The sequence below is a fragment of the Microcoleus sp. S36b_A4 genome (assembly GCF_036700645.1).
In the GTDB taxonomy this organism is placed as follows: domain Bacteria; phylum Cyanobacteriota; class Cyanobacteriia; order Cyanobacteriales; family Microcoleaceae; genus Microcoleus.
Genome location: NZ_JAUBPI010000016.1, coordinates 1 through 57,671 on the forward strand (window position 1 = coordinate 1; position 57,671 = coordinate 57,671).

At 45.1% G+C, this 57,671-nt stretch carries 52 protein-coding genes and 1 pseudogene (1 of these 53 running past the window's edge); 36 read left to right on the forward strand and 17 right to left on the reverse strand.

Annotated features, from left to right (window positions below; all coding sequences use genetic code 11):
• The first annotated feature begins 82 nt into the window (after window positions 1–82).
• The 9 genes and pseudogenes from QUA03_RS07225 to QUA03_RS07265 all read left to right on the forward strand — a co-directional run bounded on the left by QUA03_RS07225 (window position 83) and on the right by QUA03_RS07265 (window position 7,035).
• Window positions 83–379, forward strand: coding sequence for a helix-turn-helix domain-containing protein (locus QUA03_RS07225; protein WP_333210860.1), 297 nt, complete (start codon window positions 83–85; stop codon window positions 377–379).
• Between the two features lie 581 nt (window positions 380–960).
• Window positions 961–1,899 (forward strand): UDP-glucuronic acid decarboxylase family protein, encoded by a 939-nt coding sequence (locus tag QUA03_RS07230; RefSeq protein ID WP_333038674.1) that lies wholly within the window; start codon window positions 961–963, stop codon window positions 1,897–1,899.
• 153 nt (window positions 1,900–2,052) lie between these two features.
• Window positions 2,053–3,441 (forward strand): UDP-glucose/GDP-mannose dehydrogenase family protein, encoded by a 1,389-nt coding sequence (locus QUA03_RS07235; RefSeq protein ID WP_333210861.1) that lies wholly within the window; start codon window positions 2,053–2,055, stop codon window positions 3,439–3,441.
• A 180-nt stretch (window positions 3,442–3,621) separates the two neighbouring features.
• Window positions 3,622–4,023 (forward strand): annotated as a pseudogene (locus QUA03_RS07240) (IS4 family transposase); the annotation flags it as partial.
• Between the two features lie 623 nt (window positions 4,024–4,646).
• On the forward strand, window positions 4,647–4,982 hold the full coding sequence (locus tag QUA03_RS07245) for an ISAzo13-like element transposase-related protein (RefSeq protein ID WP_333210863.1): 336 nt from the start codon (window positions 4,647–4,649) through the stop codon (window positions 4,980–4,982).
• Window positions 4,983–5,077: 95 nt separating this feature from the next.
• Window positions 5,078–5,221: an ISAzo13-like element transposase-related protein gene (locus QUA03_RS07250; RefSeq protein WP_333210982.1), complete on the forward strand. Its 144-nt coding sequence runs from the start codon at window positions 5,078–5,080 to the stop codon at window positions 5,219–5,221.
• Window positions 5,222–5,334: 113 nt separating this feature from the next.
• Window positions 5,335–5,562: a transposase gene (locus QUA03_RS07255; protein WP_333210865.1), complete on the forward strand. Its 228-nt coding sequence runs from the start codon at window positions 5,335–5,337 to the stop codon at window positions 5,560–5,562.
• A 95-nt stretch (window positions 5,563–5,657) separates the two neighbouring features.
• A complete protein-coding gene (locus QUA03_RS07260; RefSeq protein ID WP_333210866.1) occupies window positions 5,658–5,867 on the forward strand; it encodes a zinc ribbon domain-containing protein in 210 nt (69 codons plus the stop codon).
• A gap of 358 nt (window positions 5,868–6,225) precedes the next feature.
• The gene (locus tag QUA03_RS07265; RefSeq protein ID WP_333210867.1) at window positions 6,226–7,035 is read left to right on the forward strand and encodes a GAF domain-containing protein; all 810 of its coding nucleotides are present in this window, start codon (window positions 6,226–6,228) and stop codon (window positions 7,033–7,035) included.
• A 407-nt stretch (window positions 7,036–7,442) separates the two neighbouring features.
• Here QUA03_RS07265 and QUA03_RS07270 read toward each other — a convergent pair whose 3' ends face one another.
• Entirely contained in the window at window positions 7,443–8,981 is a 1,539-nt protein-coding gene (locus tag QUA03_RS07270; RefSeq protein ID WP_333210869.1) for a PAS domain S-box protein, read from the reverse strand.
• A 322-nt stretch (window positions 8,982–9,303) separates the two neighbouring features.
• On the opposite strand from QUA03_RS07270, the gene QUA03_RS07275 reads away from it, so the two are divergent.
• From QUA03_RS07275 to QUA03_RS07310, 8 genes are all read left to right on the forward strand, one after another.
• Window positions 9,304–9,954 carry a DUF3386 domain-containing protein gene (locus QUA03_RS07275; RefSeq protein ID WP_333210871.1) on the forward strand — a complete coding sequence of 217 codons (651 nt, stop codon included), beginning with the start codon at window positions 9,304–9,306 and terminating at the stop codon, window positions 9,952–9,954.
• 281 nt (window positions 9,955–10,235) lie between these two features.
• Entirely contained in the window at window positions 10,236–10,472 is a 237-nt protein-coding gene (locus QUA03_RS07280) for a NifU family protein (RefSeq protein WP_006632519.1), read from the forward strand.
• A gap of 247 nt (window positions 10,473–10,719) precedes the next feature.
• The gene (locus QUA03_RS07285; RefSeq protein WP_333210873.1) at window positions 10,720–12,966 is read left to right on the forward strand and encodes a glycoside hydrolase; all 2,247 of its coding nucleotides are present in this window, start codon (window positions 10,720–10,722) and stop codon (window positions 12,964–12,966) included.
• A gap of 361 nt (window positions 12,967–13,327) precedes the next feature.
• Window positions 13,328–15,910 carry a PAS domain S-box protein gene (locus QUA03_RS07290; protein ID WP_333210875.1) on the forward strand — a complete coding sequence of 861 codons (2,583 nt, stop codon included), beginning with the start codon at window positions 13,328–13,330 and terminating at the stop codon, window positions 15,908–15,910.
• A gap of 11 nt (window positions 15,911–15,921) precedes the next feature.
• A complete protein-coding gene (locus QUA03_RS07295; RefSeq protein WP_333210877.1) occupies window positions 15,922–16,098 on the forward strand; it encodes a hypothetical protein in 177 nt (58 codons plus the stop codon).
• Window positions 16,099–16,269: 171 nt separating this feature from the next.
• A complete protein-coding gene (locus tag QUA03_RS07300; RefSeq protein WP_333104178.1) occupies window positions 16,270–16,662 on the forward strand; it encodes a response regulator in 393 nt (130 codons plus the stop codon).
• Between the two features lie 471 nt (window positions 16,663–17,133).
• Window positions 17,134–17,352 (forward strand): hypothetical protein, encoded by a 219-nt coding sequence (locus tag QUA03_RS07305; RefSeq protein WP_190655558.1) that lies wholly within the window; start codon window positions 17,134–17,136, stop codon window positions 17,350–17,352.
• Between the two features lie 106 nt (window positions 17,353–17,458).
• Window positions 17,459–17,671 carry a hypothetical protein gene (locus QUA03_RS07310; RefSeq protein WP_333210878.1) on the forward strand — a complete coding sequence of 71 codons (213 nt, stop codon included), beginning with the start codon at window positions 17,459–17,461 and terminating at the stop codon, window positions 17,669–17,671.
• 192 nt (window positions 17,672–17,863) lie between these two features.
• Here the strand turns inward: QUA03_RS07310 and QUA03_RS07315 are convergent, their stop codons facing one another.
• The 3 genes from QUA03_RS07315 to QUA03_RS07325 form a co-directional block, all read right to left on the reverse strand.
• The gene (locus QUA03_RS07315; RefSeq protein ID WP_333082210.1) at window positions 17,864–18,007 is read right to left on the reverse strand and encodes a chlorophyll a/b-binding protein; all 144 of its coding nucleotides are present in this window, start codon (window positions 18,005–18,007) and stop codon (window positions 17,864–17,866) included.
• A gap of 380 nt (window positions 18,008–18,387) precedes the next feature.
• Window positions 18,388–18,642, reverse strand: coding sequence for a hypothetical protein (locus QUA03_RS07320; protein ID WP_333210880.1), 255 nt, complete (start codon window positions 18,640–18,642; stop codon window positions 18,388–18,390).
• A 74-nt stretch (window positions 18,643–18,716) separates the two neighbouring features.
• Entirely contained in the window at window positions 18,717–19,076 is a 360-nt protein-coding gene (locus QUA03_RS07325) for a hypothetical protein (RefSeq protein ID WP_333172864.1), read from the reverse strand.
• Window positions 19,077–19,664: 588 nt separating this feature from the next.
• Here QUA03_RS07325 and QUA03_RS07330 point away from each other — a divergent pair.
• The 3 genes from QUA03_RS07330 (at window position 19,665) to QUA03_RS07340 (ending at window position 21,679) form a co-directional block, all read left to right on the forward strand.
• A complete protein-coding gene (locus QUA03_RS07330) occupies window positions 19,665–20,174 on the forward strand; it encodes an NYN domain-containing protein (protein ID WP_333210882.1) in 510 nt (169 codons plus the stop codon).
• 146 nt (window positions 20,175–20,320) lie between these two features.
• Entirely contained in the window at window positions 20,321–21,034 is a 714-nt protein-coding gene (rnc, locus tag QUA03_RS07335; RefSeq protein WP_333210884.1) for a ribonuclease III, read from the forward strand.
• Between the two features lie 219 nt (window positions 21,035–21,253).
• The gene (locus QUA03_RS07340; RefSeq protein WP_333210886.1) at window positions 21,254–21,679 is read left to right on the forward strand and encodes a DUF1824 family protein; all 426 of its coding nucleotides are present in this window, start codon (window positions 21,254–21,256) and stop codon (window positions 21,677–21,679) included.
• A gap of 243 nt (window positions 21,680–21,922) precedes the next feature.
• On the opposite strand, the gene glgA is transcribed toward QUA03_RS07340, so the two are convergent.
• From glgA to hemC, 3 genes are all read right to left on the reverse strand, one after another.
• Window positions 21,923–23,350 (reverse strand): glycogen synthase GlgA, encoded by a 1,428-nt coding sequence (glgA, locus tag QUA03_RS07345; RefSeq protein WP_333210888.1) that lies wholly within the window; start codon window positions 23,348–23,350, stop codon window positions 21,923–21,925.
• A gap of 420 nt (window positions 23,351–23,770) precedes the next feature.
• Window positions 23,771–24,595, reverse strand: coding sequence for a S1C family serine protease (locus QUA03_RS07350; protein WP_333210890.1), 825 nt, complete (start codon window positions 24,593–24,595; stop codon window positions 23,771–23,773).
• A gap of 359 nt (window positions 24,596–24,954) precedes the next feature.
• On the reverse strand, window positions 24,955–25,926 hold the full coding sequence (hemC, locus tag QUA03_RS07355; protein WP_333210892.1) for a hydroxymethylbilane synthase: 972 nt from the start codon (window positions 25,924–25,926) through the stop codon (window positions 24,955–24,957).
• 459 nt (window positions 25,927–26,385) lie between these two features.
• Between hemC and QUA03_RS07360 the strand changes: the two genes are divergently transcribed.
• From QUA03_RS07360 to QUA03_RS07370, 3 genes are read left to right on the forward strand one after another with little or no spacing between them, the layout of a single operon-like run.
• Window positions 26,386–26,544: a hypothetical protein gene (locus tag QUA03_RS07360; RefSeq protein ID WP_333210894.1), complete on the forward strand. Its 159-nt coding sequence runs from the start codon at window positions 26,386–26,388 to the stop codon at window positions 26,542–26,544.
• 59 nt (window positions 26,545–26,603) lie between these two features.
• Window positions 26,604–27,059 (forward strand): type II toxin-antitoxin system antitoxin SocA domain-containing protein, encoded by a 456-nt coding sequence (locus QUA03_RS07365; protein ID WP_333210895.1) that lies wholly within the window; start codon window positions 26,604–26,606, stop codon window positions 27,057–27,059.
• Window positions 27,060–27,500, forward strand: coding sequence for an MAG6450 family protein (locus QUA03_RS07370; protein WP_333210897.1), 441 nt, complete (start codon window positions 27,060–27,062; stop codon window positions 27,498–27,500).
• A 102-nt stretch (window positions 27,501–27,602) separates the two neighbouring features.
• On the opposite strand, the gene QUA03_RS07375 is transcribed toward QUA03_RS07370, so the two are convergent.
• Window positions 27,603–28,655 carry a hypothetical protein gene (locus tag QUA03_RS07375; RefSeq protein ID WP_333210899.1) on the reverse strand — a complete coding sequence of 351 codons (1,053 nt, stop codon included), beginning with the start codon at window positions 28,653–28,655 and terminating at the stop codon, window positions 27,603–27,605.
• 145 nt (window positions 28,656–28,800) lie between these two features.
• Window positions 28,801–29,361 (reverse strand): hypothetical protein, encoded by a 561-nt coding sequence (locus tag QUA03_RS07380; RefSeq protein ID WP_333210901.1) that lies wholly within the window; start codon window positions 29,359–29,361, stop codon window positions 28,801–28,803.
• A gap of 190 nt (window positions 29,362–29,551) precedes the next feature.
• On the opposite strand from QUA03_RS07380, the gene QUA03_RS07385 reads away from it, so the two are divergent.
• The 3 genes from QUA03_RS07385 (at window position 29,552) to QUA03_RS07395 (ending at window position 32,370) form a co-directional block, all read left to right on the forward strand.
• Window positions 29,552–30,637: a T4 RnlA family RNA ligase gene (locus QUA03_RS07385; protein ID WP_333210903.1), complete on the forward strand. Its 1,086-nt coding sequence runs from the start codon at window positions 29,552–29,554 to the stop codon at window positions 30,635–30,637.
• Window positions 30,638–30,812: 175 nt separating this feature from the next.
• On the forward strand, window positions 30,813–31,709 hold the full coding sequence (locus QUA03_RS07390; RefSeq protein ID WP_333210905.1) for a phosphatase domain-containing protein: 897 nt from the start codon (window positions 30,813–30,815) through the stop codon (window positions 31,707–31,709).
• Between the two features lie 100 nt (window positions 31,710–31,809).
• Entirely contained in the window at window positions 31,810–32,370 is a 561-nt protein-coding gene (locus QUA03_RS07395) for a Uma2 family endonuclease (RefSeq protein WP_333210907.1), read from the forward strand.
• A 144-nt stretch (window positions 32,371–32,514) separates the two neighbouring features.
• On the opposite strand, the gene QUA03_RS07400 is transcribed toward QUA03_RS07395, so the two are convergent.
• Window positions 32,515–34,050 (reverse strand): mercuric reductase, encoded by a 1,536-nt coding sequence (locus QUA03_RS07400; protein ID WP_333210909.1) that lies wholly within the window; start codon window positions 34,048–34,050, stop codon window positions 32,515–32,517.
• A gap of 16 nt (window positions 34,051–34,066) precedes the next feature.
• Window positions 34,067–34,798, reverse strand: a complete 732-nt coding sequence (locus tag QUA03_RS07405) for a TVP38/TMEM64 family protein (RefSeq protein WP_333210911.1) — start codon at window positions 34,796–34,798, stop codon at window positions 34,067–34,069.
• 78 nt (window positions 34,799–34,876) lie between these two features.
• On the opposite strand from QUA03_RS07405, the gene QUA03_RS07410 reads away from it, so the two are divergent.
• Both QUA03_RS07410 and QUA03_RS07415 read left to right on the forward strand, forming a co-directional pair.
• Window positions 34,877–35,905: an isochorismatase gene (locus QUA03_RS07410; protein WP_333210912.1), complete on the forward strand. Its 1,029-nt coding sequence runs from the start codon at window positions 34,877–34,879 to the stop codon at window positions 35,903–35,905.
• 169 nt (window positions 35,906–36,074) lie between these two features.
• Window positions 36,075–36,563, forward strand: a complete 489-nt coding sequence (locus QUA03_RS07415) for a hypothetical protein (protein WP_333210914.1) — start codon at window positions 36,075–36,077, stop codon at window positions 36,561–36,563.
• 236 nt (window positions 36,564–36,799) lie between these two features.
• Here QUA03_RS07415 and QUA03_RS07420 read toward each other — a convergent pair whose 3' ends face one another.
• The gene (locus tag QUA03_RS07420; RefSeq protein WP_333210916.1) at window positions 36,800–37,822 is read right to left on the reverse strand and encodes a cysteine peptidase family C39 domain-containing protein; all 1,023 of its coding nucleotides are present in this window, start codon (window positions 37,820–37,822) and stop codon (window positions 36,800–36,802) included.
• A 315-nt stretch (window positions 37,823–38,137) separates the two neighbouring features.
• Between QUA03_RS07420 and QUA03_RS07425 the strand changes: the two genes are divergently transcribed.
• From QUA03_RS07425 to QUA03_RS07455, 7 genes are all read left to right on the forward strand, one after another.
• Window positions 38,138–39,589: a methyl-accepting chemotaxis protein gene (locus tag QUA03_RS07425; protein ID WP_333210918.1), complete on the forward strand. Its 1,452-nt coding sequence runs from the start codon at window positions 38,138–38,140 to the stop codon at window positions 39,587–39,589.
• A 565-nt stretch (window positions 39,590–40,154) separates the two neighbouring features.
• Window positions 40,155–41,612: a CHASE3 domain-containing protein gene (locus tag QUA03_RS07430; RefSeq protein WP_333210920.1), complete on the forward strand. Its 1,458-nt coding sequence runs from the start codon at window positions 40,155–40,157 to the stop codon at window positions 41,610–41,612.
• 673 nt (window positions 41,613–42,285) lie between these two features.
• Window positions 42,286–45,051 carry an HAD-IC family P-type ATPase gene (locus tag QUA03_RS07435; protein ID WP_333210923.1) on the forward strand — a complete coding sequence of 922 codons (2,766 nt, stop codon included), beginning with the start codon at window positions 42,286–42,288 and terminating at the stop codon, window positions 45,049–45,051.
• 763 nt (window positions 45,052–45,814) lie between these two features.
• On the forward strand, window positions 45,815–47,200 hold the full coding sequence (locus QUA03_RS07440) for a CmpA/NrtA family ABC transporter substrate-binding protein (protein WP_333210925.1): 1,386 nt from the start codon (window positions 45,815–45,817) through the stop codon (window positions 47,198–47,200).
• A 79-nt stretch (window positions 47,201–47,279) separates the two neighbouring features.
• On the forward strand, window positions 47,280–48,122 hold the full coding sequence (gene ntrB / locus QUA03_RS07445) for a nitrate ABC transporter permease (RefSeq protein WP_333158843.1): 843 nt from the start codon (window positions 47,280–47,282) through the stop codon (window positions 48,120–48,122).
• 267 nt (window positions 48,123–48,389) lie between these two features.
• On the forward strand, window positions 48,390–50,390 hold the full coding sequence (locus tag QUA03_RS07450; RefSeq protein ID WP_333207146.1) for a nitrate ABC transporter ATP-binding protein: 2,001 nt from the start codon (window positions 48,390–48,392) through the stop codon (window positions 50,388–50,390).
• A 186-nt stretch (window positions 50,391–50,576) separates the two neighbouring features.
• On the forward strand, window positions 50,577–51,422 hold the full coding sequence (locus QUA03_RS07455) for a nitrate ABC transporter ATP-binding protein (RefSeq protein ID WP_333082180.1): 846 nt from the start codon (window positions 50,577–50,579) through the stop codon (window positions 51,420–51,422).
• Between the two features lie 601 nt (window positions 51,423–52,023).
• Here the strand turns inward: QUA03_RS07455 and QUA03_RS07460 are convergent.
• From QUA03_RS07460 to QUA03_RS07470, 3 genes are read right to left on the reverse strand one after another with little or no spacing between them, the layout of a single operon-like run.
• Entirely contained in the window at window positions 52,024–53,919 is a 1,896-nt protein-coding gene (locus tag QUA03_RS07460; RefSeq protein WP_333210927.1) for a leucine-rich repeat domain-containing protein, read from the reverse strand.
• A gap of 38 nt (window positions 53,920–53,957) precedes the next feature.
• Window positions 53,958–55,094, reverse strand: a complete 1,137-nt coding sequence (locus QUA03_RS07465) for a DUF6745 domain-containing protein (RefSeq protein WP_333210929.1) — start codon at window positions 55,092–55,094, stop codon at window positions 53,958–53,960.
• A complete protein-coding gene (locus QUA03_RS07470) occupies window positions 55,081–55,374 on the reverse strand; it encodes a hypothetical protein (RefSeq protein WP_006632553.1) in 294 nt (97 codons plus the stop codon). Before QUA03_RS07470 ends, QUA03_RS07465 begins: the two co-directional genes overlap by 14 nt.
• 230 nt (window positions 55,375–55,604) lie before the next feature.
• Here QUA03_RS07470 and QUA03_RS28995 point away from each other — a divergent pair, with 230 nt between their 5' ends.
• Entirely contained in the window at window positions 55,605–55,763 is a 159-nt protein-coding gene (locus QUA03_RS28995) for a DUF6888 family protein (RefSeq protein WP_445304776.1), read from the forward strand.
• Between the two features lie 328 nt (window positions 55,764–56,091).
• On the opposite strand, the gene QUA03_RS07475 is transcribed toward QUA03_RS28995, so the two are convergent.
• Complete coding sequence (locus QUA03_RS07475) at window positions 56,092–56,316, reverse strand: hypothetical protein (RefSeq protein ID WP_333210930.1); 225 nt, start codon at window positions 56,314–56,316, stop codon at window positions 56,092–56,094.
• Between the two features lie 18 nt (window positions 56,317–56,334).
• Window positions 56,335–57,671, reverse strand: the 3' portion of a protein-coding gene (locus QUA03_RS07480) for a leucine-rich repeat domain-containing protein (RefSeq protein WP_333210932.1). Its footprint extends 442 nt past the window's final position; the window shows 1,337 of its 1,779 coding nt (coding positions 443–1,779); the start codon falls outside the window, past its right edge; it ends in the stop codon at window positions 56,335–56,337.

Genomic DNA, 57,671 nt, shown 5'->3' on the forward strand with positions numbered 1-57,671 from the left:
GGAGCGGAATGAAGCGAAAGTTTCACGTTCCGTTCTGAAGGAGAGGTAGGGGTGGCAACGCCCCTATCGACTCTAACCAACTGTGATCAATGACCCGGAATTCTTCAGCAGAGGTCGCTACTATTTTACAGGAGTTTGGGGTCAAGCAACGCAAGGCGCATCGGGACAACAGGAGATTTTAAAAGCCTTAGCACCTCACTTAGAAGGAATGAATCTCGACAGGCTGAGTCAAGAAACAGGGATGGATGAGACAAGTTTACAGGAAGCACTAAAAACTCTCGAACGCCACGATGTGGTTCAAGAAAGTGATGGTTGCTACAGTATTACTGTCGAACTATTCCGCCGCTGGGTTGAGATGTCATGGGGAGGGAAGGGATAGTTAGTTATCCCTTTGAGTATTCGGCCGTTGAAACCAATCCTACACAAACTCTCGTCCCAGCCGAGGGGGGCTAAGAGACAAGCTGTAAAATTAATATTACTATAATGCCAAATATTTACATTATTGGCGGCCCTAACGGTTCAAGTAAAACTACAGTTTTCCTGAAATTATTACCTCATGTTTTAGATAGACATAATTTCTCTCATATTGCTTTTCAGATAAATCGACCCTCGTTTTTTCAAATAAGCCCGTGAAGCGCAGCTATCCCCTAGGGCATCACCCAACCTCAGACCGAAGTCATCAAATAACCAATAACTACTAACAAATAACAGAACTAATGTCAAGAGTGTTTTTTCGGAAATATTAAAGCTTAAATAAAAATTGCTACGGACATTTGCGAATTATAGCACTTTGTTCAAAGTATTTGAACAAAGTGCTAAGTTAATTAAAGATTTGATGAAAGAGACGCATAAGTCTTTACATTGTCGATCGCAATTTTGTTATTCTATTAGAAAGTTTCATTCTAGCGACTGAATTTTTGTACCCCAGTCCTACCCCTAAACAGAACGGCAGTTTCCACAATGAGAATTTTAGTCACAGGCGGTGCGGGTTTCCTCGGTTCCCACCTAATCGATCGCTTAATGGCCCAAGGACACGAGGTAGTCTGCCTGGATAATTTTTACACCGGGACTAAACGCAATATCCTCAAATGGCTGGACAACCCGTATTTTGAGCTGATCCGCCACGACATCACGGAACCGATTCGGTTAGAGGTAGATCAGATTTACCATCTGGCCTGTCCCGCTTCCCCGATACACTATCAGTACAACCCTGTCAAGACAATTAAAACAAACGTCATCGGCACGATGAATATGTTGGGATTGGCAAAACGGGTAAAAGCAAGATTTTTTCTCGCTTCCACTTCCGAAGTGTACGGAGATCCTGATGTCCACCCGCAAACAGAAGATTATCGCGGCAACGTTAATTGTATAGGAATTCGCAGTTGTTATGACGAAGGGAAGCGAGTAGCTGAAACCTTATCTTTTGATTACCACCGTCAAAATGGAGTAGACATTCGAGTTGTGCGAATCTTCAATACCTACGGCCCCCGGATGTTGGAAAATGACGGCAGAGTAGTGAGCAATTTTATTGCTCAAGCTTTGCGGAATCAACCGCTGACAGTATACGGCGACGGTTCCCAAACACGGAGTTTCTGCTACGTTTCTGATTTGGTAGAAGGATTTATTCGTTTGATGAATAGCGACCAAATCGGGCCGATGAATTTGGGGAATCCCGGCGAATACACTATATTGGAACTGGCACAAAAAATTCAAAACACGATTAATCCAGGGGCAGAAATTATCTTTAAACCGCTGCCGGAAGATGATCCAAAACAGCGACAACCGGATATTACTCGTGCTAAAAATTGGTTGGGGTGGGAGCCAACTGTGCCGCTGGATCAAGGTTTAGAGTTGACTATAAAGGATTTTCGCGATCGCATCGAGGGAAACCAAAAGTAGAGACTGGGAGAGTGAGGGATGGAAAAAAATTTCCTAATTCCCAATTCCCAATTCCCAATTCCCAATTCCTAATTCCCAATTCCCAATTCCTAATTCCCCATTCCCAATTCCCAATTCCTACCTGATTTATTTACTAGCTTTGAGGAGATTTCTATGCAGGTTTGCGTCATCGGTACAGGATATGTTGGCTTAGTCACCGGCACTTGTTTGGCCCACATCGGCCACCACGTGATTTGCGTAGACAACAACGAAGAAAAAGTTAAATTAATGAAGTCTGGACAGTCGCCTATTTTTGAACCTGGACTGTCTGAATTAATGTCTTCTGCATCTGCGTCTGGCAATCTAGAATTTACTTCGGATTTAGCAGCAGGAGTGTCCCACGGGGATATTTTGTTTATTGCAGTGGGGACGCCTCCATTGCCTACTGGGGAAAGCGATACTCGCTACGTGGAAGCGGTTGCTCGTGGCATTGGAGCTCACCTCGACGGCGATTACAAAGTAATCGTAAACAAATCGACAGTGCCCATCGGTTCGGGGGATTGGGTGCGAAGAATTGTACTAGACGGTTTAGCAGAACGTCAAAAACCTCAAAGTGGTGAGGGCGCTACTGGTGAGGAAGTCGCAGCAAAAACAGGTGTTCAATTTGATGTGGTTAGCAACCCGGAGTTTTTGCGGGAGGGCTGTGCTGTTTTCGATACTTTTAATCCCGATCGCATTGTTCTTGGCAGCAACTCTCAGCGCGCTATGGATATGATGCTACAGTTATATCGGCCGATTGTCGATCGCAAGTTTGCAGAAAATCCGTCTTTGCCGGAGGTCCCTGTGGTGATGACGGATATCAGTTCAGCGGAGATGATTAAGTACGCAGCTAATGCTTTTTTAGCTACGAAGATTAGCTTTATTAATGAAGTTGCTAATATTTGCGATCGCGTCGGTGCAGATGTTAGTCAAGTTGCCCGAGGTATCGGCTTAGATTCACGGATTGGCAACAAGTTTCTCCAAGCTGGCATTGGTTGGGGCGGTTCTTGTTTCCCCAAAGATGTCTCGGCTTTAGTTCACACGGCTGAGGATTACGGTTACGAGGCGCATTTGCTGAAAGCGGCAGTGGAAGTTAACGAACGCCAGCGGTTGATTGCTATTGAAAAGTTGCAACAAGTTTTGAAGATTCTCAAAGGTAAAACCGTCGGACTTTTGGGTTTAACTTTCAAGCCGGATACTGACGATTTGCGAGATGCTCCGGCGCTGAATTTAATCGAGAGTCTGAACCGATTGGGAGCGAAAGTTAAAGCTTACGATCCGATTGTTTCTCAAACGGGGATGCGTCACGGTTTGTCGGGAGTTTTGGTAGAAACTGACCCGGAAAGGTTGGCAGACGGTTGCGATGCTTTGGTGTTAGTGACTGACTGGGAACAGTTTCGTAATTTAGATTACGAGAAAATGGCAAAGTTGATGAATCATCCGGTGATGATTGATGGTCGCAATTTCTTAGACAAGAAGGTTTTAGAAGCGGCTGGTTTCCAATATGTGGGGATTGGAAGGTAAAGAATGAGCGTGAAGTTGTGATCGCGATTATATCTTGAGGATAGCGATCGCAACTTATCCGTTAGGTAAGAATTCAGGCTGAGAGGGTGACAACCAAGGGAAAACCCAGACGGGGCAATTGTTTGAGATAATGGAGAAGTCGTAAAAAAGCGAGTGGCCTTGGGAGCCACCCCACAAAAAATACTAAAGACATTATACCAAAAGTTATTACGAATCCACTTGAGCGAGAGTCAAGCACTCACCTTAGAACTCTTAGTTCTAATGCTTCAAAGCCATCGACAAGTCAGATTATCAAGATTGGCTAACATCTTTCCACAACCGATTCAATACAATAGTCGCGTCCGAAGTCTCCAGCGATTTCTTAAGCTCCCCCAGCTCTCGGCCAAGTTGCTATGGTTTCCTATAATCAAAGTGGCTTTAAAGTCTGAATTTAGAGAGCAAAGATTTAATAGAGCGCAACGGAGAAACCGTTCAGAATTAACATTCTCAACTAAAAAATATGTAGCCGTTGCTCTCGAAAGAACTCAATGGCGAGACCGGAATCTAATCATAGTCACTATAATTTGGGGCAATCATGCTTTGGAATGAAAAATCAATAACTTGATGAATTATTAGATATAATCAAGAACAAGGCTAGATCGCTGAGTTTACCAAAACACCAGAGCAACTTGCAACAGTTTTTTTATTACCGTACACTATTTTACCTTTAAACCCATGTTTTATTCGAGTTCAATTGAGTCTAAAATGAAGAAGTTTTATAACTCTTTATCAGAGAAGGATAAAAGAAGGTATTTAGGGATTGAGGATTAAAAATTGGGGTTGAATTAGCTATATAATAAGACTTTGGGGATGTAGTCGAAATACCGTGGTTCATGGAATTGAAAATTTTAAAAAAATGGAGCAACAGATAGAGACAGTCAATAATTCAAGAATTAGAAATTCTGACGGTGGTAGAAAAAAATATTTTTTCTAGCCAAATCGGAATTGATGCCCCATTTTTATAAGTTTTAAAATTTGCGAGAGCCGGAGACCCAATGAATGAGTTAATTTAAGGGACTAATTTAACACATAAAGAAATAGCTTAGGGACTTAAGTCGGTCGGATTTATTATCAGTATTCCCTAGTAAATAAACTCTTAAAAAAGCATGGATATGTCAAGCAACAAGCACAAAAAAAGCAAACAATAGGAACTAATAAAAATCGTAATGCTCAATTTTACAATATTGCCATGCTCGACACACAGTATAGATGAAGCAGGCAATTCCATTATTAGTTTTGATACCAAAAAGAAAGAAGTTTTAGGTAATTTGTATCGTTCCGGTACTCTTTATACAACCGAACCTGTCATTACTTTAGACCATGTTTTTTGGAGTTTAGGTTGCGGGAAAGTGATTCCACATGGAATTTACGATTGCCAAAAAAAACGAGGTTATGTAACATTCGGTAACAGTAAGGAGACCAGTGAATTTGGTTGTGAATCCATCAAACACTGGTGGAACAATTATGGAAAAGCTACCTATCCTAATCCCAATTCGATTTGAGCTAAGTGTGATGGTGGTGGCAGAAATAATGCTAATCATTATATCTTTAAACAAAATTTACAAAGTTAGTAGATAAAACCGGAATTGAGCTTGAAATTGCTCATTATCATCCCTATATATCTAAATATAATCCCATTAAACATCGACTCTTCCCTCATATTACCAGAGCTGGTCAAGGAGTATTTTTTACAAGTCTCGATTTAGTCAAGAGTCTCATGGAAAAAACTCACACTAACTAACGATGGTCTATCTGTAGTTGTAAATGTGGCAGATAAAATATATAAAATTGGTCGAAAGGTGACTGATGATTTCAAAAAAACATGAAAATTGTTTTTGATGAATATTTACCCAAATGGAATTATCGAGCCGTACCTCAACTCACTCATCAATCAAGTTATTAATTTTTCATTTCTTAGCAAAACATGAACGCAACCTGAAAAAAAAGCAGCAAAAACTAGCCAGAAAGGAGAAAAGAAGCAAGTATAGAAATAAAGCCAGGAAACTGGTTGCTAGGGTTCACGAACAAATTAACAATGTTCGTCAAGACTACTTACATAAGCTACCATTGAAAGCTTGTTGACGATAACCAAGTCATCGTAGTCGAAAGTCTCAACACAAAGGGCATGGTTCGTAACCACAAACTAGAAGAGAGCAATTTCTGATGTATGTTGGAGGATGGTTGTCAATTTCTTGCAGTACAAACTAGACCGTGAAGGTAAAGTGTTGGTAAAGATTGACCGATGCTTCTCTAGCTCGAAACTCTGTTCAAACTGCCACTATCAGGTGAGTGAAATGCCATTAGATGTTAGGGCATGGACTTGTCCTAGTTGTGGTATCCATCACGATAGAGATGGCAACGCTTCAGCAAATATTAGAGCAGAATGACTCAGAATGCTATCAGTCTTGGAAAGCAGGACTGCTGAGTAGAGGAGGGGATTTGAGCCCGAGACTGGGACGCAAGTCCAAGTTGACGCAATCCCCGTTGAAGTCAGAAGCTCACGCTGTACCTTTATGTCAGCGCTGGGTAGTTCACGAAAACAGGACGCTCTCCGTTCTATGTGAAAATCATAAAGATGTTGTAAAGACACCGCAAATACTTAGTAATGTTTGACGGTCTGTGGCAATATTTAAGTAGAATTACGTAATCAATAAGTCGGACAGCGGCAGGCTGGCAAATTCAGTAACTCCCTGCTCTGTTGCCGGAGTGGTAAACTTTTGCCAGTCTAGTAGAAAAAGGGTTGCTATGAATCAGCAAATATCAGCTCAATCGCAAAAGCTTTTACTCCAAATTGGCAGAAATATTCGTCGCACCTTGGATCTCAATACCATCTGGCAGCAAACAGTTAACAGTCTGGGAGAAACACTAGGCGTCAGCCGCTGTATCCTTTGTCCCTATGAAAGTTCTAGCCTGCAAGTCAAAGTAGCTGCTGAATACTGCCAAGAACCATTTTTACCCATGCTGGGAATGGAAATCTCGCTCACAGCAGCACCTCACTTCCTTCAAGCTCTAGCCACCCTCGAACCGGTGGTAGTAGACTCCTTTGCAGCCAATGACTCTTTTGGGCCGCAGTCGCTGCTAGTGGTGGCTACCGCTTACCAAGAGCAACCTAATGGCATAATTAGCTTGCATCAGTGCAAAGGTCGATCGTCGGGAAAGGGTAAGACCGATCGACCTTGGACTCAATCCCAGATCGAATTCGCACAAGAACTTGCCGAGCAAGTAGGAAGTGCGATCGCCCTTGCTACCCTCTACCAAGAGCGCACCAAGCGAGTACAAGGACTATCCCAGCTCAAAAAGCAATTTTTGTTGAAAGCGTCCCACGAGCTCCGCACTCCCCTAAATCACATCATCGGCTATCTACAACTAACCATAGACGACCAAGCTGACGATCCCATAGAGGAGAGAGATTTTATCCAAGAAGCTCACCGTTCGGCTATCCATCTTTCTCAGGTAATTTCCAATATCTTAGATTACATTGAGTTAAGTGAAGCTTGCCAAACTCACGCAGAGTTAGCCACTTTCAGGAGTCAGGAAAAATCGGGGCATCAGTAAACCTTATAGTGGCGTATTTAACAAGTCTAATATTTACGTTTACACAAGTTTTACACAGGAAAAACCTGACAATTTATCGATAGATTCCCTCAATAAATTCGATAGGTGGTTCATCAATTATTTTTAGGGAATTATAGTTTTACAAAGTACAGCATAGCAACTACTACACGTAGTAAGCTGTCGAGCATTTAAATTACATATTGTCTGTTCCCCGTTTCCAGTTTCCTGTTCCCTTTCACCAAATCCTCACACCCTATTTAAATGCACAACAGCTTAGCGCGGTGTATTTATCATATTATGTCCGCTCGCACGACTCACATCAAATAGGTTATTTTACCGGAAAGGATATTGCAAGCATAAGATTACACTTTTGCACTTTTAATGCTTTTAACTTGTGCTTGATAGAATTACCCGCCGCCCTTTTTTTTCGGAGTTTTTGGAGGGCTGACATAGCGCGCCCAAAAAGGTTCCTCCATATCTTTCATCGCTGCTAGTTTTTGGCGCTCTTCCTCTATGCGCTTGCGTTCTGAAAGACTAGAAAATATGTTGATACTGCCGACAGTCTGGCCGCCCGCATCTCGCACACGTGCGGCCCAAAGCCAAACATCGATCGAACTACCATCTTTTTTCAACAAAGATATTTCCAAACCGTTTTGCGGTTTGCCATTAGACGCAGACTTTAGCAGCGCGTAAAAATCTTGCTTTTGGCCTTCAGGAATATTCGGTAAAGGTTTCCCTAAAACCTCAACTGCAGTCCAGCCAAAAAGTTGTTCGGCGGCGCGGTTCCAAACAACGGTATTGCCGTCATTGCTGGTACAGTTAATCGCCAGCGGCGCCGATGCTATCTGGGCTTGCAAAACTTGGTTAACGAGTTGCAGTTTCAATTCTACTTGCTTGCGATCGGTAATTTCCTGACAAGCACCCCACAAACGGACAACCCGTTCAGCAGTTTTGTCCCACACCACTTGCCAGTAGTCCCGCACCCAGCGCACCTCGCCTTTTTGATTAATAATGCGATACTCATTAGCTCCAGTGCGGCTGAAAGTACAGCCTTCTAACTGTTTAATTAGCATTTCCCTGTCGTCGGGATGAACGAGTTCAGAGTTCCACCAACCAAACGATTCTAATTCTTCAGGAACGCAACCGGTGCAGCGCTCAAAAGCTTCTGTCGCCCACTCGCAGGCGAACTTGCCGTCGGGCTGCCCCTTAAAAGAATAGGCAAAATCCGAAGTAATTTGCGACATAACTCTGTAGTGGAGTTCCGACTCTCGGACTGCAATTTCGGCTTGCTTCCGTTCCCCTATTTCCCGCGAATTAATTATAATTCCCTGCACGCTAGAATCGTAAAGCAAACTGTTACCTATCGACTCCATGTAGATCCAAGAACCGTCAGCGTGGCGTTTCCGATATTCGATTACCCCTCCAATTCCCGGAGATTCTAACAACTTACCAAAATACGTCTGCCAAGCCAGCAAATCGTCTGGATGGATTAACTCGCCGTGAAATTTGCCAATTCTTTCTTCGGGATTGTAACCCAAAAGCCGCTGTAGAGATCCGCTGTGGTATCGAACTCGTCCGTCGGAGCCAATAATGCTAATTAGATCCGGAGAATTACGGAGCATACCTTGCAGTTTTGCTTCACTTTTAGTTAATGCTTGATTGTCCCTGCGATGCTGGCTGATTTGTTTTTCCAACTGCTCCCGTAGCTGTCTAATCTGCCCTACTTGCTGGGCTACAGTGCGTTCCAAGAGGCGATTATTTTTTTCAATTTCAACCAGCTTTGCCGCGTTATTTGTGGCGCTTTCAAACAAGCGGCTGCCTGCCATTTCCTGTAGAGAATTTGATAAATCTTCCAAAAGTTTTGTAAAAATTGCCTGTTGAGGGTGTGGCAATTCCCTAGCTTGTTCCTGCAATGTTTCTAAGTATTTGTAGACAGTTTCTAGCATTTTATTAAGGGGGGAATCTAATAGTTACCTGCGGGTGCAACCCCTAAAAAGCGGACACAAGTTTTTTCAACATAACCCATAACTAAGACTGGTGTCTGGCGATCGACCCATCGCGCTCTCAATAACCAGGCATTTTGGGACTTTATCTTCAAATCATAGCAACCGATAGAGAAAGTAAATTCTTGTTGCGCCCTAATTGCCAGCCCAGCAGCACCCCCAAGAAGCGCGATCGCCAGGAGTGCGGGTAACTCCCCTACCCAGTGAATGTGGGGCTTCTCGCGGTTAAGCTAAACTAGATGGGTGTCAAGAGAAAGAGGGATTTATGACAGAGCAAGCCAACGCTCGCGATTTGTTTCGCGCTGCTTACGAACACCGCTATACCTGGGATGCCAATTTTCCCGGTTATAGTGCCGATATTGAACTCAAACAGGGCGACGAAGTATATACGGGTCATGTTTCCATCAAACCCGACATGAGCGTGGAAGTCAGCGGCATTGAAGATGAGGAAGTGCAGCAAAGCGTCTACACCCAAATGCGCGATATTGTCACCCACCGCAAACGCTCGACATTTGAAAAATCTCACGGCAAAAATAGCTTCACCCTGGGCGAGAAAGACAGCACCGACGCTGTGGACATCTTGGTGCAAGGCGACTCAATGGGATCGAATTATAAAATCCGAGGTCTCTCAATTTGTCAAGTCAGCCGGGTGATGGGCCGCATGGCTTTCGTAATTGACACGCACAAAAGCTTAGAGACACCCGAAGGTTCTTTGGCCAGCCACTACGATGCCGTTTTCCGCAACCCTCAAACCGACGAAATCATCAAAGAACTCGAATTTGAAGATACCTTTGAGAAGATAGGCGACTATTATGTCATGACCAAGCAAGTAGTTCGAGCCAAAGAAAAAGGTCAACTGACAACAACCGAGTTCAACTACTCCAATGTCAAACTGCTAGAACCAGCAATAGTGTAGCGGCTTCAAAAACCCGATTTCTTAAATAAAACGGGTTTTTTTTAGTTAACGTATCAGAATCAACTTGATTTGGCGACAAGTAACGCTACGATCGAACAAGAGAGCTAATTGGGATCGAGCATCAGCGTGACAGAAACCGGGTTTCCTGCCGCGGGCTCACCTGAGTGCCTAAGTCTTTTATCAAAAAACCCGGTTTCTTAAATCCCGCGCGGGTTGAGAATGCTGCCCTTGAGTCAAATCGAACTTTCATCAACTGCAAGAAATCATCACAGAGGCGAAATATGACACTAGCACTAACCAGAGATAACGTCGAAACAGTTCTCGATGAAATGCGCCCCTACCTGATATCGGACGGTGGCAACGTCGAACTCGTAGAAATTGACGGCCCAGTGGTACACCTGAGACTGCAAGGAGCTTGTGGCTCTTGCCCGAGTTCCACAATGACTCTGAGGATGGGCATTGAACGTCGCCTGCGCGAGGCTATCCCAGAAATTGCCGAAGTCGAACAGGTAATGTAATTAGTCAGTTGGCAATTGGTAGTTGGCAGTTGACGGTTGACAGTTGACAGTTGACTTTGACTGTTACCAATTACCAGTTGACCGTTGACAGTTGGCAGTTGGATGTTAACAGTTGACTGTTACCAATTACCAGTTGACTGTTGACTGTTTCCAATTACCAAATTTAATTGCCAATTACCAATTACCAAATTTAATTACCAATTACCAAATTTAATTACCAATTACCAATTACCAATTACTAAATTCAATGTCTCATCCCCTTTATGTAGCCTTCATTTGGCACCAACACCAACCGCTCTACAAATCCAGAGTATCAGCTAGCCCAGGAGCAGCTCAGTACCGACTGCCTTGGGTGCGCTTGCACGGAGTCAAAGACTACTTGGATTTAGTGCTCCTCCTGGCAAAATATCCCAAGCTTCATCAAACCGTAAACTTGGTTCCCTCCTTGATTTTGCAGATAGAAGACTGCATCGCCGACAAAGCATTAGACCCTTACTTGACGGTGACATTAAAGTCAGCAGAAATTTTAACCCTCCCAGAAAAAGAGTTCATTTTAGAACACTTTTTTGACGCCAATTACCACACTCTTATTCAGCCGCACCCCCGCTACGCTCAACTCTACACTCAGCGGCAGGAAAAAGGCATTCAGTGGTGTTTGGGAAACTGGAAATTGCAGGATTTTAGCGACTTGCTGGCCTGGCATAATTTAGCTTGGATTGACCCGCTGTTTTGGGACGACCCGGAGATTGCAGCGTGGCTGAAACAAGGACAAAATTTTAGTTTGGTAGACAGAAAAAACATCTACTCAAAACAAAAAGAAATCCTCGCTCGCATCATTCCCCAGCACCGTAAAATGCAAGCTGAGGGACAGTTGGAAGTCTCCACAACCCCCTACACGCACCCGATTTTACCGCTGCTTGCCGACACTAATGGCGGCCGCATAGCTATTCCAAACATGACGCTGCCACAACACCGGTTTCAGTGGGCAGAAGATATTCCCCGACACCTGAGAAAAGCCTGGGAAATGTATCAAGACCGGTTTGATTGCCAACCGCGCGGTTTGTGGCCGTCGGAACAAGCAGTTAGCCCGGAAATTTTGCCCTACATTGCCAAACAAGGCTTTAAATGGATAGTCTCGGACGAAGCTGTATTGGGGTGGACAATTAAACACTTTTTCCACCGCGACGCGACAGGGAATGTCTACGAACCAGAATTCTTATATCGCCCTTACCGTTTAGAAACTCCTGACGGCGATTTAGCTATAGTATTTAGAGACCACAGATTGTCCGACTTGATCGGGTTTACTTACGGTTCGATGGAACCGGAAAAAGCAGCATCAGATTTAGTGGGACACTTAGAAGCGATCGGCAGAACTCTCAAACACCGACAACCCGACGGTCAAACCGCTTTAGAAAATCCCTGGTTAGTGACGATCGCCCTAGACGGCGAAAATTGCTGGGAATTCTATCCCCAAGACGGCAAACCCTTCTTAGAATCCCTCTATCAAACTCTCAGCGATAATCCCGATATCAAATTAGTCACCGTCTCAGAATTTCTCGACAAATTCCCAGCAACCGAAACAATTCCCGCAGCCCAACTGCACACCGGTTCCTGGGTGGACGGTTCCCTCACAACTTGGATCGGCGATCCCGCGAAAAATCGTGCTTGGGACATATTAGGGCCCGCCAGACAAATGCTGGCAAACCATCCAGAAGCCACAGAAGAAACCAACCCAGAAGCTTGGGAAGCGCTTTATGCGGCTGAAGGTTCCGACTGGTTCTGGTGGTTTGGCGAAGGCCACACGTCGAACCAAGATGCCATGTTCGACCAGCTATTCCGCGAACACGTAGCGACAATTTACGAAGCTCTCGGCGAGCCCGTACCCCCGGAAGTGCGGCGACAAGTAGAGGTGCACGAGGTTCAAGGCGACCACCTGCCGCTGAGCTTTATTCACCCGGTGATTGACGGTATCGGCAACGAACAGGATTGGGACAAAGCCGGTCGGATTGAAGTTGGGGGAGCAAGGGGTACGATGCACCGGAGTTCGGCAATTCAGCGGCTTTGGTACGGGGTTGACCACTTGAATTTTTACATTCGCGCCGACTTCAAGGTAGGCGTGCGGCCGGGAATTGATTGCCCGCAGCAATTAAATCTGTTCTGGTTTTATCCCGATCGCACGATGAACAACAGTCTGATCCCGCTGTCAGGTTTGCCTGACGAAGCACCGCTAAACTATAGATACCACCATCAGTTAGAGATTAATTTGCTGACGAAATCGATTTGGTTTCAGGAAGCAGAAGAGGGCGATCAGTGGCAGCCCCGCATTAGCCGCGCTCAAGTGGGAGTGGATAAATGTTTGGAGGTAGCAGTGCCCTGGGCGGATTTGCAGATTATGCCCGACTGGCAGGTGAGGCTAATTGCGGTTTTATCGGAAGGAAGTCGTTACTCTAGCTGTATGCCGGAAGATGCTTTGATTCCGATCGGAATGCCGTAAAAAGTCATTAGTCCTTAGTCATTAGTCATTAGGCTGTAGGGGCGGGTTGCACCAGCTTTCATAGAACTGCCAACCCAAATAAATATAAACCCGCCCCCTGAATTAGTCCTTAGTCCTTAGTCATTTTTTGAACCAACAAACAATTAAATAATTATCAAATTATATTAAATTGGGGCTTCAACTCTGGCTACTTAATGCCTTAATAACTTCGATCGCGTCCGGTCTATCTAAGGCTATAAAATTTGTTGTAGTGAAGGCTTCATTGCCTCCTAGAAAAGAGGACTTAGGTCCTGACTACCAAACATATAATGGTTAATTTACCGGACATCATATCATTAGTCATGGGGAAATTAACAAACTAATGAGCCGCATTTTACTCTGGGTCGATCGCCACCAACAACTTAATTTGCCGATCGCCCACCTCAACACCGAGCATGAGGTGATCGTACTCGATCGCGCTTTAGATCCCAACTCCGAATTTCCCATTCCCCAAATCGCTTTTGACTTGTGCATTCTTGACGAGGCAAATTTCGATCGCATCGGGCCGCTGGTAGAATCATTAAAAACAGCCGCCGAGCCGATATTTTTACCGTTCTTGCTGGTTAGTAAATCCCAAACGCCTGCTCTTGCTGAGCAGCTATTTTCGCAGCAGATCAAACAACTCGAACGCAGAATAGACGATGTGATAGTAAGTCCTGTCGAACCCACCCAACTGCACTTGCGGGTAGAGAATTTGTTGGCCCGAAGGCGACTGTCGGTAGAACTCCACAGACTTCAAGAAGTAATTAAAGAACGGAATTTTACAGAAAGTTTGTTAAAGGACTCGCTGCAAACGGCAAACGAAAACCTGCAACGGGAAATCGCCAAGCGGGCGGAGGTAGAAACTGCACTGCGAGAAAACTCCTATCTCGACTTGCTGATGAATGCCATGCCAGATATTGTCTGTTTCAAAGATGGCGAGGGCAGGTGGCAGGAGGCAAATCAAGCGATATTGGAAGTGTTCGAGCTAGAACAAATAGACTACCGTGGTCTTAAAGATTCTCAGCTAGGAGAACTCAGCATTTTTTACCGCGAGGCGCTACAGGCGTGCGAGGTGAGTGATCAAGAAGCGTGGGAAAAAGGTGAGCTTTCTAGGGGAGAAGAAGTGATTCTCCGCTCAAACGGTACTGTGAAAATCTACGACGTGATTAAAGTACCCGTATTTCACCCCGACGGCAGACGCAAAAGTATAGTGATTTTGGGTCGCGACATTACCGAACACAAGCAAACTAGAGACGAACTCGTGCGCTTGGCGTCGATTGTCGAGTCTTCCGACGACGGCATCGTCGGCAAAACCCTCGCCGGGACAATTCAGAGCTGGAACGCAGGAGCAGAGAAGATTTATGGCTACTGTGCTGCGGAAATCAAGGGGCAGTCGATCGAGATTTTAGCCATACCCGAACGCCCCAAGGAAATGCCCCAAATTTTGGAAAATATTAGGGCTGGAGCCACCATCGACCATTACGAAACCGTACACTTGCGGAAAGATGGTCAACAGATAGATGTGTCCCTGACGATTTCTCCGATTAAAGACGCGACTGGAGCGGTAACGGGGGTTTCGACAATCGCTCGCGACATCAGCGACAGCAAGCGAGTCGAAAAAGCCTTTGAACAACTCCGCCACCAAACAGAAATGATTTTGTTCTCCGCAGGAGAAGGAATTTGCGGGTTGAACAAACAGGGAAAAGTAACTTTTGTCAATCCTGCAGCGGTGAGAATGGCTGGGTGCGAATCGAAGCAATTGATCGATCGACCACTCTATGAAAGTTTACACCGTTCACAGCAAGAATGCTCAAGGGCGATCGAGCAACTCTCACCTGCAACAGACATCTATTCAGGCTCTGAACTTGTCCCACACTGCGCCGCACCGCAGGCGGACAAACGGCTGCCGCCGAGGGTAAGTTCTCAAAGGGTAAGTTCTCAAATTTTAGCCACATTGGAAGACGGAGAGGCGCGCCGCGTCACGGATGAGGTTTTTTGGCGGCGAGACGGCAGCAGTTTTCCGGTTGAGTACGTTGTCGCTCCGATGCGAGAAGAAGGCGAAATTATTGGAGCTGTGGTGACTTTTAAAGATATCACGGAGCGGCTTGCCGTCGAGCGCATGAAAGATGAATTCATCTCTGTTGTCAGCCACGAACTGCGGACGCCCATGACCTCGATTCACGGTGCCCTGGGCCTCCTCAACAGCGGCCTGCTTGACGCTTACCCCCAGAAAGCTAAGCGGATGCTGGAGATTGCTGTCACTAACACTGACCGTTTGGTGCGCTTGGTCAACGACATCCTAGATTTAGAGCGGATGGAGTCAAGTTACAGCACTGCTATCAAACAAACTTGCAATGTGGCTGAGCTGATGTTGCAGGCGGCTGACGAGATGCAGGGAATGGCTCAGCAGGCGGGAGTTACTCTGTCGGTGAAGCCTGTGGGGGCGCAATTGCAAGCTGTTCCCGATCGGCTCATTCAAGCATTGACAAATTTACTCAGTAATGCTATTAAATTTTCTCCCTCCGGCGCTACGGTTTGGCTGAGCGGGGAGTTAACCCACAATCGAGATTTGGCAGAAAAAGCAGCGCACAAGTCGGTATCGTCTGCATCTTTGTTGTCTCCTGAGCCTGCCGCGGCACCTCCGCATTTGCCAGTTCCCAGCTCGTGGTACATCGTGATTGCTGTGAAAGACCAAGGGCGGGGTATTCCGCCAGACAAGCTGGAGATGGTTTTTGAACGCTTTCAACAAGTTGATGCTTCTGATTCTCGCCAGAAGGGAGGTACTGGTTTGGGGCTGGCTATTTGTCGCAGTATCGTGCAGCAGCACGGGGGGCGGATGTGGGTGGAGAGCGTTGTGGGGGAGGGCAGCACTTTTTTCTTAAGTCTGCCACTTCTGACGGAGGGGCTGGCAACTGAAAGTTAATTTCTACGCAGGTGTACCCAAAGTTACTGATTTTGTGCAGATTGTTCGATCGAGTCATCGACAAACAATCTCAGCCTTTTCGGCAGTTTGGGGACTGGGGGCAAAAAGCACAATTTGAGGTCGAAAAGCGGCTGTTTTTGGGTGGGATATTTTACAGCAACCGCGCCAGACGGTTAGGATGTTCTTAGTTGAAATCCTGCAGCTCGATTGCAACTTCGGTCTTCCTTGTTCCTTCTTCCTTCAACATCTGCTATACAGTTTTGAAAATTTACTGTAAAGTCCGATCGGGTAAGATAATTTGCTTTACAAAATATTCGCATTTCGCATCTAATCTATGATCAGTTCTCATTCATAAAAAAATGTTAATTTTGACTGCCAAGCGCATCTTGGTTATTGACGATGCGGAAGATATTCGGGAAGTAGCTCAAGTCAGTCTTGAACTGGTGGGGGGCTGGGAAGTCCTGACAGCGAGTTCGGGCCGCGAGGGTGTTGCTAAGGCTCTTGCCGAACAGCCTGATGCTATTCTATTGGACGTGATGATGCCCGACCAAGACGGGCCTACTACTTTTATACAGTTACAAGCTAATAAGGCTACGCAGCACATTCCGGTAATTTTATTGACAGCTAAGGCTCTGGCTGGCGACAGGCGGATGTTCGCGGATTTGGGGGTGGTGAGTGTGATTGCTAAGCCTTTTGAACCGATGTTTTTGGCGGCTCAGGTCGCTGAAGCTTTGGGCTGGGAGCAAGAATAGATCGATCGCCCGCATTGAATTGTGCAGCTTTTCAAGCAGTAGTTTTGCAGGCAAAGAGAGTTAAAAAAACTTGGTTTCTTTGCTAGGGTTCCTTAGAGAAAATCCGGTTGATCGGACAGGATATATGTAGCGACTTAGGCGCCGTGCCTATCGTCCTGTCAGCTTCAGACTAAAAACCGCAGTCCCGAAGGCGTTTAGGCGTTTCAACCCTGCCGATATTTGAGGTGAAATTGACACAGATAGATGATGCCTAAGTCCCTATTTCTAGTGCGTTCATTTAACCGAATTCGGCCTCAGCCATGAGAACAGTATTCCTACTGATGTATCGGGAAAATATAAGCTAGCAGGATTATTTTACTTTTTGTAACAACTCACTCGTCTTCATAAGTTCTTCAGGTTTTAGTTTTATGTTTAAGCAGAACGTCAGGGATCGCTCCTGACTGTTGGCAGACACATTGGGAGAAGACGACTATGCCCTCAGCTTACATTTTGCTACTAATAGTTTCTCTGGCAGCAGTCTGGGTTTACTGGCAAACCTCTCAAGATATTTTTGTTCTTGTGGCTTGGGCCGGGTTGGGTTGTTTTATTTGGGGTTTCTCTTGGGCTCCTTGGAGCGTTCAGCTTTTGATTGTGGTGTTACTGTTGGGCCTCCAAAAGTGCTACTTGCGCGACGCTCAAAGCTGTGAGTGAAAGAGATTTTTTATTTTTGTGCCTGGAATTGAGATGTGCAGGCATTTGTGAATCTCTCTAATGATTTGGTTATCGCTCCATATCTTCAAAAAAGGTTTAAAATATCATGAATAGTTGCCCTTGTTGCTCCTCTAAATTGCTCCGCCACGCTCGCCACAATCGCGTTTATTGGTTCTGCTCGCACTGCTGGCAGGAAATGCCGGATCTGTCGGAGATGATTTTACTTAAGGGGGGGCGGACTAACAAACGCGACGGTTTGGTGAAACATCCGGCTTTGACTCCTAAATTGAGGATTTTGGATTCCGTAGGAATTGCTTAGTTTGCTGGAGTTAGTCTCGCGATAAATATTGAGACGGAAAAGATTTTTGATTGTGCCATTTGTTGGATTTTTTGATTAAAAATGCAAAAGCCCCCTCCGTGTGAAGTGAAGGGGACTTATTAGCGGGGGGCTTTTGCACTTGTGATGGGGTCGATCGCCTGAATTTCAGCTATTAGTATGCAGTTAAGCTGATTACATCAAACCGATTTGAGAGAGAATGCCTTGACCGGTGAGGAATTCGGTAGCTAAGCCGATAACGAAGCCCAACATTGCCAAACGGCCGTTCCAGGTTTCAGCAAACTCAGTGAAGCCAACTTTTGCGTTTTTGTTTTCCATGACCAGAAACCTCGTTTAATTTCAACCTTATGTAACTAAACTTAACACAGCAGTACAAAGTTTGCAAAATATTTTTACATTTACTGTTCAAATGCCGGAGATCAGCGGGATGATCCCGCAGGGAGATGGGCTCGCGGGCGATCGCATCGGAGGCGAGAAACCCGGTTTCTACGAGATTTTGCGACGAGCCACGAAAAATACAAGAAGAAACCGGGTTTCTGAGGTCAGGGCGCGTGGGTCGAAGGATGTCAGAAAAATAATTTTTAGTTAACATAAAATAGCAAAAATCTAGTGACACTCCGCCTGGGTTGCCCCGGAAGAGCAAACCCTAATTGTTTCGCACACAGCATAATTCCGGGGCACCATGCAATCTGAATCTATTAGATGCGAAGGTATTTCACAAAAATACTCATCACCTCACCACTTTTAGCAGTTGGTAGCAGGGGACTCCAGACACCAACCTCAGCGTACCCGCGCGCGTGGAGTAGGTAAATTGTACTCCTGACAGCTTGGGGAGAACCTATCAGCAGATGTTTGAGGGGTTCTTTCTCAGGATTTGCTGTGTCGGGAGTTAGCTGGGACGCGGGAAGTTGAATGGCGTCGCTGCTGGAATTGGATAAAAAACTCTGTGTCACAGTGATTAAAGGCTTTTGCTAGTTGAGTGCTACATCCAAAAAATACAACACCCAGCCCGCTTGACGCCACCAATTCAGTGTAAATATTCCCCTATTTTCTTAGATTTGTTTTTGATTCGTTCTAGTACCTCCTCCAAAAAATCTTCATTTTTGCCAGCAACCTCTATCATCTCTCGCAGCGTGTCAGCGTATGACAAGGTACGCTTGTGGTGGTCTGGCATTTTTTCAAAACTCGGCCCCCACCGCTTGACGGCATCAATATTAACGCCTAAAACCTTTACCAGAAGCAGGTTGCAACGCGCTTTGTAGCCTCTGGCTTTTTCTTCTTCTTGTGTGGCGTGGAACCACCGACGGCAAAAATCCCAAGCTTCCATTGACTCACTCAGCCAGCTAAACCATTTGTCGCGTCGCGACGTTCTGCAAGTTCGCAACATAGGGTAAAAATTACACTGTTTTAGGATTATGGTATCATCCCATTTGGTGTAAAATTTCCCCTAATAGACTATAGCTGAGAATTGAGACTTACCCACAAGTAGCCAGAAACCGGGTTTTTTTGCGAAAATACTTCGCTGCATCCCGCAGATTCGATAAAAAACCCGGTTTCTTTTGTCGGATCGCATAAGTCCCGTTCATAAAATCAAGCTCAAAAAATAAATCAGATTACCCATTGACATTTTAGAATTAATGTGCAAGCATCAAAGTAGTATAGCTGAGATAAACACCCTCATTCAAAAGCAAGGAGTGTTGGTTAAGTCGTCTCAGCGAGGATGATGGGTTTATTTCGGCTGGCACAACATTTGTTTAAATGTGTATATCAACGGGTTTTTAGAACCCCTAGCCGAAGTTTACACATCGTATCGCTGAGACGCTAACCAAACAACTACAAACTAAATTCATAGTTTCTTACTAGAGCCATTTGTTAAATGGGCGAGCTCATTTTTGAGCGAACCCAAAAACAATACTTCGTGCTAGATGGGTAATTTATTGATGCTGTCTGCTCACCCTTTTTTAGGAACGATTCAATGACAGACAATCATCGAACCACAGGCCAACAAAAAAGCCAGTCTCAGCCTTTAGTTTCCATTTATTGGGATCATCAGAACATCCCAGATAAAAAGCTAGCAAACAACTTCTTACTTTTGGGAAATTCATTGGGATATGTAGTCAACAGAAAAGCTTACGACTATTGGGAAAAAGACCACAAGGTTTATCAAGAAAAAAAAAGAACCTTAGTTAATCTTGGCTGGGAATGTGTTAATGTATATCAGACAATCAGAAATGCTGCTGACTTTAGTTTGTTGTTCGACTGTTCTGGTGAAGCAGCAATTAGTCCATATTCACATACATTTATCATTGGGTCTGGAGACGGCTATAACGAAATCTTGATTCCTAAGCTGCAAGACAAGGGTAAAAAGGTGATAATCGTGGCTCGACGAGATAGTGAAAATAAGAATCTGGAAAGGCTCGCCAATGAATTCTACTTTCTGGATGAATTACCGAAGTTGCTTGAAAGCTACAAACTAGCAGCCTAAATGTCCCTGAAATTTACCTCGCCGCAGATAGCAAAAATCTAGTTTATTTGATAAACTAGATTCTCCCAACCTACCGCTATTTGCGGCTCTTTCATGTCCACATAATAACACCAAAGTCCACAAACAATAACCCTTACAAAACTCCCATGCAATTAACTAACCCAACAAAAGAAATACAAATGACCATTCCCGAATTCAACAATGAAAAACTGCTGCGCCAAGCACTAACCCATCGTTCCTACGTCAACGAAAACCCCACATTCCGCGAAGAAGACAACGAACGCTTAGAATTTCTCGGCGATGCTTTGCTGACTTTTCTCAGCGGCGAATATCTCTATCAGCGTCATCCAGAAATGGGAGAAGACCAACTGACTCGCCGGCGTTCTGCATTAGTAGATGAAAAACAATTAGCCAGATTTGCTACTGAAATAGGTTTAGACTTAAAAATGCGGCTCGGAAAAGGAGCTTATCGAGAAGGTGGGATTACTAATCCAAATTTGCTCAGTAGCACTTTTGAAGCATTTATTGGCGCTTACTATCTCGACACGCAAGACATGGACAAAGTTCGCAGCTTTGTCCAACAAATGTTTGATTCTGTTCCCGAAAATGTAGTGGAAACTCGATCGACTGTAGACTCGAAAAATCGCTTCCAAGAATGGGTACAGGCCAATGGTGACACGACTCCCCCCAAATACGTGACTATCCAAGCAGGAGGCACACCCCACAAGCCGGAATTTCTCGCTAAAGTTTATGTTGCAGAGAAACTCTATGGAGAAGGTAAAGGCAAAAGCAAAAAAGATGCTGAGAAAAATGCGGCAGAAGATGCACTAGCAAAGCTGAAAAAACGCGGATTGATCTAAATTTGAAAACATCGGTAAAAACTACTAACTTTTTTGTGCGATACGGGCATTGGCGAAGTCCTCGAAGACGATCGCCCGAATTGATTGCCAGAGCACACAATGGGCTATAATCAGAACTTGTGCAAGTGTTACCGCCGTCGATCGAGGGTCGCAATGGCAGAAATTCGTTGACGAGTACCCCAGTGTCGATCCTAATTTTGGGAAATATCAGAGCAATTCATGTCTACTCAAAACCCGACTACCCTAACTGTTGAAGAAGCACAGCAAATCCTCAAAGATTTCACTTGTCTGGATATGCAATCTGTAGCATCGCCGTTGGAAAAAAAGGCACTCCGTCAAGCGATTTTGCTGGTAGCAAGTTTGTCGGATTATCAAATGTTGGGAGTGTGCGCTTCTTCGATGGATGAGGGGTTTTTAGCTTTAGAAGCTTATTTAAAAGCTTTGGGATATCAAGCTGTTTTAGAGCCCAATGCTGTCTCGACCTTTGCGGGTTCCGTTTATATTAAGTTCAATACTTTGAAGGGGTCGTATTATGTTGACGGCTATCCCGGAACTTACCGGGGCGTTTTGATTTCGTGTCAATCTGCCTCAGAAGATGGAGTTACTGGCACTTATGGTCATTTACCTCTCGATTTATTTGATTAATTGGTCATTAGTCAGTAGTCATTAGTCAGTAGTCAGTCGATCAACTAAATTGAATCAAAAACCGACTGAAAGCATCCAGGATACAAGCCCCCGAATTTATCCGTGGGGTCAATGCTTCAATCTAAAATCTAAAATCTAAAATCTAAAATCGATTGACTGACTGCGGACTAAGCTGTAGGGTGCGTCAGCCGATCGCCCTTCGATTCAGTCGAATCAAACACCGACTGACGCACCTTACTAAGATTAACCCTTACCAACGATCAATTCTGGCTCTTGTTCCGGTGCGATTCCTTCGGGTGGCAGTCCCAAAATATCGCTGTACAAGTTGACGTATTTCCGGGCCGAAATATCCCAGCTAAAATCTTCTCTCATGCCGCGCTGTTGCAGTTCTCTCCACTTATCTTTGTAGCGGAAACCTTCCCAAGTTCTGATCATGCAGGTGAACAAGTCCAGGGGTTCGTAGCGATCGAAACAGTAACCGGTACCGGTATTGTCGATCGGGTTGTTGTGGGAAACGGTATCGACTAAACCGCCGGTGCGACGAACCATTGGCACGCACCCGTAGCGGAGGGCGAGCATTTGACTGATGCCGCAGGGCTCGAAACGGCTGGGCATCAGGAAGCTGTCGCAGCCTGCGTAAACGCGCCGGGAGAGGGCCTCGTTGTAAAGTAGTTGGGTGGACATCCGACCGGGATAGCGGGCTGTCATTTGCCAGAGTTGGGTTTCGTAGTAGCGATCGCCCGTTCCGAGTACAATAAATTGAGCGTCGGTATAGGCCATGAACAGATCGAGCATTTGAATTATCAAATCCAATCCTTTCTGTTCTACCAGCCGCGTCACCATGCCGATCAAAAAGGCATTTTTATTTACTTCCAAACCGACTTCTTCTTGCAGCGCAATTTTATTAGCGGGGCGCTTTTCAATAGTATCAACACTAAATTGTTGATGGAGGTACTTGTCAGTTGCTGGGTTGTAAGATTCTGTATCAATTCCGTTCAAAATGCCCGATACTTTACCGCCGAGGTAAGACAGCAAACCTTCCAAAGTTTCCCCATAAGCTGGGGTTTTGATTTGCTCGGCGTAAGTCGGTGAAACTGTATTTACTCGATCGGCAAACTGTACTGCGGCAGCCATTGTATTGTGACCTTGCATATACCAAGGACACCAAGTCATCTGCTCCAAACGCCAGCGCCACGGCCCTTGATAAGCTAAATTGTGAATAGTAAAAACCGTGCTGATATCGGGGTCTTGGCTCATCCAAACAGGTATCATCCCCGTATGCCAGTCGTGACAGTGAATAATTTGAGGCTTCCAATGATTCCAGGCAAATTCAGCCGCAGCATTGGCAAAGAAAGTGAACCTCCAATCTTCATCTACACCGCCATAAACGCGGCGCGGCAAGAAAGATGGATGTTGTAATAAGTATAAAGGTACATCGGTTCCCGGCAAAACAGTTTCAAACACCGAGAAGCTTTGGAACATGGCAGACCCATCCCAAACAGGTTTTTTGGGAACGTCCATTTTGTCGGGGACGAAACCGTAGTAGGGCATGAAGATACGGACATCGTGGCCCATGCGCCGCAGAAATTTCGGCAAAGCGCCGACGACATCGCCCATACCGCCGACTTTGGCGAGGGGTGATGCTTCGGCGGATACAAATAAAATACGCATTATTTTTTTGTGTTCCTTGAGATTGTTAGTCTAGATTAAGTTTAAATGGCGAGTGGCACAATATTAACGCGCCTGCCAAAAACAAGTATAAATCTGAGTTGCTGTAGCGATCGCAGTTTACTCAAGAATGCGATCGCCCTTTTTCCATCCGCGTCGCTGTGCAGTGAAAAAAATAGTCCTCGCCCCGACTCCCCTCCCGCGACAATTTTCAGGTTCTAATCAAATTTATATGTCACTTTCTGAATGACGGTAAACATCAAAAATGGTATGCTGTTTGAGATTTTTTACGCATTAGTAAAACTGAACGCAAAGCCCTCAGTATGTAATTCAGTATGTAATTAAAAAAATAGCGATCGCCTTTTCCATCCCCTCTGAGAACAAGGGCGATCGCCCGAATCACATATTACGGATAACTCCCGACTAATTCTGAGAATTCTCCTCAAATGTCTCCTCAAATCCCGCTAGAAAATCATCCAAAGCTTCAGAGGCGATCGCCAAATTAATACTGTCGGCATCTTCCAATCCCCAGGTATTCACACCAACCACTTGACCAGCCATATTAATCAACGGGCCGCCAGAATTTCCCGGATTAATCGCCGCATCAGTTTGCAACACCTTCACCTCAGCAACATCATCTTCATCGTCGCCTTCCTCATATTCCTCTGGTTCGCGAATTGCACTCACAATACCTTGAGTTACAGTTGAAGCAAACTGCCCCAAAGGATTGCCGACGGCAATTACTCTATCTCCCACTTTCACATCAAAAGACAACTCTAGGGGAGGATATTCTTGGGGAGAGTCCACTTGTTCCCCTGTATTCGGGTCGAAGGTAAAATCGCTAATTAAGAGTAATGCTAAATCTTCTTCAGCATTACCAGTAAACACCACCTCGGCCAATCTCAATTTTCCGTCGTGAGTTTCGACTAAAACCTGTTCGATTTCATCTTCTTCATAGAAGTAATCTTGATCGGCAATATCTTCTACGACGTGATAGTTCGTAACAATTATGTCCGGCGATACAAAGAACCCACTTCCTGAAGAAATCTCTTCTTCTGTATCCCAATCCATGACGTAAATTGAAACTAAGGACGGCAAGACTTGCTCGACTACATCAGAAAAATTTCCTGCTTGAGTTTTGAACTCTTTCAATTGCTTCTGCAAAGCTTGTTGGTCTGCTTGCATTTTTCTATATAGTTGCTGAACCTTTTTCAATTCCAGCTTTAATTGAATTTCTCTAGCGCTCATATTGGGCCTTTACCTGAAATAAATTGCTGATTAATTTTGGATGTTTGATTGTAGATTGTGGATGGGGATGTTAAGAATTATAGGACTTACGAAAAAAAAACCGGTTTTTACCATAAATCTTGGGCTATACAGCGAGACTTACATCAGAAACCGGGTTGCTTAACACCCGTGCGGATCGTCCTAAATTAGTCAGATATTTTTGAAATCTATCGCACAAGTCCTACCTAAAATCCCATCAAAAATCTACAATCAGACTGCTACTCTACCTGTGAAAGCCAAAGCAAACCGCCTGTTATTTTTATTTTACAAAAGGCGATATATTGCGTCTCAAAGCATTTACAAACAGATGCGAATCGGTTTTATGAACCACGTTGAACTTCGACAAATATTTCCTCCAAAATTGCACTAGCACCCTGTTGGCGCAGTCGGTGAGCGAGGTCAATTCCCAGCATTTCAGCAGTCTCGGCGGCGCCGGAAACAGTATCTTTGACGAATCGCTGGCCGTCGAGACTCGATACCATTCCGGTTAAGGTTAATTGACCGTTTTCTATTTTGGTATTGACGCCGATCGGCACTTGACAGCCGCCTTCTAATTCCCGCAGAAATGCGCGTTCAGCATAACATCTTTGGGCGGTTTCCGAGTGTTCAAGAGCTTTAATCACTGCCATGATTTCGGTGTCTCCGGCGCGGCATTCGATGCCCAAAGCACCTTGTCCGACGGCGTGAAGGGAGATTTCAGCAGGGATAATTTGGTGGATGCGATCGCCCATTCCCAATCTTTCGAGGCCGGCAACTGCTAAAATAATCGCGTCGTAACCTCCCTCATCTAATTTAGCGAGTCTAGTATTGAGATTGCCGCGAATATCTTTAAATTCAAAATGAGGGAAATGGTGTCGCAGTTGAGCTAGCCGCCGCAGGGAAGAAGTGCCGATTACTGAACCTTCTGGGAGGGTGTCGAGTTGCTTGTCTTTGTGCTTGGAGTGAACTACCAGGGCGTCAGCGGGATTTTCCCGTTCGGTGACGCATCCTAAAATTAAACCTTCAGGCAAATTGGTAGGCAAATCTTTGAGGGAATGAACGGCAAAGTCCGTTTCATTGTTAATCATCCCCGTTTCTAATTCTTTGGTGAAAAGTCCTTTATCGCCAATTTTAGCGAGGGCGACATCAAGAATTATGTCCCCTTGGGTGGACATGGTGTGGACTTCAAAAGTGTGTTGCGGGAAGTGTTTCTGTAGCTGTTCTTGCACCCAGTGGGTTTGCACGAGAGCGAGTTGGCTTTTGCGGGAACCGATGCGAACGGTTCGGGAAGGGGCAGATGTGGTTGGGGACATAAGATCGATCGGAGGATAGCTTGAAATCAGCCAATATATTCACCTGATCTAGCGTACCGCAGGTGGGGACTTTAATTGCTGGTTGGGATAATTCGGGCGATCAAATAGAAATACCAGATTTTGACCGCCTGTTTGAAAAAAGGATGCAACGGTAGGCAAGCTCCAAACCTTTACATAATAAGCCCTTGCCAATCTAAAATCTAAAATCTAAAATCTAAAATCTAAAATGGTATGACCGCCAGTAGCAGTGAGCGTTGATGATGTTTCCCATCCAGCATTGGGCGTCGCTGGCATGGGGGCGATCGACATTCCGAAGCAAAGGCTGCCGATGATGTACTATTCACTGAGAGGTTGCACCATTGTCAATAAGCCTTTTAGGAACTGGCAAGATGCCCGTTCCACAAGAAAATCTACTCTTTGTGGAACAGGCATCTTGCCTGTTCTTGAGAATGGTGCAAGATGTACGATTTACCTAGGGTCGATCCGGATGAACCTGGTTGGCATGACGAGTTAGCTCAGCAGCAGCGAGAAAGAATTAGCTCAAAGGTTGCGGGATTGGCGGAGAGAAACGTAGTGGCGAGGGGAAAAGGGCGATCGAAGTTGCGATCGTACTTCTAAAGCCACCAAATAGCTTAGCATCAAAAGTGAATTTGTCAAATTACTAAAATCCTAAAACTATGAAAAGTGCTCTTGACGTAGCTCGTTACTTTTTATGTCGTGTCGATCGAGAAGCAGGCGATACCATTTCTCCTCTGAAACTGCAAAAGCTCGTGTATTATGCACAAGCTTGGAGTTTAGTCTTTAGAAGCCAGCCGCTATTTGAGCAAGATATTGAAGCTTGGGTTTCCGGCCCCATTGTCCGCGATGTTTGGGATGAGTACAAAGCTTACAAATATAGCGATATTCCAGCTCCAGATAATTTTGAAGAAGAATTTGATGAAGATGAAATCGAGGTTCTCGAAGAAGTTTGGAATGCTTATGGAGAATTAAGTGCTAAACATCTTGCAGAATTGACGCAATCAGAGACACCTTGGCTCAACGCCCGCAAGGGATTAGAACCTGCCGAAACCTCAACTAAAATCATCTCCCGCGAGGATATGAAATCCTGCTATGCACCTTTGGTGGAGGCGTAAGTGGGGAAAAAAAGTCAAATACCAAAGCCATCTCAAAAAAAGCAACAAAGTAGAATTCCAGAGCAAGCAACTCAGTTAAATCGACCAAGCAGTACAGATGATGAGCATCCTAGCTTCAGATTTACCTATGCAGATAAAAATCGTTGGCTTTTGTCTGACTGGACATCATCAGAAATCAATGACCTAATTGAAGGACTAAAGAAAATTGATAAATATACTTGGGGCCAAATCAAAGGTCACGGATCAAAAAAACGAGGTGAATCAGTGGGAACTGGTTATAAGTTGATTAACATTCATCCGACTTTGCCTGACAATATTCCTGAAGATGAGAGGTTATCCGAAATGCGAATTGATGAGAAAAAACGGATATTTGGGTTTCGCGTTCAGTCTGTTTACTACATCATTTGGTTTGACCGCGACCATTCAGTTTGTCCAGAATAAAGTTTATGAGGAGTGAAAAAGGTCGATTCCCTACCCTGCGGGAACGCACGCGCGTTCGGGATAGCTTGGCTCGCCCGTACCTTTTCCATTTATCACCCAAATTTAACGTTGGCCTGCTTGAAGTGCAGAATTTGCTATCTGGACAACTTCTTGCTGCCGTGCGTTTTTCCTTGTGACTCGGTACAGCACCCCCAGCCTTTGCCACTCAACAAAAGCAGTGCAGTAAGCACCGCAATTATTGAAATAAATCCCCCTAAATCCGCCCGCCAATCCAACGCTCCTGTAAGTATTCTGCGGCAATTGCGAAGGAGGCGAAAACGGTTCATTTCTTTTAGCTTCGATTGTGCCGAAATAACAGACTCCCGCGCGGCATCCTTTGCCTAAATACATTCCCACAATGTAACCGTGGGAACCTGCTTGCACATCAAAATCAAGTTGCTGAATGTCTGATAAAGGAAGTCTACTCGGAAGAAAAACAGGCACTCGCGTTTTGCCTTTGATTTGTCTGAAGATGTTACTCGCAGGAAAACGACTGTTAGCCTGTTTTGCGCCTGAATAATCGGGGATTGAGGGAAACTTTTGCACAAACTCTCTCCACTGCACAACTCTATTTTTAGCAATGTTGAGAGTGGGAATCGAGTATTTTTCTAGTGCAAAAGAAGGGCGACCGTTGTTCAGGTTGAAGTTGCGGCGAATCACTGTAATTTCGGGTTTTCCTAAGCCGTAAGCTGTGGCTATGGAACGGGCGAGATTGCAGGTAATTTTGAAGCGTCCCATCTCAATACTGCCATTTTCTGCTTGATAAGACCAATTGTAACCCTCAGAAGCACGATCGCGATCGCACAAAAAACGCGAAATCTCAAACATCTTGGCAATATGAACATCGTACAACCGCAACTTGCGGCTGCCAGCAGATGTTGCAGTGTTGCGATCGGGTACAATAAATTGTATCGGTTGCCAGCTATCTTCAGGGGAATAATTAAACCAGCGGATTTCTGTAATCGGGACTTGAGTCCTTGCTAACGCTGAGTTTGGTGTCAAAGGTGCGTGAAGCGAAGCTATCCCGTTCGCCGCAGGGGTTCCCGAAGGGTAGGGAATCGTAAAAGCAGTCACCACACCAGTAAAAATCGCCGCCAATAGCCATTTTCCCCTCATCCTCATTTCTCCCTAAGTAGGTAGGCGCAAAAAAATATAGCATCTTGTAAGGGGCGAGTGCGAGTTAAGATATATCATACAATAAACGTAAGGTGCGCCCTTACGCACCCTACATATAGAAGTTGTGCCTCTCCGACTGCCAAACTTAACGCTTCCCACCTTGAATAGCAGAATTTCCTATTAAAATTAAATCAGATTCTCGTCCGTTCTTAATGGCGACGGTATACATAAAACCCTGAGTTTTCCATTGAAGAGTTGCTGTGCAGTAAGCCCCGCAACCGTTATGATAAACTCCTTTCACTCCGCCCGCAAGTTTGACATTTTTTAACGTCTTAGTTACCCCTTCTAGTTTTGTAGTAAACTCCCCGCCTTTTTGACCTAGAATTGACCCAAAAGAGCAAACTGTCGTACCGCCGCAATCTGGTTTATGATCGATTGAAATAGCATAGCTGTTTGCTTGTGCTGTAGTTGGATAGTACATTTTTCCCGAAAGCGGAATCCTGCTGGGAATAAAAATAGGCACTTGCGTTTTGCCTTTTAACTTTTGCAAAATTTGATTTACCGGAACCGCAGTGCCTCCTTGAGCAATTTGTGTTGTTCCCGATTGTCGCTGCGACAATTGCGAAGAGCCAAAAACAACCGAGAGAGGTACTAAAGCAGTCAATACACCAGCAGAAGTAGCCAAAAGTAATAATTTCTTCTTCACGGTCTTTTTCCTTAATATTCCAAGAGTTTAGTTGGGCGGCAAACCGCATTCACCTATCTACAACCCTAATTCAAAATACCAAATTAACACTCGCTTTTCCGGGAAAAATGTTTTTTGACTATCTTGACAAGGTTGCCAGAATATGAAGTCATCTATAATATAGAGAAGGCGAGCAATTTAGGAGTCGATCGTGGAACTGCAAGAGTATTTGCGCCAGTACGGATTGGAAACTTTGTCCGAAACTTATCATATCAAAGTTACCCGCCACCGCCAATATCCCGATTTAGTCTGTCTGAAATACTCGCAGATAGAATCTCCCCTGGGCGAAAAAATAGTCCAGCAGTGCCGAGGCATTATTTTAGATTCATCTCAAAATTGGCAGATAGTTTCTTATCCCTACGACAAATTTTTTAATTACGGAGAAATTCACGCCACTGCAATTGATTGGACAAATGCCAAAGTTTACGAAAAACTAGACGGTTCTCTGACTGTACTGTATTTTTACAAGGGAGAATGGAGAGTGCAATCTAGCGGCACTCCCGACGCCGCCGGCGAAGTTAATGGTTTTGGGTTCAGCTTTGCCGAACTTTTTTGGAAAGTCTGGAAAGAATTGGGATATCAATTGCCACAAGAAACCGACCAGTGTTTTATCTTTGAGTTGATGACGCCTTACAATAGAATAGTTGTCCAGCAAACTAACAATCAAATCGTCTTACACGGCGTTCGTAACACTCAAACACTGCTAGAAACCGACCCCAGTCTTTGGGCAAATAAATACGGCTGGGAATTGGTAGCATCCTATCCTTTAACTAGCTGGAAAGAAGTTATTGAAGCGGCTCAACATTTAGATCCGATGGATTCGGAAGGGTATATTATCTGCGACGCTAACTTCAACAGAGTTAAAGTTAAGTCTCCGCAATATGTCGCGATTTCCCATCTCCGCGAAGGGTTTTCGACCCGCCGCCTGATAGAAATTGTTTTAACTAATGAAGGAGAAGAGTTTTTAGCTTATTTTCCTGAGTGGAGTGGGTTGTATCAACAAGTTAAGGACAAATATCAATCTTTGGTTGAAGAAATCGAGGAAGCTTACCGACAGCATGAACATATCGAAGTTCAGAAAGATTTTGCCTTAGCTGTGAAACATTTGCCGTATTCCGGGATTTTGTTTTCTTTGCGGGCCAGAAGAGTTGCGGGAGTGAAAGAAGCTCTCCGCGATGTTACTATTCATAAAATAGAGGATCTATTGGGTTTAGATTACATCCATCTAGGTTTGTAGAAGAAGGCACGACACGGATTTTGACACGGATAGACGGATTAATTATCGAGCGTGAGGCAGATGTTTAAGGAAGAGGGAAAAGGGAAGTTCGGCAACGGATTATGTAACGGATGTAACGGATGTCAGGAAGAGGTAAGTATTTAAACAATGCCCAATGCCCAATGCCCAATGCCCAATGCCCACTGCCCAATTACCAATTACCAATTACCACTTACCAATTGCCATGAAAAGAGTTATTGTACTTGTCGGTTTACCTGCTTCGGGAAAATCTCAATTTGCTAGGGAATTGCTGCTGTCTGAACCTGCCAAGTGGGTGCGTATCAATAAAGATTTGCTCAGAGAAATGGCTCACGCTTCTCATTGGTCGCCGGCAAATGAAAAGTTTATTGTGAAATTGAGAGATACGATTATTTTGATGGCTTTGGAAAGTGGCAAACACGTCATTGTTGATGATACTAATTTTGGTCATCACATCGAGCATATCAAGGAGTTGGTTAAAGGTAAAGCTGTTGTCGAAGTTAATGATTCTTTCCTGCAAGTTCCGGTTGAAGAATGTATTAAACGGGATTTGAAAAGGCTTAATTCGGTGGGCAAAGATGTGATCATGAAGATGTACAATAAGTATGTGCGGGTTCCGGTTGGGCCGCCGGAATATAACCCGGATTTGCCGGATGCAATTATTGTTGATATGGACGGTACGCTGGCACTTCTCAACGGCAGAAATCCTTTTGATGCTTCAACGTGCGATCGCGATTTGCCCAATCCGCCAGTTTTAGACACCGTTCGCAAGTGGCAGTCCAGCGCCCATATTATTGTAGTGTCGGGCCGAACAGATGATTGTCAGCCTCAAACTGAAAAATGGTTGCAGCAGTATGAGGTTAATTATGCCGCTCTTTATATGCGGAAAACCGGAGATATGAGGAAGGATGCGATTATGAAGGAAGAATTTTATCAGCAGCATATTGCAGGGAAATATAATGTTAAGTTTGTGTTGGACGATCGCCAGCAAGTTGTTGATATGTGGAGAAGCTTGGGATTGACGGTATTCCAAGTAGATGAAGGGGATTTTTGACCTAGGGTTTTTCTGACAATTGTCCCATGCCTAATGCTATAATTAAAGTAACATTGACAAAAATTTTGTTATGATATCCATTCCCCAACCACCCCAAAAAATGACCGTTGAGGAATATCTCGAATGGGAAGCTCAACAAGAGATTCGCCACGAATATGTCAACGGCGAAGTTTTTGCCATGACAGGCAGTACAATTCCTCATAACGATCTTGCACTCAACTTTTACAGAAACTTGTACCCGCATCTGCGTTCTCGAGGCTGTCGGATCAACGTGTCAGACGTGAAATTGCAAGTCAGTTTTCAAAGCCGTTACTACTACCCTGATGTGATAGTCAGTTGCGACCCTCAAGACATGAATTCCCGCACATTCATTCAGAATCCTAAAATCATTGTGGAAGTTCTTTCTCCCAGTACAAGTGCTAAAGATCGGGATGAAAAACTCACTTGTTACCTAAAAATTCCGACTTTGCAAGAGTATATCTTGATTGATTCACAAAAGATTTTTGTTGAGCGTTACTGTCGGGGCGAGGGCAGAATGTGGCTGTACTATTCTTACACTGCTGGAGAGATTGTAACTTTATCAAGTATTGGGTTTGATTTGCCGATCGCACTTTTGTATGAAGGGGTTGGATTTGAAACAGAAACAGAAACAGAAGCATAAAAACACACCTCAATTTTTCACCTTTTTTATGAACAGGCAAGATGCCTGTTCCACAGAGAGTGAATTTTATTTTGTGGTGGGCTTCGACGCCGCCCATAAACGCCGATAATGAACAGGCAAGATACCTGTTCCACAATTATTTATCTATCGCGTCCAAGCCAGCCAGCGATTAAACAAATTTTTCACCAACGGCGTCAAACGAGTGCGATTGTAAGCATCTCCTGCTTTCCGAATTGCATCAGCTTGTGTCGGATACGGGTGAATTGTGCTAGCAATCTTTCCCAAACCAATATTGTTAACCATTGCCAAAGTAATCTCGCTGATCATATCCCCAGCGTGTCGGGCTACAATAGTTGCACCTAATATTTTATCGCTGCCTTTTTTGACGTGAATTTTTACAAATCCTTCCTCTTCGCCGTCAATAATTGCCCGATCGACTTGACTGAAAGGAATTAAAAATGTATCGATATCAATGCCTTTTTCCTTAGCCTCGTGTTCCCCAATTCCGACGCGCGCAATTTCCGGGTTTGTGTAAGTACACCAAGGTATCGTCAAAGCGCTGAGTTTTTTGCGCCCTAAAAATAGAGTGTTTTGAATCACCATCCTCGCGGCAAAATCAGCAGCGTGAGTAAATTTATGTTTCATGCAAATATCACCTGCGGCATAAATGCGGGGATTAGTAGTTTGCAAGTTGTCGTTGACAAATACGCCAGTTTGTGTATCGTATTCGACGCCGATCCCCTCCAGATTCAGCCCTTCCACATTGGGCGATCGCCCTGTACTCACAATAATTTCATCTACTGTTACCGATGCTTCCTTACCCTGAGATTTATAATAAATTATTTTGCCTGCATTTGTTGGCTCAACGCGCTCTATTGTGGATTCTAGTATTAGTTGAATTTCTTCGCGTACAAAAGCCTGCTGCACGATTTTAGCAGCCTCCGCATCTTCCTTGTCTAAAATTTGAGCATTTTTGTGCAGCAATACGACTTCCGAACCCAGTCTGCGAAAGGCTTGAGCCAATTCGCAGCCGATCGGCCCTGCGCCAATTACTGCCAAACGCTGAGGTCTTTCCGTCAGGTTAAACACAGTTTCATTTGTCAGATATCCAGCTTCTTGTAAGCCGGGAATTTGTGGTTGTAGCGCCCTTGCACCTGTGGCAATTACTGCTTTTTTAAAGCGAAGAGTTTGACCTGCAACTTCTATGGTATTATTGCTAGTAAAACTACCCGAACCTAAAAAAACATCAACTCCTAATTTGTACTGGTAGCGTTCAACAGAATCAACATCGCTGATTCCCGCCCTGATGCGGCGCAGCCGTTCCATCACAGCGGCAAAATCCACTTCTACACTGTCAGAAACATTAACACCAAATTTATTGGCTTCCCAGATATCGCCAACAGTGCGAGACGATCGAATTAAAGCTTTTGACGGCACACAACCGACATTCAAACAGTCGCCGCCCATCAAATGTTTTTCAATCAAAGCAACTTTCGCGCCCAAACCCGCGGCACCGGCAGCAACAATTAATCCAGCGGGCCCCGCGCCAATTACTACTAAATTATAAGAACTAGCCGGCTGCGGATTTACCCAATCGGGGGGATGCAAATAGGAGACTAATTTTTGGTTGTGCTCGTCCATCGGGGGGACAGTTACGCGATCAACTTTTGACTGCGACATTGGCCAATTCTCCTAATTAAATACTTTTTTCCAAAGCTTTTCTGGCTATGCGAGTGATCAAGATAGTAACAGCGACAGTAGCAAGAAAACTGATAATATTAATCAACCATTTTACTGCGGAATCTTGAGGACTTGCATACACAGTTGCCGTGCCTATCGCAGCCACCTCTCCCACCAAAGAACCGGAGTAAACGTACATAATTGTACCCGGTATCATGCCAAAGGAACCTAATACGTAATCTTTCAAAGAAACTTGAGTGATTCCCAGAGCGTAATTCAATAAATTGAAAGGAAATAAAGGACAAAGACGAGTCAAAAAAACTATTTTTAATCCTTGTTGGGAAACTGCGCGATCGAGAGCTTTAAACTTGGGGTGAGATTCCATATATTTTACCACGCGATCGCGGCACAAATAGCGCCCGATCGCAAAAGCAAATACAGCACCTAAAATGGACGCCGCAAAAACGTAAACAGAACCCCACCACAAACCAAAAATCGCCCCCCCTCCCAGCGTCAGTAGCGAACCCGGTACAAACAGCACAGTAGCCAAGTTATAAGTAGCTACAAAAGCCACTGGCCCCCACCACCCTAAATCCTCGATCCGCATTAACAGAGTTCTCAAAACATCTTGAACGTAGGCAGATCTAGTTGCTACAATTAAGATAGCAAGCAAAAGTGCGATCGAAAAAAACAACAGTATGCGTTTAAATTTTACCCTAGCATAATCTTGGATTCGTGCTTTTGCCATGATTCACCCGCAAATATTGATCAGCATTATACTCCAAACTTAAATTATTACTGTCAACTACCATAAAAGCGATAGGTTATGACACCAAAAGCCCAACTCCCAATCCCCGAACATTTTGACCCCAAAAAAATAGGCGAAGTCTGGCGAGTCCCCTACCAAGAACGCGCCACCCAAGCGAAAGATTGGGCAAAGCAGCACAACATCCAACCAGCATCCAGCGACAAAAACCGCATTTGTTTGATGATAATCGATGCCCAAAATACCTTTTGTCTGCCCGAATTTGAATTATTTGTGGGCGGGCGTTCGGGTAGCGGTGCTATCGATGACAACCTGCGGCTGTGCGAATTTATTTACCGCAATTTAAACGCGATTACAACCATTGCGCCGACAATGGACACCCACACCGCCATGCAAATTTTTCATCCAATTTTTTGGATAAACGAAGCTGGCGAACACCCCCTACCCGCCGCAACTTCTATTACACTTGAAGATGTCCAAAAAGGCATTTGGAAAGTCAATCCAGCCGTCGCCGCTAGCATCAGCGGGGGCAATTTTTCAGCACTGGAAAAACAGGCTTGCCACTACGTCAAAAAACTCAGCGCCGATGGGAAATACCCCCTGACAATTTGGCCCTATCACTCGATGCTGGGTGGCATCGGACACGCGCTGGTTTCTGCGGTGGAAGAAGCAATATTTTTTCATACTATAGCCCGCAACAGCCAAGCACTTTTTGAAATCAAAGGGGGGAATCCACTGACAGAAAACTATTCGGTTTTGCGGCCGGAAGTTTTAGATGGATTCGACGGCAATCCGATTGCGGAAAAGAATGCTAAGTTTATTGATAAGTTGCTGGATTTTGATGCAGTAATTATTGCCGGACAAGCCAAAAGTCACTGCGTTGCTTGGACAATTGATGATTTGTTAACGGAAATTTTGGCGCGAGATCCGAATTTGGCAAAGAAGGTTTATTTGCTGGAAGATTGCACTTCGCCTGTAGTTATTTCAGGTGTGGTTGATTTTACGGAACAAGCAGATGCAGCTTATCAAAAATTTGCGGCGGCGGGAATGAATATTGTTCAATCTACTCAGTTAATTCTGGGGGATTAAAGACGTTTGTTTTCTGTTGGGGTTTTCAGTGCAAAAAAGTATATCTTATTCACCAGTGACGGTAATTTTTGTTAGCTGGGAAGTTTGCTGCGATCGCATTTAACGGATTACTTATGATATCATATCCGAAAAATCACTTACTGTAGAAGTGTAATCAAGGAGTTTCCTGATGGCTGCAAGCGAAATTTATAGTGTTGTTCCTTTTCGGGATGCGAGTGTGCGAGCAATTTCAAAACTCTCGGTAGCCATCGCCACGACTCTTCTGAGCACAGTTGTCACTGCAACCCAAGCCTACGCAGTTCCCGTAACCTACGATTTCACCATCACTGTTACCAAAGGCGGGTTAGCGGGCAATTCATTCGACGGTTCTTTCAGCTACGATGATGGCAAATTGAAGGGAACGGGAGTCGAAGAATTGGGAATTACTGAGGGATTAACTACCTGCCTAAATTACCTGGGACGCACTTATCGCGAAACCGATGATACCAGTTATCCTAACTTTCCCACACTCAGATTTGAGGATGGTAAGATTACACAACTAAACTTCTGGATTCAGCCGAATCAGCGAGTTAATTGGTGGAATTTACCTGGATGGGAAGTCAAGCTGTCTGAGCCTAAAATGAGCGACTCAACTGTTCCCAATTGTCAAAAACGGTGAGGCGTACTCAAGGTGCAATCGAGGGTAAAAATATACGAGAAATTAGATGCAACTGCCTACGCTTACGGTAATTTCAGGCAGCCATGCTACCAAGGTGCGATCGCCGATCATCTGCTGGGGCGATCGAATATTTGCGATATCGAGGAACGAATGACTCAAAGATTGTTTGAAAAAAACCGCATGATTCCTCTTCTCTGTCGGTCAATAGTTCCTCTGCAGTTGACGATTTTCAATAACTATTTCCCATCTAATCTGGGGACTTCTTGCAAAAAACTGCCGCTCAACATTAACTCAGTCATTCGGTCTAATTTGCCGCTGACCTTTAACTTTTTCTCTGTTTGAAAGCGCTCGATATCTGCTTGCAAATTACCAGAATTATATCCTAATTTACTCAAATAGTCAACAGCTTGTTTGTCACTTAACAAGATATCCGCCGAACGAAAAATCGGCACGTATTCTTCGCGCCAAATCTGGGTAAAAGTTGCCCTATCTAAATAGAAAATCCTGCCCCGCGCCGGGTCTCCAATGGCAGCTACACTGTCATTCATGCCCAGCAAAGCGACCGCGTGGGGTAGCTTCCGAGGGCCGTCAAATAGCCAAACTGCTAGCACTCCGGGGCGATTAATTTGCTGAATTTGCTCCCAAGTAGGCCTTAGTTCGATCGCATTTACGCCCAAAGCTCTTGCTGCTATAATTAACTGCGGCATGGAAGTTCCCAAGCGACTCGTCCGGGCAAAACGCGCTACACTCGATTCCGTCGCCTCGATTCCCCAACGCCTTAACACTGTTGCTAGGGCCGCGGGGGCGCAACTGCTGTTAGATGTTTGCCGAAATACACCGTTTGGCTGCAAATTATCTATTAAATCATCGTAAATTGGCGCCATGAAATAGTTTTCAGCGCCTGTAAATCCTCCCAATCCCAACAAGCAAATTAAAATTACTGCGATTACTTGGGGTCGCGCTGTCAACCAACTTATACTAAAGCCAATACCGCAGACTCCCATCAACATCACTCGTAGCAAAGTCCAAGTAACTTGCATCCCGTGAAAGCGCCACTCGATCGGCAAAACAGGCATTTGAGGCATATTTAGAGCCAGTAGCAGCAAGGCAATATAAAAAACCAAAAAAGCTAGGGCGATCGAATTTCGACCCTTAAACAAATCATTAGCCGTCACTCCCGATCGAACTAACACCCGCCCAAACCGCATTCCCCAAACAAACAGCACCGAACCCAGCACCAGCGTCACTACTATTTCCATGAACTCAAAATTTTGTTGCTTAACTAGGTTGTAACATTTATGCGATCGACTTGAACCCCAATCAATAGTAGGAGAGAGGAAGAGTGGGAGAGAGAATTTGACGATGTTTGGGTTTCGTTCTTCAATTTCCCGCTACAATCGAATAAACAAGATTTATCCAACCAAAATCGCAGCAGGTAGAACAACCGTTAATCCTAAAGGCTTGGCCTGCATCGCTTGCTCGACATTAAGTTTTGCCAGGTTTTTATTGATGAGTGTGAATCAATGGTTGACAATCAGATAATTCAGCTACCTAACCCCAAAGGAGAGATTGCTATGTTTGTCAACTTAAAGCTGAGAAACCAGATGTTACTCGGATATGCAGTTCCCATTGCTTTATTTGTAGGATTAGTAGCGCCAGTTTTCTCTAGCGCCAGTAAGATAGCCGAGTCATATAAACAAACAAAAAGCTCGCTTATTGCCATAGAAGGGACAGATTCTATGAGTTTTTACATGGCCAAGATGGTGGGAGATACTAGGGGCTATATTCTGATCAAGGATGGAGATTATTTAAATGCTTATCAGAAAAATTTACAAACATTTAAAGAAACAGCAGCATCTCTAGGCAAGACGATTGAAAATCCCAGACAAAAAGAGCGATTGCAAAAATTAATGGGCTTACAAAAACAATATGATGATTTTGCTGGACAAATGATTAATTTAGTCAAGCAAGGAAAGCAAAAAGAAGCGCTAGAAGTTTTTGCCACGAAAAAAGGGACATTAATCATCAATGAATTCAACGAATTAAATCGCTCTTTTAATGAAAAAGAGCATGAAATTTTGGACGCTGCAACTTCCAAGGCAGAAGAAAATATCAGATTTTTAGTCGCTGCCGTTTTGGTTGGTGCCGTCTTAGGCATCACGATCGCCTTACTTGCTGCCTTTTTAATCTCTTCAGGTATTGCTAAAACAATTAGTGACGCAGTGAATGCGATCGCCAGTTCTTCCACAGAGATTGCGGCCACAGTGGAAGAACAGGAACGCACAGCCGCACACCAATCGAGCTCTGTAAATCAAACTACAATCACAATGGATGAGTTGGGCGCGGCTTCCCAACAATCAGCCCAACAAGCCCAAGCTGGTGCGGAATCTGCACGGCAAGCTTTAAAGAGCACTGAAAAGGGAACCCTAGCCGTGGAGCAAACCCTGGAATCGATGATAATATTGAAAGAAAATGTCGGGGCAATCGCAGCACAAATTCTGCAATTGAGCGAACAGACCCATCAGATTGGCAATATCTCTACTGATGTCACAGATTTAGCCAATCAAACAAATATGCTGGCACTGAATGCCTCAGTAGAAGCAGTCCGGGCCGGCGAAAACGCCAAAGGTTTTACTGTCATAGCCACAGAAATCCGCAAACTAGCAGACCAAAGTAAGAAATCAGCCGAGAAAATTAACCGCCTAGTCGATGATATCAAGAATGCGATAAATTCCACCGTAACTGTGACAAAGGAAGGTACTAGAACAGTAGAATTAGGAACAAAGATTAGTCAAGAAACGGCAGCAGCTTTCTCGGAAATAGCAAATGCTGTTAACAATCTGGTATTGAACAATCAACAAATTTCTCTAACTGCTCAACAACAAGCAGTGGCTATTCAACAAGTAGTGGAGGCGATGAACAGCCTCAACCTATCGGCACAAGAAACTGCTAGTGGTATTACTCAAACCAAAGTAGGCACTCAACAATTGAACGATGCAGCCCAAAATCTCAATTCAATTGTCTAAGTTAGTGGGTAGATGCTGGTTTTCTGTGGATGTCAAGTAATAATATTTATGGGAGCATCTCAATGAAAGCAGCCAAGGTAGAAATGGGAGTTGGGAGTTGGGAGTTGGGAGCCAGGAGCCAGGAGGAAAGAGTCAGAAGGAAGGAGCCAGAAGAAGTGTTTTTACAAATATGAGATGCTCCCATATTTATTATATTCCCCATTAAACCCGCCCCTAGAGTCGCTAGTGAAAAACCCTACTAAGATCGACGGATATATGCGTAAAGAAATAGGCTAATAACGCAAGTTGCTAGTTATTCCCCCTCATCCCCCATCCCGCAATTTTGCACCAGGGGATAAGGGCAGTAAGAGTAGGATTAAAGCTTCTCGCCCATCTATAAAATTTTTTCCTTTTCCCCTTGCTCTTTTAGGAGGGGCAGGCGGAGGTGGCAGAAGGCTTGGGAAGAGGGTGAATCAATGTATAGGACATAATTAGCAACTTATTTTAATAGGACTTACGCAAGGAATCATTTTTCACACTATCTATTTTGCCAAAGTAAATAACTAATCAAGGAGTAAAAAGGGCAATGTCGCAAAATATTATTCGGCTGAGTAAAGTAGTTCCGTTAGGCTTCGGCTCAATTTTTTTGTTAATGATTAGCATCGGATTGGCTACTAAATTGAGTATGGATAATTTAGCCGAAGCTATTGAGTTGCAAACGCACACCTATGTAGTCAAGACAAACTTGCAAGCTATAGAAAAAGGTTTATTGGATGCTGAAACAGGACAGCGGGGGTTTATCTTCGCTGGAAATGAGGAATTTTTAGAACCTTACAACAAGGGGAGAGTCGCCTTTTATAAAACAGTAAATGATACAAAAGAGTTAATAAAAGATAACCCGGAGCAAGTTAAAAGGTTGGAGCAAGTTGAAAATTTTGCTCAGCAAAAACTAGATGAATTAGCGGAAACTATATCCCTGAAAAGGGCTGGAAACGAACCCGAATTAAGAGCCTTGGTGATTTCAGGTAAAGGCAAGATATTTATGGATGAAATTAGGGATAAGCTGGCAGAAATGCTTAAGGTAGAAGATACTCTACTGGTTCAACGAACAAAAATAGCAAAACAGTCGGAGCAATTAGCGACGATTGTTTCTATAGGGGGTACGGTTATTGCTGTAGTATTGGGTTCATTTATTGTCTTGTTTATTTCAAATAAAATTATCCGACCAATCAATCAGGTAGCAAATACGATCGCCAGTTCTTCCACAGAGATTGCTGCTACAGTTGAACAGCAGGAACGTACAGCAGCACAGCAATCGAGATCGGTAAATCAAACTACAACCACAATGGATGAGTTGGGCGCTGCTTCCCAACAATCAGCCCAGCAAGCCCACGCTGGTGCGGAATCTGCACGGCAAGCTTTAAAGATCGCTGAAAAGGGAACCCTAGCAGTGGAGCAAACACTGGAATCGATGACAATCTTGAAAAAAAATGTCGGGGCGATAGCGTCACAAATTCTGAACTTGAGCGAACAAACCCATCAGATTGGCAATATCTCTACGGATGTCACAGATTTAGCCAATCAAACAAATATGCTGGCACTGAATGCCTCAGTAGAAGCAGTCCGGGCCGGCGAAAACGCCAAAGGTTTTACTGTCATAGCCACAGAAATCCGCAAACTAGCAGATAAAAGTAAGAAATCAGCCGAGAAAATTAACCGCCTAGTCGATGATATCAAGAATGCGATAAATTCCACCGTAACGGTGACAAAGGAAGGTACTAAAACAGTAGAAGAAGGAACCAAAATCAGTCAAGAAACGGCAGCAGCTTTCTCGGAAGTGGCAAATGCTGTTAACAATGTGGTATTAAACAATCAACAAATTTCTCTAACTGCTCAACAACAAGCAGTGGCCATTCAACAAGTAGTCGATGCGATGAACAGCCTCAACCTAGCGGCAAAAGAAACCGCTAGTGGTATTACTCAAACCAAAGTAGGCACTCAACAATTGAACGATGCAGCCCAAAATCTCAATTCAATTGTCTAAATGGCGCTCAGTCTTTTGGGGATAGCAGACGAGCAATTGATAGCATTGAGTCATGAATTGAGCTCCCTGCCCTCCCAGCTTGTCAAACAGTCGGCATCCAAGTCAAAGTGTTCGCAGGCGATCGCATCGCCAAAGCCAGGGCGATCGAATTTCTGCCCTTAAACAAATCCTAAACAGTAACGGACGATCGAACTAACACCCGCCCGAAGCGCATTCCCCAGACAAACAGCACCGAACCCAGCACCAGCGTCACAAGTATTTCCATAAGTTCAGAATATGGTCGCTTAACTAGGTTGTAACACGCTCTGCGATCGTCCGTGGGGCAGCGGAGGAGGAGGAGAGAGGGAGCATTTTTCTTTTGCCTCCTGCCTTCTTCCCTCTTTCTTCAACCACACCTAAAATTTGCAAAATGTCAAGGGATTTGATCGACTTTTCCCCACCTTAGCCACCAAGTCCCAAACAAGATTTAGCGCCGGAAAAAATCCCCCAAATCTCTTGTCACAAACGGCCACATCCGTTGTAATATAGATGTAAGTCACAGCCCGTTAAAGTAATCAACCAAAAATTAAGCCGCTCAATATATTCACGCTCCAAAAAGCGCTGAGTTGTATTGAGCGTGCCTATTAAGGAGCGATCGAAGCTCGTCAGACACCTCAAATATTCAGGAAGAATCATGCCATCAAGATCCGCCAACGATGTAGACGTAGCAGAGCAATATTGGCACTACCTAGAAATATCCAAGGTTGCAACAATCTTAGAAACCAACCTGGAAAGCGGTTTAGAACCGACAGAGGCCAACCATCGCCAACAGAAATTCGGGCCCAACGAACTAACGGTTAAAGCAGGGAAACCAGCCTGGTTAAAATTTATCCTGCAATTTAACCAACCGCTCCTGATCATCTTGCTGAGTGCAGGTTTAATCAAAGCAGTGATCGGAGAATGGCTCAACGCTAGCGTAATTTGGGGCGTAACAACCACCAACGCTACTATTAGTTTCATCCAAGAAGCTGGAGCTGAGAAAAAAATTGAAGCCCTAGCACAAGCTGTCACCACCGAAGCCACAGTAATTCGGGGCGGCAAAAAATTAAGAATTCCCTCCAAAGAACTCGTTGTCGGCGACTTAGTAACCCTGACTTCCGGCGACAAAGTACCGGCAGACTTGCGCTTAGTGAAAGTCCGCGACTTGCAAATCGACGAATCGGGACTCACCGGGGAATCAGTTGCTGTCGAAAAAGAATTAGGACAGTCTGGAGACATAGTTCTGCCAAAAGAAACGCCACTAGCAGAACGCGATAACATGGCCTATGCCGGCAGTTTTGTCACTTTTGGCCAAGCTAGCGGCATCGTAATTGCGATCGCCAATAAAACCGAAACCGGCAAAATCTCCCAACTATTAGATCGACACATCGACCTCACCACTCCCTTAACCCGCAAATTCAACCAATTCAGTCAAAACTGGCTGCTATTCGTGTTGGGAATGGCAACCTTGACGTTCGCCGTCAGATTGGGCAGACCTGTCCCAGAGGGGGTTTCAGCCTTTAAAGAAGCAGTCGAACCCGCAGTCGCCCTGATTGTCGGCGCAATTCCCGAAGGCTTACCCGCCGTCATCACCGTCACCCTAGCCGTAGGCGTTTCCCGGATGGCAAATCGCCACGCGATCGTCCGCAAATTGCCCGCAGTCGAAACCCTCGGCGGCGCTACAGTCATCTGTTCCGACAAAACCGGAACTTTGACGGAAAACCAAATGACGGTGCAAGAAATCTATTCTGGCGGCGCATCCTACTCGGTTACGGGTACGGGATACAGCCCCGAAGGTGAAATTCAACTCAACCAACTGCCAATTACTGTCAGCCAAGCTCCAACTTTGCAAGAATGTTTACAAGCTGGACTTCTTTGCAACGACTCTCAGTTGGAATTCAAAGACGATAATTGGATTGTCGTCGGAGATCCGACAGAAGGAGCGTTAATTGCTGCGGGCAAAAAAGCTGATTTGAGCCAGCAAATTTTGTCCAAGTCAATGCAGCGGCTGGATTCAATTCCCTTTGAATCTCAGTTTCAATACATGGCGACGCTGCACCGAACTCCCACTGGCAAAATTTTGTACGTCAAAGGTTCCGTAGAATCAATTCTCGGCCGCTGCGGTTCCAGTCTCGACACTCAAGGAAATCCGGTAGAAGCCGATCGGGAACAAATCCACCATCAAGTCGATGAAATGGCAAAGCAAGGCTTGCGCGTCTTGGCTTTAGCGAAAAAGCCAGTACCCGAAAGCCAAAATTCCGTCGATCACTCGGATTTGGAGTCAGGGCTGGTTTTCTTGGGACTGCAAGGCATGATTGACCCGCCGCGGGCAGAAGCGATCGCAGCCGTCCAAGCTTGTCAAACCGCCGGCATCCAAGTCAAAATGATTACCGGCGACCACATCGCTACAGCCAAGGCGATCGCCCGCCGCATGGGATTCCGCAAAACTAAACACCACAGAGAACTTGTAGCCTACACTGGCGCCGAGCTCGCCTCCATGAGCAAGCAGGAACTCGGCGAAGCCGTAGAAGCCGGCTCAGTTTTTGCCCGCGTCGCCCCCGAACAAAAACTCCGCCTGGTAGAAGCTTTGCAGCAAAAAGGCGAAATTGTGGCGATGACGGGAGACGGCGTTAACGACGCGCCGGCGCTGAAACAAGCGGATATCGGTATTGCGATGGGCAGCGGTACTGAGGTTTCTAAGGAAGCCGCCGACATGATTCTTACCGATGATAACTTTGCGTCGATCGAATCTGCTGTCGAAGAAGGGCGATCGGTTTACAAAAATCTGCTCAAAGCAATCAGCTTCATTCTCCCAGTCAACGGCGGAGAATCAATGACAATTTTGCTCAGCACCCTCCTAGGTCGAGAATTGCCGATTTTGTCGCTACAAATTCTCTGGCTGAATATGCTCAACTCGATCACCATGACAGTGCCTCTGGCTTTCGAGCCCAAGTCAGCGGGAGTCATGAAACAGCAGCCCCGACCGGTAAACGAACCTTTCCTGACTCAAAATCGGATCAAGCGGATCATCGCTATTTCTCTTTACAACTGGACTCTGATTTTCGGAATGTTTGAATGGGTACGCCAAGCTCCTTGGGGAACCTTGGAACTGGCCCGCACGATGGCGATTCAAGCTTTGGTAATGGGGAGAATTTTTTACCTGTTGAGTCTCAGCCAGTTGTTGCCTTCTTTGATTGCTAAATTTAGCGGTTCTAAGGAAGAAGTTAGTGGCGCCCCCGCCCTCGGTGTGGGAATTGTCCTGGCAATAATTTTGCAGATTATCTTTGCTAACTCTCCCTTTGTCAATCGCATATTTGAGACGGCTCCGATGAATCTGGATCAGTGGCTGATTTGCTTCGGTGTCGCTCTGCCCATGATCGGTGTTGCTCTCTCCGTCAACCGCTTTGATCCACCGAACTAATCGAACTTGTAGGTACTGCGACCGATTAGTAATTTCGGGTGCTTAGAAACCGGGTTTCTTCAAGAAACCCGGTTTCTCTGTTTTACAGAAATCGCAACTGAAAGCCCACGTCATATCATATCCGGTAAATTACTTACGATTAAGCGCCAATTTTAGTCCACCACTGAAAACCAGTTAACCCTTTGAAAATAGGCGAATCGTACAATGTTAATTTTTTCTGTATAAAAGACTACAATAGCTCTGAAGAAAAATAGACATATATTAACAAAGTAAATGTGCGGTAGCTGCGATGTTGGCAACTTATTGACAATAGAGTTGAAGGCTGCCCGATCGGCCTTCGTTACAACCTTTACCCAGCAAGTCTTAGTTTGAAGCAGTTTTGATAAGCCAACCAGCTCGCCCTTTCCAACGGTTCGTTATCGATAGCGTGATCCTAAAAGATTTACTTATCAATCAAATTTAATAATTGTTTTAGAATTTCTGCAATAGTACGGTAGAGTTAATTATCAAGCCAAGAAAATGTGCTGCTCGCTTTTTGGGAGATCGCACCGCTCGGCCGATCGTCGAGATATTGAGTTAATCAAAAGTGTAAAATCAGCAGGGATAGTTTAAAGACTTATGCTAGCTATAAATCTTTTGATCCCTCCTGCGAACCAGCGCCCAAAACAGTTCGCTAAATTCCATTAACGAACAGAAAAAAAGCGCATTGATAAACTTCAGTGATGTCGTTACAGAAGATTATGAATTGCAGCGAGGCTAGACTATGACAAAATTTTCAGAGCAATTTTCTCGGCGTAAATTTATCGTTACAGCAGGTGCATCTGCTGTCAGTTCAATACTGCTCAAAGGCTGTTTGGGAAATCCTCCAGAACCCGGTGCCACTGCTGGTGCTGACGGCGCGATACCCGCAGCTACCTCAGTAATGGCTGTTGCCAACGAGAAAAGAGTCGAAGGAATTGAAAGCACTAAAATCACATTGGGATACATCCCGATCGTCGAAGCAGCACCTTTAATCATTGCCCAAGAAAAAGGCTTTTTTGCCAAATACGGCATGACTGAGGTAACAGTTGCTAAGCAAGCCAACTGGGGTTCTGCCAGAGATAACCTAGAAATTGGATCGGCAGGCGGCGGCATTGACGGTGGCCAGTGGCAAATGCCGATGCCTTATCAAATTAGTAAAGGGTTGATTACCAAAAACAGCGTCCAAATCCCCATGTATGTTCTAGCCCAGTTGAACACTCAAGGAAATGGAATTGCGATCGCCGGAAAACACAAAGGCAAAGGCATCGGGCTCAAACTAGACCAAGCGGCCCAAGACTACATGAAAGGCCTCAAAAAAGCAGGCACGCCCTTCAAAGCAGCCTACACCTTCCCCAAAGCCAATCAAGACTTTTGGATTCGCTACTGGCTAGCAGCTAACGGCATCGATCCCGACACAGAAGCCGAGTTGCTAACAGTACCGTCAGCGCAAACCGTAGCCAACATGAAAACCGGCAGCATGGACGGTTTCAGTACCGGCGACCCCTGGCCCCTGCGGATCGTCACAGAGGACATCGGCTTCATGTCCGCCCTGACTGGCCAAATCTGGAAAGATCACCCAGAGGAATATCTCGCTATTCGTGGCGACTGGGTAGACAAACACCCCAAGGCCACAGAAGCCCTGCTAGCAGGACTGATCGAAGCGCAGCAGTGGTGCGACAAACCAGAAAATCGCCCAGAATTAGTAGCCATTACTTCTGGCAGAAACTACTTTGACGTAGCTCCGGCAGTTTTGACACCTCCCTACCAAGGCAAGTACCTCATGGGTGACGGCCAACCAGCGATCGACGATTTCAAGATGAGTCCGCTGTACTGGAAAGACGACCTCGGCAACGTTTCTTATCCCTACAAGAGTCACGATTTGTGGTTCTTAACCGAAAGCGTGCGCTGGGGTTTCTTGCCAACTAACACCTTGGCCGATTCTAAGACAATCATCGATAAAGTCAACCGAGAAGATTTGTGGAAAGCCGCAGCAAAATTAGCCGGAGTTGCTGATGCTGACATTCCGAAAAGTACGTCTCGGGGTGTTGAGAAGTTCTTTGACGGCACAGAATTCAACCCGGAAAATCCAGAAGCTTATCTCAAGAGTTTGGCAATTAAAAAAGTGTGATGGGGTCTTAGCTTCCCATAATTTACTCTCAAAGTTTAGTCTCGAAAATACACAGCACCAGACATAGGAGATTAGCAGCATGGCTGTAAGTACAAGTCGGAGAGGCGGCAATGCACAAGGAGCATTTGGCGAATTTTGGAAGAAGAATTCCCCAAATATCTTGCCGCCAATTTTAGGAGTTTTGGGCTTTCTGTTGGTTTGGCAATTCTTGTCAAGTACGGGACTGATCAAACTGCCGGGGCCGATCAGCATTTGGACTGACGAACGGACGCGGATTTTGTTGCTGTATCCTTTCATGAACTCCAAAACCTACGGAATTGGATTATTTTGGCAGACTTTGGCGAGTTTGGAACGGGTGGCAAAAGGCTACACTCTCGCGGCCGTTGTGGGAATTGGTACGGGTGTTTTGGTAGGTACAAATCCTTTTCTAAACCGCGCTTTAGATCCACTTTTTCAGTTTTTGCGGATGGTGGCGCCTTTGGCTTGGGTGCCCATTGCCCTGGCTGCACTGCAACAAAACGAACCTGCTGCTTTGTTCGTGATTTTTATCACTTCAGTTTGGCCGATTTTAATCAACACGGCTGAAGGTGTTCGCCAAATTCCCGACGATTACAACAACGTGGCGAAAGTGCTGCAACTTTCTCGTCAGGAATATTACATGAATATTTTGTTTCCGTCGGCGCTTCCTTATATCTTCACAGGATTGAGAATTGCGATCGGTTTGGCTTGGCTGGCGATTATTGCTGCGGAAATCGTGATGTCTGGGATTACGGGTATCGGCTTCTTTATTTGGAATGCTTACCAGCAAAACTACATCAGCGAAATTCTGTTAGCGGTGTTCTACATTGGGGCTGTTGGTTTATTGCTCGATCGCATGATGGCTTGGTTGCAGCAAAAGATTGCTCCTTCTCAAGGAAAGTAGCTAATTAGATATGTTGACTGTTCACAGTTGACTGTTCACAGTTGACTGTTGACGGTTCACGGTTACAGCAATTACGAACTCCCTGGCTGAGAAACCTTTTTTTTTAACTGTTGTTAATGGATTAAAAAAAGTTTTTTGGTTGATTTAAGAAACAGGTTGCTGTCTCCAGTCATATATTAACTATTAGCTGTTATATATCAACAGCGAACAGTCAACAGTCAACAGTCAACAGTCAAATAACAAACTTACAAAAAAGGCAAGAAAATCATGTCTGTTTTGATTGCAGTAGAACAAGTCGGAAAAGTATTTAATTTAACAGACGGCGGCACATACATAGCCCTCAAAGGCATCGACTTAGAAATTAAAAAAGGAGAATTTATCTCCTTAATCGGACACTCCGGCTGCGGTAAATCTACGCTACTAAATATGGTGGCAGGTTTGGATCTACCCACAGAAGGATTGGTGACGATCGACGGACAAAGAATCACCCAGCCAGGCCCCGATCGCATGGTAGTATTCCAAAACTATTCGCTGCTACCTTGGCGGACGGTCAGAGAAAATATTACCCTAGCCGTAGACTCGGTAATGAGCGGCTTACCCAAAGCCGAACGCCTCGAAATCATTCAAAAACACATCGATATGGTGGGCTTGACGCCCCACGCCGAGAAGCAACCCGCACTGCTATCAGGCGGACAAAAACAGCGGGTGGCGATCGCCCGTGCTCTGGCCCTGCGCCCCAAACTGTTACTCTTAGACGAACCCTTCGGCGCTTTGGATGCTTTGACTCGCGGCAACTTGCAAGAAAAGTTGATGGAAATTTGCCAAGAGTACGAAATTAGTGCTCTGATGGTGACTCACGACGTGGATGAGGCGGTGTTGCTGAGCGATCGCATCGTCATGCTCACCAACGGCCCAGAATCGAAGATTGGCGGCATTCTCGAAGTAGACATCCCCCGCCCCCGCAAACGGATGGAAGTAGTCTCACACCCCAGCTACTACGCTCTACGTAGCGAAATGATTTACTTCCTCAACCAGCAGAAGCGCGTCAAAAAACTGCGGGCGCGGAAAGTACCCGCGATCGCCCGCCACGGCCTAGAAAAAGTCAACCTCGAACTCGGCTTTATTCCTCTGGCAGCCTGTGCTCCCCTCGCTGTCGCTAAAGAAAAAGGCTTTTTTGCCAAGCACGGTCTCGATGAAGTCCACCTCGTGCGGGAAACAAGCTGGCGCGGCATCGTAGACGGCATTGCCGCAGGTTACTTAGACGCAGCCCAAATGCCCTCTGGGATGGCGATGTGGTTGAGCTTGGGGGGCCACCAAGAGCAGCCGATTCCGACGGTTACAGCCCTCACCATGAGCCGCAATGGTAACGGAATTACCCTCGCGAGGCGCTTTTACGACCAAGGGATCTACACTCTGGCAGACTTTAAAAAAATGCTCCAGAGAACGCCCGCGCAAACCCACCGTATGGGCATCGTTCACCCTTCTTCGATGCACAACCTGTTGCTGCGTTACTGGCTGGCTTCCGGTGGCATTGACCCGGATCGCGATGTGTTGCTGAAAAATATCCCACCAGCTCAAATGATCGTTGACTTGCAGGGCGGCACTATTGACGGTTTCTGCGTCGGCGAACCTTGGAACTTGCGGGCATCGATGGAAGGAGTCGGCTTTACAGTGGCTACAGATTTGGAACTGTGGCCCGGACACCCCGGCAAAATTCTCGGAGTTCGGGAAGACTGGGCAAATGCTTATCCCAACACTCACATTGCTCTAGTCAAAGCTTTGCTGGAAGCTTGTCACTACTGCGCCGATCCAAATCACGCCGCCGAGGTTTCGGAAATTGTCGCGGGAAGGGAGTACGTCGCTACTGATAAGAGTTACATCCAACTAGGCGACCCGAGATCTGTTGCTTGCAACCTCGATACTCCGATGCGGGAATACGCCCACCACTTGTTTTCTGGAGATGGGGTGAATCGCCCAAGCCGCACCGAACAACTCTGGCACATGGTGCAGATGGCGCGCTGGGGCGATACTGTGTTCCCGCGCAACTGGGTGGAAATTCTGGAGCGGGTGGTGCGAGTCGGTGCGTTCAGCACGGCTGCGCGAGAGCTGGGGATGGCTGATATTACTTATACTCGCGGTTCTCTCAGCTTGTTTGACGGCTCGGTGTTTAATGCTGACGATCCGATCGGCTATCTCAACAATCTGGCGATTAAACGCGATTTCACGATGGCGGAAGTTGTACTCGATTCCGGCCGCCGAGCTGCTTAGAGCGGTTTTTAGTTAGATAAAAACAGGGTAATTGCTAATTGTTAGTTGTTAGTTTTTAAGTGCTAATTGCTAGTGAGCAATTCCCTCTTCATGACCTCCGTTATATCCGTTACATCCGTTACATTCGTTACATAATCCGTTGCCGAACTTTCCTCGCAAATCACCCAATCACAATTTCCTAAACCCATGCTCAACACCACTAAAAACCAGACGAACACCAAAACTCAAATCCAGCCGGGAAAAGGCCGCCGCCAACCTTTTTTGGTGATGGACAATGTTTATAAAGTATACCCAAACGGTTACAGGGCTTTAGAAAACGTCAATCTGAATGTAGCTGAGGGAGAGTTTATTACTCTGATTGGACACTCGGGCTGTGGCAAATCAACACTGTTAAATATGGTGTCGGGTTTTAGCCATCCCAGCCAGGGCACCGTGTCGATTAACGGAGAGCGGATTACGAAGCCGGGCCCCGATCGCATGGTGGTGTTCCAGGGTTATGCTTTACTACCTTGGCGCACGGTGTTTGAAAATGTTTATCTGGCGGTTAATGCTGTATTTCCTGAGAAGTCGAAGGTGGAAAAAAATGCGATCGTCAAAGAGCATTTGGCGATGGTGGGATTGACAGAAGCTGCTGAGAAAAGACCGCCACAAATTTCGGGGGGGATGAAGCAGCGGGTTTCGATTGCCCGCGCTTTGGCAATTCGCCCAAAAGTGCTAATTTTAGACGAACCTTTTGGTGCTCTGGACGCAATTACTAAGGAGGAATTGCAAGAAGAGTTGCTGAAAATCTGGAACGATCACCGCTGTACGGTGTTGATGATTACTCACGATATTGATGAAGCGCTGTTTTTGGCCGATCGACTGGTGATGATGACTAACGGCCCGTCGGCGACAATTGGCGAAGTTTTGGAGATTCCTTTTCCGCGTCCGCGCGATCGGGTTCAAATGATGGAAGATCCGGAATACTACAATTTGCGGAACTACGCCCTAGATTTCCTGTTCCGTCGTTTTGCACACGATCACGATGCCTAATCGGTTGGCAAATCAAAGTTAAAGAGGAGAATTAGGAGACTTCTCGAAAAATTTGAATTCTTTTGCGGAGTAGGGGTTAGGCATCCTGCCGCCCCAAGACGAGCTTTTTTTGCAGAAGTCTATTGAAAAGTTTAAGCCCCAGTGTTCCCCGATGTCCGGGGCACATCGCTGCGGGCGCAATTTTCCCGATCCGGTTGGGTAAACTGAAGCTTAATGGTGGACGAGAAGTTTTTTCGGACGTTCGGATCTTTTTCCGATATTTTACGTCTACCAGCGAAGAGACCCGATTGCCTAGCTGTCGGTAAGCTGGCATGAACTGAGCCCACCTTCGATTCGAGGGTGGGCTTCTTCTTCATGTTATTAAAAGTTTTTGGGCGATCGGTGGTTGGTGCATTCCACCCTGGGAACTGGCACACTGCAGGAACGTTTATGGGTGTTTCATGGGTTAAGGCTGTTGTCAATATAAAGGTTTTCAGTTGAGTGAACTACAGATGCTCGGCTAGGGAAACGGCTGAGCCTAAGTCCGGCGCGGTGTTCTGTGACTTTTAACAATTGGTATAAGAGTGATGATTGTAGCAAGACTTTTTTAAATTTGTATTACTCAGGTTTGTACGGAAAACTCCTCTGGGTCAATATCCCAATTTACCCAGCGAATTGCTTCTTGAGCCGAGCGCATATCAGGTGGCACTCGCAAAGCGTGAATGAATCCCGTGCTCGGACAGGTCATTTTTAATAAATAAATATCTTCTTTTTTCGGAGCATCTCGATCCCCCTCGAAATCATCAGAATCGAAGCCGTCAATATCAGTATTAATTCTGAGCAGCGTGTATTCTTGCCAGCAATCTAACTCTGTTGCTTCCAGTTCTTCGCAAATTCTAGCATAACCAATTCCCTGAATTAATACTCGTCTTAATTCAGCATTGTCTTCTTCTAAAAACCATTGCGATCGCCAGTTGGCGGGGTGAATTTTCCCGTATTTTTCAGGTAATGTTACGCCGTGATAGGAATAGAGTTTGTAACCATCGGGGAATTCCAGTGCGCTTTCGGCATCTGCATGAAGGCGGTACTTGCTGTCAAGCCGAAACTGGCAAGGGCGCGAACACACATAACAGACATTCTCAAACGCAAAAATCCAGCCGCATTCTGCTAAAAGCTGCTTGACTGCTTCAAAAAATTTCTGTGCCTCTGGTTTGAGAACAATGCCCAAGCCAGAAACATAGAAATCTAGAAGAGTTAGAGCCTGAACTAAGTCTTGCGTAGTAACTTTAGAGCTTGAGTATTTCCAATAGTCATAAAATTCTTTATACAATTGTTGTTCTAGCTGTCCCCATCTATTGGTAAAAATATTGAACCTCGAAACTTCACTCAACAATTCATTTATTAAGGAAAAGGGGCACACCGCATCTTTTACCTGTTTGTCAAGTCGCTCGTTAAACTCAGTTTTATTTGACGTTTGCAGCATTTGTATTTGTGCTAGCCCTTCGTTAGGGCTACTGCAAAAAGTTATTTCTGGAGCTTCTAAACCGAGGAGATCGTAGGCAGCTTTAACGGCGGCTGTGGCTTTGGGAGCATCGATGGGTTTGGTAGAGTTGGCGAGAGATTCCCACGAATGACGACACTCTTCAATGAGAGCCTTCTGTTCTGGTGTAAAGTTTACCCATAGCACAGTCAAATTAGTCAGAGATTGCAGGGGCGTGATATCTGATATTTGATTGTGCCTCAGATCCAGAGAAGTCAAATTAGTCAGAGATTGCAGTGCTGTGATGTCTGATATTTGAGTATCGAACAGAGTCAGATGAGTCAAATTAGTCAGAGATTGCAGTGCTGTGATGTCTGATATTTGATTGTCGAACAGAGTCAGATGAGTCAAATTAGTTAGAGATTGCAGTGCTGTGATGTCTGATATTTGATTGTTGTAGTACAAATTCAGCTCTGTCAAATTAGTCAGAAATTGCAAGGGTGTAATCTCTAATATTTGATTGTTGAATAACAAAGTCAGCTCTGTCAAATTAGTCAGAGATTGCAGAGGTGTGATGTCTGATATTCGTTCGCAGCCCACAGTCAACTCTGTCAAATTAGTCAGAGATTGCAGTGGCGTCAGGTCTGATATTCGATCGCAGCCCACAGTCAGCTCTGTCAAATTAGTCAGAGATTGCAGAGGTGTGATGTCTGATATTTGATTGTCGTGCAGAGTCAGATGAGTCAAATTAGTCAGAGATTGCAGAGGTGTGATGTCTGTTCGATCGCAGTACAGATTCAGAGAAGTCAAATTAGTCAGAGATTGCAGGGGTGAGATGTCTGATATTTGATTGTGGCTCAGATCCAGCTCATTGCTACTTGACAGTATCTGGTTCGCTTCATAAATGTCAGAAGTGCCAGCTTTTTTTAACAGCATCTCAACTGTATGCCTTGCCTCTCTTGTCAGACGATTTTTGTGCTTGCACCAGTCCGCAAAGCTACTGAGATTAATTGGTTGGTTTGCTTGTTGTTCTGGCATAGTCAATTTTGATTCAAGTTTGGTAAAATGTCAGTTTTTCATGTTTGTACGCTAAACTCCTCTGGATCGATTTCCCAATTTACCCAGCGAATTGCCTCTTGAGCTGATTCTAGATCAGGCGACACTCGCAAAGCGTGAATAAATCCCGTGCTCGGACAAGTCATTTTTAACAAATAAACAGGCTTTGGATTACCCGCGTTATCAAAATCATCGTCAAACTCGATGCTTAAGAGAGTGTATTCCTGCCAACTATCTAATTCTTTCACCGCTAATTCTTGACAAATGCGATCGTAAGTAATTCCCTGAATTAACGCGCGCCGAACTTCTACATTCTGTTCCTTCAACACCCACTTAGACTGCCACTGGTGCGGGTGCAGCCTACCGTACCATTCGGGCAAAATCACGCCGTGATAGGCGTAAATCGAAACACCGTCGGCAAATTGTACCGCTGGTGTTCCTTCGGCGTGCAAGCGGTAGTTGCTATCTGCAGAAAGTGCGATCGGCTTTTCGCAGACAATACAAACTTTGTCATAGGGATAAATCCAGCCGCAATCCCGGACAATCGATTGAAAAACAATCCAATTTCTGGCGTAGGAATGAGGTAAATTTAGAACGGAAATGCAGAAATCCAACAAACTCCCATAAGCACCCCACAATTCTGGTTGAATGCAATTACTGAGGTGTTTTCCTAATGTTGGCCGGATTTCTCCACTCCGCTCATCGATCACCTGTTGCGGTGGCAATTGGCTTGATATTTCGCCAGCTAAATAATTTTGCTCCGGCTCCCACAATTGCGTTTTCAGTTGAGTATAAAGTCGTTGTTCCAGTTGAGTTGGCAGTTGGTTTTGCAGTTCGGTTTCTAGTTGGCTTCCCAAATAACCCTGCAGTTGTTTTTCTAGCGGGCTGCGAAGTTTTGTCTCGAATTGGCTCCGCAGTTGGCTCCTGGGATTGTCAAATCGACTGACGATTAGATCCGCAGCTTCGTAGGGGCGATCGACAAAAATGATTTCCGGTGCTTTGAGGCCGATCGCACTGTAAGCCGATTTAACTGTTTCCGCAGCTTGCGATCGATTTATCGGGCCAGTGGAAAGCGATCTCGCTCTCCACTTTTCCCGATAAACTGGAATCAAAGCTGCTTGTTCTGGCGTTAGTTTTTTAACCTTAGTCTGCGACATACCTCCAACCTTGTGGCTCATATTCCCGCTGAATTCGCACCATCCAATTACCTTCGGGAATTGCGATCGCATGGTGTTCTTCGTGACTCAATAAAGCTGTCGGTGAAAGCACCCGCAAGTACAGAGTGCCGTCTTTTTCGTAAAGTTCAGCTTGCCCCTCAATAATCTGGTGAGAATGTCCGGTGACTTCACCTTCGGCGAGAGTGAGGTGAGGTTTTTTTTCCCCTTCGATTTTCGGTACGGGGGTGAGAATCACGTCGCCTTGTCGGATGGGTTGCATAGGTTTTTTCTAAATTTTGTTTACTGGTGTCGATCGATCGAGCTTTTCTATCGTAACTCAATACTACATTGGTAATACACGGGAGTCAAGATCCACAAACCACATTCCATAACTCTTTGCTGCAGTGACAGGCGTTATCTTGGATCGTGAAAGCCGCCTGGGTGAGGGCGGGTTTATAGATATTGTCGATGTGAATGAAAGATTGTTCGTGAAACCCGCCACTACAAATATTGTGGTTAATTTATGGAATCACTTATTACTTGACATATTTGGCATTGCAACCTATTAACCTCGTCTGTGTTGACGACAGAAGCAAAAAGTTGTTCGTATTGGCTGGATATGACGAGGAAATTGAGATTGAAATTGCTCCAAATGGGGAGGTAGTTTAATGAGCCAAGTAGATTATACTGCAATGTCAGATGGAGAATTGAAGCGTTAGTTTCTTAAAAATTGCGGGAATAAAGCTGCACTACAAGCCTACTTAGACAGGCAGAAAAAGCGCTATAATTCAATCATAAAAAAAGTGGAAATTCGGTCGATACTAAGATTGAGGCAGCCATTCGCCAGCAAATGCAAGAATATAAAGGTTAGTCTTCAGTCCGCGCACTTGGACGAAAGTTGGTGTAGGATAGGTTTCAACTACCGACTCTTATCAACTAGGTTTCTAACTTGCCCTAAATTTCAAGTGGGCATCCAAAAATCCTCATAATCGATATCCTAATTCACCCAGCGAATCGCTCCCCTTGCAGATTGCATCTCAGGCGGAGCCAGCAAAGCATGAATGAATCCGGTACTCTGGCAAGTCATTTTTAACAAGTAGATTGCCTCTTTTTCAGGAACATCATCATCAGGATCGAAATTAGCAGGATCGAAGCCATCAATATCAGCATCAATTCTTAGCAGGGTGTATTCTTGCCAGCAATCTAATTCTGTGGCTTGCAATTCTTGGCAAATTCTGGCTTAACCAATTCCCTGAATTAACACTCGCCTTAATTCGGCATTTTCTTCTTCTAAAATCCAGGTAGATTCCCACTGATTGGGGTGAATTTGTCCGTATTTTTCGGGCAAGGTGACGCCGTGGTAGGAGTAGAGTTTGTAGCCGTCGCTAAATTCGATCGCGCTTTCTCCTTCTGCGTGTGGCCGATGTTCGCTGTCGAGAGAGAGTTTTAAAGGACGATCGCACACATAGCAAACCTTGTCAAACGCAAAAATCCAGCCACATTCAACTAAAAGCTGCTTCAAGCATTCAAAAGCTTTTTGTGCATCTGGGTTGAGAACAATTCTAAGTACAGAGACACAGAAGTCAGCCACACAGATTTTATCCCACAGGTATTCCCGATTAACGATCGACGTTGAGTTGTCTCTACAATAGTCCCAAAAATCCCGTTGCAATTCTTGTGTGACCTGCCGCTCCCATTCTATTAATTGTGGCAAATACGAACTACTATATCTTATTAAGTTAAAAGGCTTATAGGCTGATTCTAGCTGTTCGTAAATAAGCTGAAAAAAAGCTGTTTTTGGCTGTGGTTGCTCACTTGTTAGTGCGAAATAATACACGCACAAAAAAAATATATACCTAAACGGCAGACAGGCTGGTTCTAGCTGTTTGTAAATACGCTGAAAAAAATCATTTTTCTTAGTGGGAGATTTCATTTTTTTTAACTGTGTGATGGCCGAGTGGGGACTCGAACAAAAAATAATTTTCGGGCAAGTCTTGCCGAGAGCTGTGTAGGCAAATTCGATCGCGGCTGCGGCACGAGTGCGATCGACTCGCTCTGTGGAATTGGCAATAGCTTTCCACAGATATTGGAGTGGTGTTAAGTCTGATAAAAGATTGTTAGGCAGAGACAGCTTTTTCAAATCGATCAGAGAGTGCAGGGGGGTGAGGTCTGATATTTGATTGTTGTCCAGATTCAGCTCTATCAAATTGGTCAGAGATTGTAGGAGTGTGAGGTCTGATATTTGATTGTTGTCCAGATTCAGATATTTCAAACTGGTTAGAGATTGCAGGGGTTTGAGGTCTGATATTTGATTGTTTACCAGATTCAGATTATTCAAACTGGTTAGAGATTGCAGGGGTTTGAGGTCTGATATTTGATTGTGGGACAGATTCAGATATGTCAAATTTGTGACCAGAGACTTCAGCGGTGTTAAGTTTGATATTTGATTGTTGTCCAGATTCAGATATGTCAAAATCGTCAGAGATTTCAGTGGCGTTAGGTCTGATATTTGATTGTTAGACAGATTCAGATTAATCAAACAAGTCAGAGATTTCAGGGGTGTTAGGTCTGATATTT

What these genes read in the sequence shown, in the direction of transcription:
- QUA03_RS07230 (WP_333038674.1), top strand. Translation starts at nt 961, where the DNA reads ATGAGAATTTTAGTCACAGGCGGTGCGGGTTTCCTCGGTTCCCACCTA.
- QUA03_RS07235 (WP_333210861.1), top strand. Translation starts at nt 2,053, where the DNA reads ATGCAGGTTTGCGTCATCGGTACAGGATATGTTGGCTTAGTCACCGGC.
- QUA03_RS07245 (WP_333210863.1), top strand. Translation starts at nt 4,647, where the DNA reads ATGCTCAATTTTACAATATTGCCATGCTCGACACACAGTATAGATGAA.
- QUA03_RS07255 (WP_333210865.1), top strand. Translation starts at nt 5,335, where the DNA reads ATGGAATTATCGAGCCGTACCTCAACTCACTCATCAATCAAGTTATTA.
- QUA03_RS07260 (WP_333210866.1), top strand. Translation starts at nt 5,658, where the DNA reads ATGGTTGTCAATTTCTTGCAGTACAAACTAGACCGTGAAGGTAAAGTG.
- QUA03_RS07265 (WP_333210867.1), top strand. Translation starts at nt 6,226, where the DNA reads ATGAATCAGCAAATATCAGCTCAATCGCAAAAGCTTTTACTCCAAATT.
- QUA03_RS07270 (WP_333210869.1), bottom strand. Translation starts at nt 8,981, where the DNA reads ATGCTAGAAACTGTCTACAAATACTTAGAAACATTGCAGGAACAAGCT.
- QUA03_RS07275 (WP_333210871.1), top strand. Translation starts at nt 9,304, where the DNA reads ATGACAGAGCAAGCCAACGCTCGCGATTTGTTTCGCGCTGCTTACGAA.
- QUA03_RS07280 (WP_006632519.1), top strand. Translation starts at nt 10,236, where the DNA reads ATGACACTAGCACTAACCAGAGATAACGTCGAAACAGTTCTCGATGAA.
- QUA03_RS07285 (WP_333210873.1), top strand. Translation starts at nt 10,720, where the DNA reads ATGTCTCATCCCCTTTATGTAGCCTTCATTTGGCACCAACACCAACCG.
- QUA03_RS07290 (WP_333210875.1), top strand. Translation starts at nt 13,328, where the DNA reads ATGAGCCGCATTTTACTCTGGGTCGATCGCCACCAACAACTTAATTTG.
- QUA03_RS07300 (WP_333104178.1), top strand. Translation starts at nt 16,270, where the DNA reads ATGTTAATTTTGACTGCCAAGCGCATCTTGGTTATTGACGATGCGGAA.
- QUA03_RS07305 (WP_190655558.1), top strand. Translation starts at nt 17,134, where the DNA reads ATGCCCTCAGCTTACATTTTGCTACTAATAGTTTCTCTGGCAGCAGTC.
- QUA03_RS07310 (WP_333210878.1), top strand. Translation starts at nt 17,459, where the DNA reads ATGAATAGTTGCCCTTGTTGCTCCTCTAAATTGCTCCGCCACGCTCGC.
- QUA03_RS07315 (WP_333082210.1), bottom strand. Translation starts at nt 18,007, where the DNA reads ATGGAAAACAAAAACGCAAAAGTTGGCTTCACTGAGTTTGCTGAAACC.
- QUA03_RS07325 (WP_333172864.1), bottom strand. Translation starts at nt 19,076, where the DNA reads ATGTTGCGAACTTGCAGAACGTCGCGACGCGACAAATGGTTTAGCTGG.
- QUA03_RS07330 (WP_333210882.1), top strand. Translation starts at nt 19,665, where the DNA reads ATGACAGACAATCATCGAACCACAGGCCAACAAAAAAGCCAGTCTCAG.
- rnc (WP_333210884.1), top strand. Translation starts at nt 20,321, where the DNA reads ATGCAATTAACTAACCCAACAAAAGAAATACAAATGACCATTCCCGAA.
- QUA03_RS07340 (WP_333210886.1), top strand. Translation starts at nt 21,254, where the DNA reads ATGTCTACTCAAAACCCGACTACCCTAACTGTTGAAGAAGCACAGCAA.
- glgA (WP_333210888.1), bottom strand. Translation starts at nt 23,350, where the DNA reads ATGCGTATTTTATTTGTATCCGCCGAAGCATCACCCCTCGCCAAAGTC.
- QUA03_RS07350 (WP_333210890.1), bottom strand. Translation starts at nt 24,595, where the DNA reads ATGAGCGCTAGAGAAATTCAATTAAAGCTGGAATTGAAAAAGGTTCAG.
- hemC (WP_333210892.1), bottom strand. Translation starts at nt 25,926, where the DNA reads ATGTCCCCAACCACATCTGCCCCTTCCCGAACCGTTCGCATCGGTTCC.
- QUA03_RS07360 (WP_333210894.1), top strand. Translation starts at nt 26,386, where the DNA reads ATGTACGATTTACCTAGGGTCGATCCGGATGAACCTGGTTGGCATGAC.
- QUA03_RS07365 (WP_333210895.1), top strand. Translation starts at nt 26,604, where the DNA reads ATGAAAAGTGCTCTTGACGTAGCTCGTTACTTTTTATGTCGTGTCGAT.
- QUA03_RS07375 (WP_333210899.1), bottom strand. Translation starts at nt 28,655, where the DNA reads ATGAGGGGAAAATGGCTATTGGCGGCGATTTTTACTGGTGTGGTGACT.
- QUA03_RS07390 (WP_333210905.1), top strand. Translation starts at nt 30,813, where the DNA reads ATGCCCACTGCCCAATTACCAATTACCAATTACCACTTACCAATTGCC.
- QUA03_RS07395 (WP_333210907.1), top strand. Translation starts at nt 31,810, where the DNA reads ATGACCGTTGAGGAATATCTCGAATGGGAAGCTCAACAAGAGATTCGC.
- QUA03_RS07400 (WP_333210909.1), bottom strand. Translation starts at nt 34,050, where the DNA reads ATGTCGCAGTCAAAAGTTGATCGCGTAACTGTCCCCCCGATGGACGAG.
- QUA03_RS07405 (WP_333210911.1), bottom strand. Translation starts at nt 34,798, where the DNA reads ATGGCAAAAGCACGAATCCAAGATTATGCTAGGGTAAAATTTAAACGC.
- QUA03_RS07410 (WP_333210912.1), top strand. Translation starts at nt 34,877, where the DNA reads ATGACACCAAAAGCCCAACTCCCAATCCCCGAACATTTTGACCCCAAA.
- QUA03_RS07415 (WP_333210914.1), top strand. Translation starts at nt 36,075, where the DNA reads ATGGCTGCAAGCGAAATTTATAGTGTTGTTCCTTTTCGGGATGCGAGT.
- QUA03_RS07420 (WP_333210916.1), bottom strand. Translation starts at nt 37,822, where the DNA reads ATGGAAATAGTAGTGACGCTGGTGCTGGGTTCGGTGCTGTTTGTTTGG.
- QUA03_RS07425 (WP_333210918.1), top strand. Translation starts at nt 38,138, where the DNA reads ATGTTTGTCAACTTAAAGCTGAGAAACCAGATGTTACTCGGATATGCA.
- QUA03_RS07430 (WP_333210920.1), top strand. Translation starts at nt 40,155, where the DNA reads ATGTCGCAAAATATTATTCGGCTGAGTAAAGTAGTTCCGTTAGGCTTC.
- QUA03_RS07435 (WP_333210923.1), top strand. Translation starts at nt 42,286, where the DNA reads ATGCCATCAAGATCCGCCAACGATGTAGACGTAGCAGAGCAATATTGG.
- QUA03_RS07440 (WP_333210925.1), top strand. Translation starts at nt 45,815, where the DNA reads ATGACAAAATTTTCAGAGCAATTTTCTCGGCGTAAATTTATCGTTACA.
- ntrB (WP_333158843.1), top strand. Translation starts at nt 47,280, where the DNA reads ATGGCTGTAAGTACAAGTCGGAGAGGCGGCAATGCACAAGGAGCATTT.
- QUA03_RS07450 (WP_333207146.1), top strand. Translation starts at nt 48,390, where the DNA reads ATGTCTGTTTTGATTGCAGTAGAACAAGTCGGAAAAGTATTTAATTTA.
- QUA03_RS07455 (WP_333082180.1), top strand. Translation starts at nt 50,577, where the DNA reads ATGCTCAACACCACTAAAAACCAGACGAACACCAAAACTCAAATCCAG.
- QUA03_RS07460 (WP_333210927.1), bottom strand. Translation starts at nt 53,919, where the DNA reads ATGCCAGAACAACAAGCAAACCAACCAATTAATCTCAGTAGCTTTGCG.
- QUA03_RS07465 (WP_333210929.1), bottom strand. Translation starts at nt 55,094, where the DNA reads ATGTCGCAGACTAAGGTTAAAAAACTAACGCCAGAACAAGCAGCTTTG.
- QUA03_RS07470 (WP_006632553.1), bottom strand. Translation starts at nt 55,374, where the DNA reads ATGCAACCCATCCGACAAGGCGACGTGATTCTCACCCCCGTACCGAAA.